The 57,671-nt window shown below is 45.2% G+C and carries 47 protein-coding genes and 1 other RNA gene (2 of these 48 cut by a window edge); 9 read left to right on the plus strand and 39 right to left on the minus strand.

Features of this window, described 5'->3' with window-relative positions:
* Window positions 1-812, plus strand: partial view of a LysR family transcriptional regulator gene (locus ACED60_RS06840; protein ID WP_102453233.1) — the 3' portion only. The gene continues 34 nt to the left of window position 1, outside the view; the window shows 812 of its 846 coding nt (coding positions 35-846); its start codon lies beyond the left edge, outside the window; the stop codon is at window positions 810-812.
* Here the strand turns inward: ACED60_RS06840 and ACED60_RS06845 are convergent.
* The 22 genes from ACED60_RS06845 to rsmI all read right to left on the minus strand — a co-directional run bounded on the left by ACED60_RS06845 (window position 763) and on the right by rsmI (window position 29,739).
* Window positions 763-1,542 (minus strand): TSUP family transporter, encoded by a 780-nt coding sequence (locus ACED60_RS06845; protein WP_017080245.1) that lies wholly within the window; start codon window positions 1,540-1,542, stop codon window positions 763-765. The two genes, ACED60_RS06840 and ACED60_RS06845, sit on opposite strands and share 50 nt — an antisense overlap.
* Before the next feature lie 194 nt (window positions 1,543-1,736).
* Window positions 1,737-4,967, minus strand: coding sequence for a carbamoyl-phosphate synthase large subunit (gene carB, locus ACED60_RS06850; RefSeq protein WP_009848393.1), 3,231 nt, complete (start codon window positions 4,965-4,967; stop codon window positions 1,737-1,739).
* Window positions 4,968-4,983: 16 nt separating this feature from the next.
* Window positions 4,984-6,156, minus strand: a complete 1,173-nt coding sequence (carA, locus tag ACED60_RS06855) for a glutamine-hydrolyzing carbamoyl-phosphate synthase small subunit (RefSeq protein ID WP_371702220.1) — start codon at window positions 6,154-6,156, stop codon at window positions 4,984-4,986.
* A 503-nt stretch (window positions 6,157-6,659) separates the two neighbouring features.
* Window positions 6,660-7,484, minus strand: a complete 825-nt coding sequence (gene dapB, locus ACED60_RS06860) for a 4-hydroxy-tetrahydrodipicolinate reductase (protein WP_371727211.1) — start codon at window positions 7,482-7,484, stop codon at window positions 6,660-6,662.
* 92 nt (window positions 7,485-7,576) lie between these two features.
* The gene (mutT, locus tag ACED60_RS06865; RefSeq protein ID WP_371727191.1) at window positions 7,577-7,975 is read right to left on the minus strand and encodes an 8-oxo-dGTP diphosphatase MutT; all 399 of its coding nucleotides are present in this window, start codon (window positions 7,973-7,975) and stop codon (window positions 7,577-7,579) included.
* A gap of 307 nt (window positions 7,976-8,282) precedes the next feature.
* Window positions 8,283-11,009 (minus strand): preprotein translocase subunit SecA, encoded by a 2,727-nt coding sequence (secA, locus tag ACED60_RS06870; RefSeq protein ID WP_371727192.1) that lies wholly within the window; start codon window positions 11,007-11,009, stop codon window positions 8,283-8,285.
* Between the two features lie 388 nt (window positions 11,010-11,397).
* A complete protein-coding gene (gene lpxC / locus ACED60_RS06875; protein ID WP_135382845.1) occupies window positions 11,398-12,315 on the minus strand; it encodes a UDP-3-O-acyl-N-acetylglucosamine deacetylase in 918 nt (305 codons plus the stop codon).
* Between the two features lie 96 nt (window positions 12,316-12,411).
* Window positions 12,412-13,641: a cell division protein FtsZ gene (gene ftsZ / locus ACED60_RS06880; protein ID WP_012603216.1), complete on the minus strand. Its 1,230-nt coding sequence runs from the start codon at window positions 13,639-13,641 to the stop codon at window positions 12,412-12,414.
* Window positions 13,642-13,672: 31 nt separating this feature from the next.
* A complete protein-coding gene (gene ftsA, locus ACED60_RS06885) occupies window positions 13,673-14,941 on the minus strand; it encodes a cell division protein FtsA (protein WP_004729844.1) in 1,269 nt (422 codons plus the stop codon).
* A complete protein-coding gene (locus tag ACED60_RS06890) occupies window positions 14,934-15,713 on the minus strand; it encodes a cell division protein FtsQ/DivIB (RefSeq protein ID WP_009848959.1) in 780 nt (259 codons plus the stop codon). The genes ftsA and ACED60_RS06890 overlap by 8 nt, the downstream gene beginning before the upstream one ends.
* Before the next feature lie 191 nt (window positions 15,714-15,904).
* Window positions 15,905-17,365 (minus strand): UDP-N-acetylmuramate--L-alanine ligase, encoded by a 1,461-nt coding sequence (gene murC / locus ACED60_RS06895; RefSeq protein ID WP_135382844.1) that lies wholly within the window; start codon window positions 17,363-17,365, stop codon window positions 15,905-15,907.
* A 13-nt stretch (window positions 17,366-17,378) separates the two neighbouring features.
* Window positions 17,379-18,440, minus strand: coding sequence for an undecaprenyldiphospho-muramoylpentapeptide beta-N-acetylglucosaminyltransferase (gene murG, locus ACED60_RS06900; RefSeq protein ID WP_135382843.1), 1,062 nt, complete (start codon window positions 18,438-18,440; stop codon window positions 17,379-17,381).
* A 13-nt stretch (window positions 18,441-18,453) separates the two neighbouring features.
* Complete coding sequence (gene ftsW, locus ACED60_RS06905) at window positions 18,454-19,650, minus strand: cell division protein FtsW (protein WP_009848956.1); 1,197 nt, start codon at window positions 19,648-19,650, stop codon at window positions 18,454-18,456.
* A 22-nt stretch (window positions 19,651-19,672) separates the two neighbouring features.
* Complete coding sequence (gene murD / locus ACED60_RS06910; protein ID WP_371727193.1) at window positions 19,673-20,989, minus strand: UDP-N-acetylmuramoyl-L-alanine--D-glutamate ligase; 1,317 nt, start codon at window positions 20,987-20,989, stop codon at window positions 19,673-19,675.
* 58 nt (window positions 20,990-21,047) lie between these two features.
* A complete protein-coding gene (mraY, locus tag ACED60_RS06915) occupies window positions 21,048-22,130 on the minus strand; it encodes a phospho-N-acetylmuramoyl-pentapeptide-transferase (protein WP_135384537.1) in 1,083 nt (360 codons plus the stop codon).
* On the minus strand, window positions 22,127-23,500 hold the full coding sequence (gene murF, locus ACED60_RS06920) for a UDP-N-acetylmuramoyl-tripeptide--D-alanyl-D-alanine ligase (protein WP_371727195.1): 1,374 nt from the start codon (window positions 23,498-23,500) through the stop codon (window positions 22,127-22,129). The genes mraY and murF overlap by 4 nt, the downstream gene beginning before the upstream one ends.
* Window positions 23,500-24,984, minus strand: a complete 1,485-nt coding sequence (gene murE / locus ACED60_RS06925) for a UDP-N-acetylmuramoyl-L-alanyl-D-glutamate--2,6-diaminopimelate ligase (RefSeq protein ID WP_371727196.1) — start codon at window positions 24,982-24,984, stop codon at window positions 23,500-23,502. Before murE ends, murF begins: the two co-directional genes overlap by 1 nt.
* Window positions 24,985-25,002: 18 nt before the next feature.
* Window positions 25,003-26,760, minus strand: coding sequence for a penicillin-binding transpeptidase domain-containing protein (locus ACED60_RS06930; protein WP_012603208.1), 1,758 nt, complete (start codon window positions 26,758-26,760; stop codon window positions 25,003-25,005).
* Window positions 26,757-27,074, minus strand: coding sequence for a cell division protein FtsL (ftsL, locus tag ACED60_RS06935; protein WP_009848950.1), 318 nt, complete (start codon window positions 27,072-27,074; stop codon window positions 26,757-26,759). The genes ACED60_RS06930 and ftsL overlap by 4 nt, the downstream gene beginning before the upstream one ends.
* Window positions 27,075-27,077: 3 nt before the next feature.
* On the minus strand, window positions 27,078-28,028 hold the full coding sequence (gene rsmH / locus ACED60_RS06940; RefSeq protein ID WP_135382839.1) for a 16S rRNA (cytosine(1402)-N(4))-methyltransferase RsmH: 951 nt from the start codon (window positions 28,026-28,028) through the stop codon (window positions 27,078-27,080).
* A 228-nt stretch (window positions 28,029-28,256) separates the two neighbouring features.
* An RNA gene (gene rnpB / locus ACED60_RS06945) (RNase P RNA component class A) lies at window positions 28,257-28,696 on the minus strand.
* Window positions 28,697-28,872: 176 nt separating this feature from the next.
* Window positions 28,873-29,739, minus strand: coding sequence for a 16S rRNA (cytidine(1402)-2'-O)-methyltransferase (gene rsmI, locus ACED60_RS06950; protein ID WP_009848948.1), 867 nt, complete (start codon window positions 29,737-29,739; stop codon window positions 28,873-28,875).
* Between the two features lie 61 nt (window positions 29,740-29,800).
* On the opposite strand from rsmI, the gene ACED60_RS06955 reads away from it, so the two are divergent.
* From ACED60_RS06955 to ACED60_RS06970, 4 genes are read left to right on the plus strand one after another with little or no spacing between them, the layout of a single operon-like run.
* Entirely contained in the window at window positions 29,801-31,618 is a 1,818-nt protein-coding gene (locus tag ACED60_RS06955) for a penicillin-binding protein activator (RefSeq protein WP_135382838.1), read from the plus strand.
* Window positions 31,605-32,003 (plus strand): YraN family protein, encoded by a 399-nt coding sequence (locus ACED60_RS06960; protein WP_135382847.1) that lies wholly within the window; start codon window positions 31,605-31,607, stop codon window positions 32,001-32,003. The genes ACED60_RS06955 and ACED60_RS06960 overlap by 14 nt, the downstream gene beginning before the upstream one ends.
* 2 nt (window positions 32,004-32,005) lie before the next feature.
* A complete protein-coding gene (locus ACED60_RS06965; protein ID WP_004729817.1) occupies window positions 32,006-32,596 on the plus strand; it encodes a phosphoheptose isomerase in 591 nt (196 codons plus the stop codon).
* Window positions 32,597-32,612: 16 nt separating this feature from the next.
* A complete protein-coding gene (locus ACED60_RS06970; RefSeq protein ID WP_371727197.1) occupies window positions 32,613-33,218 on the plus strand; it encodes a BON domain-containing protein in 606 nt (201 codons plus the stop codon).
* A 164-nt stretch (window positions 33,219-33,382) separates the two neighbouring features.
* On the opposite strand, the gene sspB is transcribed toward ACED60_RS06970, so the two are convergent.
* The 8 genes from sspB to zapE all read right to left on the minus strand — a co-directional run bounded on the left by sspB (window position 33,383) and on the right by zapE (window position 39,722).
* Window positions 33,383-33,877, minus strand: coding sequence for a ClpXP protease specificity-enhancing factor (gene sspB, locus ACED60_RS06975; RefSeq protein ID WP_012603204.1), 495 nt, complete (start codon window positions 33,875-33,877; stop codon window positions 33,383-33,385).
* Window positions 33,878-33,883: 6 nt separating this feature from the next.
* The gene (gene sspA, locus ACED60_RS06980; RefSeq protein WP_009848943.1) at window positions 33,884-34,519 is read right to left on the minus strand and encodes a stringent starvation protein SspA; all 636 of its coding nucleotides are present in this window, start codon (window positions 34,517-34,519) and stop codon (window positions 33,884-33,886) included.
* 97 nt (window positions 34,520-34,616) lie between these two features.
* On the minus strand, window positions 34,617-35,354 hold the full coding sequence (locus ACED60_RS06985; RefSeq protein ID WP_371695464.1) for a cytochrome c1: 738 nt from the start codon (window positions 35,352-35,354) through the stop codon (window positions 34,617-34,619).
* Window positions 35,351-36,616: a cytochrome bc complex cytochrome b subunit gene (locus ACED60_RS06990; RefSeq protein ID WP_009848941.1), complete on the minus strand. Its 1,266-nt coding sequence runs from the start codon at window positions 36,614-36,616 to the stop codon at window positions 35,351-35,353. The genes ACED60_RS06985 and ACED60_RS06990 overlap by 4 nt, the downstream gene beginning before the upstream one ends.
* Window positions 36,616-37,206 (minus strand): ubiquinol-cytochrome c reductase iron-sulfur subunit, encoded by a 591-nt coding sequence (gene petA / locus ACED60_RS06995; RefSeq protein ID WP_010434692.1) that lies wholly within the window; start codon window positions 37,204-37,206, stop codon window positions 36,616-36,618. The genes ACED60_RS06990 and petA overlap by 1 nt, the downstream gene beginning before the upstream one ends.
* 330 nt (window positions 37,207-37,536) lie before the next feature.
* Entirely contained in the window at window positions 37,537-37,929 is a 393-nt protein-coding gene (rpsI, locus tag ACED60_RS07000; protein WP_004740758.1) for a 30S ribosomal protein S9, read from the minus strand.
* Window positions 37,930-37,942: 13 nt separating this feature from the next.
* Window positions 37,943-38,371, minus strand: a complete 429-nt coding sequence (rplM, locus tag ACED60_RS07005) for a 50S ribosomal protein L13 (RefSeq protein ID WP_010434689.1) — start codon at window positions 38,369-38,371, stop codon at window positions 37,943-37,945.
* 247 nt (window positions 38,372-38,618) lie between these two features.
* Entirely contained in the window at window positions 38,619-39,722 is a 1,104-nt protein-coding gene (gene zapE, locus ACED60_RS07010; RefSeq protein WP_102250313.1) for a cell division protein ZapE, read from the minus strand.
* A 219-nt stretch (window positions 39,723-39,941) separates the two neighbouring features.
* On the opposite strand from zapE, the gene zapG reads away from it, so the two are divergent.
* The 3 genes from zapG to degS all read left to right on the plus strand — a co-directional run bounded on the left by zapG (window position 39,942) and on the right by degS (window position 43,102).
* Window positions 39,942-40,397, plus strand: a complete 456-nt coding sequence (gene zapG / locus ACED60_RS07015; RefSeq protein WP_009848969.1) for a Z-ring associated protein ZapG — start codon at window positions 39,942-39,944, stop codon at window positions 40,395-40,397.
* Window positions 40,398-40,520: 123 nt separating this feature from the next.
* On the plus strand, window positions 40,521-41,879 hold the full coding sequence (locus tag ACED60_RS07020) for a DegQ family serine endoprotease (protein WP_371727198.1): 1,359 nt from the start codon (window positions 40,521-40,523) through the stop codon (window positions 41,877-41,879).
* A 158-nt stretch (window positions 41,880-42,037) separates the two neighbouring features.
* Entirely contained in the window at window positions 42,038-43,102 is a 1,065-nt protein-coding gene (gene degS, locus ACED60_RS07025; protein WP_371727199.1) for an outer membrane-stress sensor serine endopeptidase DegS, read from the plus strand.
* 137 nt (window positions 43,103-43,239) lie between these two features.
* Here the strand turns inward: degS and parC are convergent, their stop codons facing one another.
* The 6 genes from parC to nudF all read right to left on the minus strand — a co-directional run bounded on the left by parC (window position 43,240) and on the right by nudF (window position 50,185).
* On the minus strand, window positions 43,240-45,498 hold the full coding sequence (gene parC / locus ACED60_RS07030) for a DNA topoisomerase IV subunit A (protein WP_012603199.1): 2,259 nt from the start codon (window positions 45,496-45,498) through the stop codon (window positions 43,240-43,242).
* Between the two features lie 3 nt (window positions 45,499-45,501).
* Entirely contained in the window at window positions 45,502-47,382 is a 1,881-nt protein-coding gene (gene parE / locus ACED60_RS07035; protein ID WP_012603198.1) for a DNA topoisomerase IV subunit B, read from the minus strand.
* Between the two features lie 239 nt (window positions 47,383-47,621).
* Window positions 47,622-48,227, minus strand: coding sequence for an esterase YqiA (yqiA, locus tag ACED60_RS07040; RefSeq protein WP_009848964.1), 606 nt, complete (start codon window positions 48,225-48,227; stop codon window positions 47,622-47,624).
* On the minus strand, window positions 48,227-49,051 hold the full coding sequence (gene cpdA / locus ACED60_RS07045) for a 3',5'-cyclic-AMP phosphodiesterase (RefSeq protein ID WP_371727200.1): 825 nt from the start codon (window positions 49,049-49,051) through the stop codon (window positions 48,227-48,229). The genes yqiA and cpdA overlap by 1 nt, the downstream gene beginning before the upstream one ends.
* 59 nt (window positions 49,052-49,110) lie before the next feature.
* Window positions 49,111-49,551, minus strand: coding sequence for a DUF1249 family protein (locus ACED60_RS07050; RefSeq protein ID WP_009848962.1), 441 nt, complete (start codon window positions 49,549-49,551; stop codon window positions 49,111-49,113).
* Window positions 49,552-49,555: 4 nt separating this feature from the next.
* Window positions 49,556-50,185 carry an ADP-ribose diphosphatase gene (gene nudF, locus ACED60_RS07055; protein ID WP_371727202.1) on the minus strand — a complete coding sequence of 210 codons (630 nt, stop codon included), beginning with the start codon at window positions 50,183-50,185 and terminating at the stop codon, window positions 49,556-49,558.
* A gap of 226 nt (window positions 50,186-50,411) precedes the next feature.
* Here nudF and tolC point away from each other — a divergent pair, with 226 nt between their 5' ends.
* Complete coding sequence (gene tolC, locus ACED60_RS07060) at window positions 50,412-51,755, plus strand: outer membrane channel protein TolC (protein ID WP_371727203.1); 1,344 nt, start codon at window positions 50,412-50,414, stop codon at window positions 51,753-51,755.
* Between the two features lie 167 nt (window positions 51,756-51,922).
* Here the strand turns inward: tolC and hldE are convergent, their stop codons facing one another.
* The 3 genes from hldE to ACED60_RS07075 all read right to left on the minus strand — a co-directional run.
* Complete coding sequence (gene hldE / locus ACED60_RS07065) at window positions 51,923-53,353, minus strand: bifunctional D-glycero-beta-D-manno-heptose-7-phosphate kinase/D-glycero-beta-D-manno-heptose 1-phosphate adenylyltransferase HldE (RefSeq protein ID WP_065680187.1); 1,431 nt, start codon at window positions 53,351-53,353, stop codon at window positions 51,923-51,925.
* Between the two features lie 165 nt (window positions 53,354-53,518).
* Window positions 53,519-56,368, minus strand: coding sequence for a bifunctional [glutamate--ammonia ligase]-adenylyl-L-tyrosine phosphorylase/[glutamate--ammonia-ligase] adenylyltransferase (glnE, locus tag ACED60_RS07070; protein ID WP_371727204.1), 2,850 nt, complete (start codon window positions 56,366-56,368; stop codon window positions 53,519-53,521).
* A 254-nt stretch (window positions 56,369-56,622) separates the two neighbouring features.
* Window positions 56,623-57,671 carry the 3' portion of a methyl-accepting chemotaxis protein gene (locus ACED60_RS07075; RefSeq protein WP_009848975.1) on the minus strand. It continues 208 nt past the right edge of the window, so 1,049 of the gene's 1,257 nt are visible here — the last part of the coding sequence; its start codon lies off the right edge, out of view — the gene reads right to left on this strand; it ends in the stop codon at window positions 56,623-56,625.

Genomic DNA, 57,671 nt, shown 5'->3' on the forward strand with positions numbered 1-57,671 from the left:
TAAGTAAAGCAAAAACCATGAGCCGCACCGGCAGTTTGCTTTATATCAGCCAATCAGCGGTCAGCAAACGGATTGCTAATTTAGAGAAGAAGTTAGGCAAGAAACTCATAGAACCGAGTGGTCGACAGATCAAACTGACGCCGGATGCGATTGCATTAATCGAGAGTATCGGCCCTGCATTCAATGAACTTAGAGGGCTTATTTATGAGCAGCAAGAGTTGGAAGATACCACTCTCATCACCTTAGATAGCTCTAAGTCGCTGATCGCAGGTTATCTAGGTGAGATGATGGGCCAATTTATCCAGCAAGATAAATACATCACCATTACCACTAACCATACCCCAAGAATTATCGAGCGAGTGCAGTCTGGTAAGGCGACCTTGGGGTTGTGTGCTGGCTTACTGCCGCCGCATCATGGGTTGATGACATTCCACCTGTTTGATGAGCCGTTTTACATAGTAAGTAAGTCGCCGTTAACGGAGCTTCCTCCAATGGTCATCACTAACGATATGACCAATCCAGCAAACTCGTATCAGTTATCTGTGCTTGAAAAGTTCGGCATCAAACCCTTGATGGAGATGGATGCCTACACCGCAGCAGCCCAGCTAGCGTTGGGAGGAACGGGGCCGGCTTTGATCCCGCTCTCTATCGTAAAGACACTCAATATTGAGCCTCAATACCTATTTAGCTTCGCTGAATTAGAGGGGTTAATTCGACCTATTCATATCTGTGTAAGGCCGAACAGCTATCAATCTCCGCGAGTTAAAATACTGATAGAATCCATTGTTGATGCTGTTCCCAAAGCAGTTTAGACGCCATTAACATCGACATCACGATCACAAGGGGGCGAATCCATTTCTGCCCTTTTGTCACCACTACTTTAGCGCCAAGCTGAGCGCCCATAAAGCCACCAACCGCCATCACTAAGCCTAATTCCCAAATGGGTAAACCAGCCAAAATAAAGAAGATTAAAGCTGCGATATTCGAAGTGAAATTAAGAACCTTAGTACGTGCCGTTGCATCCACTAAAGAGAAATGGCCGATAGCGACAAAACAGACGGTGAAAATAGAACCCGTTCCTGGGCCAAAGAAGCCATCGTAGAAACCAACACCGCCACCAATGCACAAAGCAAACACGGCTTCAGACATCTTTTGCTTACCTTCAGACGCTCTGGTTTGTGGTGCTAATAGGAAATAGAGAGAGATGGCGATAAGCAGTAAGGGGATCATGCTCGTCAATAAGCTCGCATCAATATGCTGCACTAACTCAGCACCAATCGCAGAACCGATAAAGGTACAGAGAATGGCAAGACGCATCTCTTTTATGTTCACGATACCGTTGCGTACGAAATACCAACTGGCGGAGAAGCTGCCAAAAGAACTTTGAAGTTTATTGGTGGCCAGTGCCTGCGTTGGTGGAACTCCTGCCGCTAGCAATGCTGGTAGAGTCAATAATCCACCGCCGCCAGCCATTGCATCAATAAAGCCTGCCGCCGTTGCAACTACAAACAAGATAGCCAATATTTCTAGAGTGATTTCCATATACCAACGCCTTAAATTCTCGTGTAGCGACAACTTACCACCGTGAGCAAACAATCAACAACGAAACACAAGATTGTAACCTATTCCAAATTTTCATCATTTAACCGACACCAGATAACAGACATAAAAAAGCCCACTCCGAAGAGTGGGCTTTGAGCATTTATATCCGCTTAGCAGCGATACGCGTTAGTCTATTAAGCTAGAGAAGCTTTAACTTGTGCGTGTAGCTCTTGAACTGAAGTTACTGACGTTTTTGCGTCTGCAGTGTGCGCCATACAAGTCGCGAATGCTGCGTTTAGCGTAGTCGTGTAGTTCACTTTCTCAGCCAATGCGCCACGACGAAGAACTTTAGAATCTTCAATCGCTTGACGGCCAGCCGCAGTGTTCACGATGTACGTGTACTCGTTGTTCTTGATACGGTCAAGAATGTGAGGGCGACCTTCGTGTACCTTGTTTACTAGACGTGGGTTAATGCCCGCTTCGCCAAGGATAACAGCTGTACCGTGAGTTGCGTCTAGCTGGTAACCAAGCTTAGATAGCTTAGATGCTAGGTCAACAACACGCTCTTTGTCGCCTTCGCGAACAGAAAGCAATGCACGACCGCCTTCAGGGTAGATGTGACCACAACCCAATTCAGCTTTAGAGTATGCTTCAGCAAACGTTGCGCCAACACCCATAACTTCACCAGTAGAGCGCATTTCTGGGCCTAACAGTGGATCAACACCAGGGAATTTGTTGAACGGAAGAACAACCTCTTTCACTGAGTAGTAAGGTGGGATAATTTCTTTCGTAAAGCCTTGAGACTCTAACGATTGACCAGCCATCACACGAGCTGCAATCTTAGCGACTGCTGCGCCTGTTGCTTTCGATACGAACGGCACTGTACGTGCTGCACGAGGGTTAACCTCGATTAGGTACACTTGGTTGTTCTTAACAGCAAACTGCGTATTCATTAGACCACGAACACCCAACTCGAACGCTAGCTTTTCAACTTGCTCACGCATTACGTCTTGGATTTCTTGGCTTAACGTGTAAGCCGGAAGAGAACATGCTGAGTCACCTGAGTGAACACCCGCTTGCTCGATATGCTCCATGATACCCGCAATAACAACGCGCTCACCGTCACAAATCGCATCAACGTCCACTTCAACAGCATCGTCTAGGAAGCTATCAAGTAGAACTGGAGATTCGTTTGAAACGCTAACTGCTTCGTTGAAGTAGCGGCGTAAGTCTTGCTCGTCGTATACGATTTCCATCGCTCGACCACCAAGAACATAAGAAGGACGAACAACCAATGGGAAACCGATTTCGCGAGATTTCTCTACCGCTTGCTCCATTGTTGTTACTGTCGCGTTTTCTGGTTGTAGAAGACCAAGACGGTCAACAGCAACTTGGAAACGCTCACGGTCTTCTGCACGGTCGATTGCGTCTGGGCTAGTACCAATGATTGGTACGCCAGCAGCTTCAAGCTCACGAGCCAGTTTCAGTGGTGTTTGACCACCGTACTGAACGATAACGCCTTTTGGCTTCTCAACACGAACGATTGCTAGTACGTCTTCCAGAGTTACTGGTTCAAAGTACAGACGGTCAGACGTATCATAGTCTGTCGAAACTGTCTCAGGGTTACAGTTAACCATGATTGTTTCGTAGCCATCTTCACGTAGTGCTAGAGATGCATGTACACAACAGTAATCGAATTCAATACCTTGGCCGATACGGTTTGGACCGCCGCCTAAGATCATGATTTTCTCTTTGTCTGTTGGGTTCGATTCACATTCGTCATCGTAAGATGAGTACATGTAAGCCGTATCAGAAGAGAACTCAGCCGCACACGTATCTACGCGCTTGTAGACTGGGTGAATATCGTATTGGTCACGTAGACGACGAATTTCACTTTCAGCCACACCTAGAATCTTAGACAGGCGAGCATCAGCAAAACCTTTACGCTTAAGCTTCATTAGCTCGTCTTTATTCAGACCAGCAAAACCTTTCGCTTTAAGTTCTTGCTCTAGTTTTACGATGTCTTCGATTTGAACTAGGAACCAACGGTCAATTTGCGTTAGGTTGAATACACCATCAACTGACATACCAGCACGGAAAGCATCTGCGATGTACCAAATACGGTCAGAACCAGCTTCTTTAAGCTCATGGCGAATCGTCGTTAGAGCGTCAGGTGCATCTAGGTCGACCATTTCGTCAAAACCAGTTGCGCCAACTTCTAGACCGCGAAGTGCTTTCTGTAGAGATTCTTGTTGGTTACGGCCGATAGCCATAACTTCACCAACCGACTTCATTTGAGTCGTTAGACGGTCGTTAGCACCTGCAAACTTCTCGAAGTTAAAACGAGGAATCTTAGTTACCACGTAATCGATTGTTGGTTCGAATGATGCTGGTGTTGCGCCACCAGTGATGTCATTCATTAGCTCGTCTAGCGTAAAGCCAACAGCCAGTTTCGCTGCAATCTTAGCGATTGGGAAACCTGTTGCTTTAGAAGCAAGTGCAGAAGAACGAGATACACGTGGGTTCATCTCGATGATAACCATACGGCCATCTTTCGGGTTAATACCAAACTGTACGTTTGAGCCACCCGTTTCAACACCAATCTCACGCAGTACCGCTAGAGAAGCGTTACGCATTAGTTGGTATTCTTTGTCTGTTAGCGTTTGAGCAGGAGCCACAGTGATCGAGTCACCAGTGTGAATACCCATTGGGTCAAAGTTTTCAATCGCACATACGATGATGCAGTTGTCGTTCTTGTCGCGAACCACTTCCATCTCATACTCTTTCCAACCGATAAGTGACTCATCGATTAGAAGTTCGTTGGTTGGAGAAAGATCCAGACCACGACGACAAATTTCTTCAAATTCTTCTTTGTTATAAGCGATACCACCGCCTGTACCACCCATCGTAAACGATGGACGAATGATACAAGGGAAACCAACCATTTCTTGAACTTTGTAAGCTTCTTCCATCGTTTTCGCTGTATCAGCCGTTGGACACTCAAGACCAATAGCTTTCATTGCTTTATCAAAGCGAGAGCGGTCTTCAGCTTTATCGATAGCGTCAGCAGTTGCGCCAATCATCTCTACGCCGAACTCTTCAAGTACGCCGTATTTTTCTAAATCTAACGCACAGTTAAGTGCAGTTTGGCCGCCCATTGTCGGTAGAACTGCATCAGGCTTCTCTTTAGCGATGATGTTACGAACCACTTCCCATTGGATAGGTTCGATGTAAGTCGCATCAGCCATGTCTGGGTCAGTCATGATTGTCGCTGGGTTCGAGTTTACAAGAATAACTCGGTAACCTTCTTCGCGAAGTGCTTTACAAGCTTGAGCACCAGAGTAATCAAACTCACATGCTTGACCGATAACAATCGGACCAGCACCTAGAATTAGAACACTTTTAATGTCAGTACGTTTTGGCATTATCTACTACTCCGGATTACGCTTTGTCTTGTTTGTTTGCAACAGACTGGTTAATTAATTCAATGAAGTGGTCGAATAGCGGCGCCGCATCTTCTGGACCTGGACTTGCTTCTGGGTGACCTTGGAAGCTAAATGCTGGTTTGTCTGTACGGTGGATACCTTGTAGAGAACCATCAAATAGAGACTTATGAGTCGCTCGTAATGTCTCTGGAAGCGTATCTTCGTCAGCAGCAAAGCCGTGGTTTTGTGAAGTAATCATCACAACATCACGTTCTAAATCTTTAACCGGGTGGTTTGCACCGTGGTGACCAAACTTCATTTTCACTGTCTTAGCGCCTGACGCAAGAGCAAGAATCTGGTGACCTAGACAGATACCAAAGATTGGTAAACCTTTTTCTAGGAACACTTTTGTTGCTTCAATTGCGTAAGTACATGGTTCTGGGTCACCAGGGCCATTTGAAAGGAAAACACCGTCTGGGTTCAGAGCAAGTACTTCTTCAGCAGAAGTTTCAGCAGGAACAACCGTTAGGCGGCAGCCGCGGTCAACAAGCATTCGTAAGATGTTTCGTTTTGCACCGAAGTCATAAGCAACAACGTGGTATGGCAATTCAGAGTCTGCTTTCGCTTCAGGAAGTCCACCCGTAAGCGTCCACGAACCTTGTTTCCATTGATACGCTTCTTTTGTTGTAACTTCTTTCGCAAGGTCCATACCTTTCAGGCCAGGGAATTCTTTTGCTTTAGCTAGAGCCAAAGCTTCGTCTAAATTTCCATCATTTACTGAAGAGCCAGCTACGATACAACCGTTCTGTGCGCCTTTTTCACGAAGAATACGCGTCAGCTTACGAGTATCGATATCAGCGATACCAACAACGTTTTGCGACTTAAGGTAATCAGAAAGGGATTGTTCATTACGGAAGTTAGAAGCGATTAGAGGGAGATCGCGAATCACAAGGCCTTGAGCGTGGATTGAAGAAGATTCTTCGTCTTCGGAATTGGTTCCGGTATTGCCAATGTGAGGGTAAGTAAGGGTAACGATTTGTTGAGAATAGGAAGGATCAGTGAGGATTTCTTGGTACCCCGTCATCGAGGTATTAAAAACGACTTCACCAACTGCAGAACCTACAGCGCCAATGGCTTCACCGTGAAATACTGTCCCATCTTCTAGGACGAGTAGTGCTGACTTCTTCAAGACAACCTCCAGAAATAAAAATGCATTAAAATTGATTTAATTTGCAAATCTACCTTCCTGCAACACCAAAAACTGCGTGTTTATGGAAATTAGACAAATTGGCGGTATTTTAGTGATCTGCGTGATACGTGTCAACATTTAACGCAAAAGAAATTAAACATTTGTAATAACTAATTCAATTTCTCCCATCAAAGCTTCAAAAGTTCAACTTTCATACTCAATTAATAGGAATATTACGATTTTTTAATTTTCGCCCGTCATTTTCACCCACCATTAGGTGGCAAAAATATCACCAACAAAACGCAATCGATAAATACAATGAGTAAACACGTAGATTTAAAGCTTTAAATCAAAAATAAGAGTCAAGCGGTGATAAACAACAACTAAATACAGTTCTAATCAGGAAAATCGGAGAATAAGAAGAAAGTGACCAAGAGGAGTTTAAGTAGAAAAAAGGGGTAAATAAAGAAAGCGCCGGCAATTGCCAGCGCATAAATATCTATTTACAGATCGTTTAAACCAAGGACGTCTGTCATGGTATAAAAGCCTGCTGGCTTATCATTTAGCCAAACAGCTGCCTTGATTGCGCCATTAGCAAAGGTCATTCTATCCGTGGCTTTATGGGTAATTTCAACGCGCTCACCAATATCAGCAAACATTGCGGTATGCTCGCCAATGATGTCACCGGCACGGATTGTCGCAAAACCAATCTCATCTTTTGTACGCTCGCCCGTAATGCCTTCGCGTGACCATACAGCGACATCGTTTAGCTCATTGCCCATCGCACCAGCGATCGCTTCACCCATGCCGATCGCAGTACCTGACGGCGCATCGACTTTATGACGGTGGTGAGCCTCTACGATTTCAACATCACAGTAATCGCCCATCACTTTAGCGGCCTTCTCTAACAGCTTAAAAACCAAGTTCACGCCAACGCTATAGTTCGGTGCCATTACGATAGCCATTTCTTTTGAAGCCGCATCGATAACCTGCTTTTCTTCTTCAGAGAAACCCGTAGTGCCGATGATCAGTTTTTTACCGTGACGCTTACAAAGTTCAATATTCGCTAATGTGCTTACAGGTGCGGTAAAGTCGACGACCACGTCAAACTGTTCAACCGCTTTCGAAAGGTCATCAACTAGAGCCACATCAAAACGACCTTCACCGCATAACTCGCCAACGTCAACACCGACCAAAGATGATTCTGGACGTTCTGAACCAGCACCAACGCTTGCTTCTGAATTATGGTGAGCGGCTTTCACCAAGTTACGACCCATACGGCCAGCTGCTCCTGCAATTGCAATTCTTACCACTGCGAATATCTCCATTGTTTTGGTTACCGTTGCCACTTATCTCTTGCAGCAACGTTCAATCGATTAATCTCTTTAAACTAACAACAATCTCAAACTCAGGCTAGCAATTACGAAAACTCTTTTATTACTCGCTCTAAAATTGGCACGTTTGCTTCGGGGAAGGCGTATTGATTCAATGATTCAAGATCGACCCATTCACCTTGTTGACCTTCTTTACCATAAGGCTGCTCTTCAAAATCAGTAACCAAGATAAAATCAAACTTAAGAGACTTATCCGTATAGTCAAACTCAAGGTGTTCAAACAGAGACTGTTCTGTCACCTTAATACCAATCTCTTCATCAAGCTCACGAGTCATTGCTTGTTCGATGGTTTCGCCCGCTTCAACCTTGCCACCTGGAAATTCCCAAAAACCGCCTTTGTGTTTATCGTCTGGGCGCTTAGTGATAAATACCTGTGACTTATCTTGATTGAAGATGATGCCCGCTACAATGTGGATTCTTTTCATATGATGGTGTTCCTTCTATGTCCCTAGCGTCATTCCCTACAATGAGGAACGAATTAGATAGGGAATCTGCTCTTTTGTTAATTCGAAAGATCCCCGATTCGCTCGTCCCTCACTCTCGAGGATGACGCTATCGAAACCTTATTATTTTCACATACAAAAAGAGCCGCCTAAGCGACTCTTTTGATCAATAAGTTTGTGTGAAGCTAAGCTGTGACGTGGTGAGTGCAAGGAGGAGGCACGGAGCTTACGTTAGTAAGTGAGTACCTCCGACACTGCAATCATCCGTTACAGCAACGATTCACCAGACTTAGTCTATTTTACCGTGACACTGTTTGTACTTCTTACCACTTCCACATGGACATGGTTCGTTACGACCCACTTTACGCTCATCGCGTACTACCGTTTGTGGAGATGCCGCATCCGCTTCATCGTCAGCTAGCTGGTTTTCAGCCGTTGCATGTTGTGCTTGTGCACGACGCGCCGCTTGTTCAGCTTGAGCTTGACGTTGAGCTTCCATCTTTTCAACTTCTTCTTGTTGCTGAACACGAACTTTAGAAAGGATGGTCACAACGTCTGTTTTCAGTACATCTAGGAGGCCTTCAAACAGTTCAAACGACTCGCGCTTGTACTCTTGTTTCGGGTTCTTCTGAGCATAACCGCGTAAGTGGATACCTTGACGAAGGTGATCCATCGCAGCCAAGTGCTCTTTCCAAAGACCGTCTAGCGTTTGTAGCATCACAGACTTCTCGAAGTTACGCAGTACTTGAGCACCAACCACTTCTTCTTTCTGTTTGTACGAATCTACTGCCATACCAAGAATGCGCTCACGCAATGCTTCTTCATAAAGCTTGTCGTCTTCGTCTAACCAACCTTGAATATCAAAGTCTAGATCGAAATCATTTTTGAGACGATCTTGCAGACCTGCGATATCCCACATGTCTTCAAGAGACTGAGGAGCGATGTATTCATCAATAACTGACGCCAGTACATCTTCACGGTTGTGTTCAATCATCTCACTGATGTCATCTGAGCTCATCAGTTCATCACGTAGCTCATAAACAACCTTACGTTGGTCATTGGCTACGTCATCGTACTCAAGAAGCTGCTTACGGATGTCGAAGTTGCGACCTTCCACTTTACGTTGAGCTTTTTCAATTGAGCGAGATAACATCTTAGATTCAATCGCTTCGCCTTCGTCCATACCACTTTGGATAAGACCAGCCATGCGATCAGACGTAAAGATACGTAGTAGAGAATCTTCCATTGATAGGTAGAAACGAGAAGAACCCGCATCACCTTGACGACCAGAACGACCACGTAGCTGGTTATCGATACGGCGAGATTCATGACGCTCAGTACCAATGATGTGCAGACCACCTGACTCAAGTACTTTATCGTGAATGATTCTCCAATCAGCTTTGATCTTCTCGATCTGCTCTTTGGTTGGGTTATCTAGTTTCTCAAGTTGTGCCTGCCAGCTACCACCTAGCACGATATCGGTACCACGACCGGCCATGTTAGTTGCGATAGTTACCGCACCAGGCATACCAGCTTGTGCAACGATCTCAGCTTCCATTTCATGAAACTTAGCATTTAGAACGTTGTGCTTAATTTTTGATTTTTTCAATGCGTTAGACATCAGTTCAGATTTCTCGATAGAAACTGTACCAACCAGTGATGGCTGACCAGCCGCTACACGGTCTTTGATGTCTTCAATGATCGCATTGAACTTGTCTTCTTCAGTACGATAAACCACATCTGGCATATCGTTACGAACCATAGGCTTGTTGGTTGGGATAACCACCGTTTCTAGGCCGTAGATAGACTGGAATTCGAACGCTTCTGTATCAGCAGTACCTGTCATACCTGACAGTTTTTCATACAGACGGAAGAAATTCTGGAATGTGATCGATGCTAATGTTTGGTTTTCATTTTGAATCTTCACACCTTCTTTAGCTTCAACAGCTTGGTGTAAACCTTCAGACCAACGACGACCTGGCATAGTACGACCAGTATGTTCATCAACGATAACCACTTCGCCTTCTTCAGTAACGATGTAGTCGACGTTTTTCTCAAACAATACGTGTGCACGAAGCGCAGCATTCACATGGTGCAATAGGCTGATATTGGTTGGAGAGTAAAGTGTGTCACCCTCTTCCATCAAGCCGTTTTTGACCATTAGCTCTTCTACAAATTCTTGACCGTTTTCAGTCAGGTGAACCTGTTTTGATTTTTCGTCCATGGTGTAGTGACCTTCACCACGGTACTCTTCTGAATCTTCTTTATCTTGACGCTCTAGAGAAGGAATTAGAGTGTTAATGCGCGTATAAAGGTCAGAACTATCTTCAGCGGGGCCAGAGATAATTAACGGAGTACGAGCTTCATCAATTAATATTGAGTCAACCTCATCGACTACAGCAAAGAAGCGCTCACGTTGAACTCGGTCTTCAGCACGGAATGCCATGTTGTCACGAAGGTAATCAAAACCAAACTCGTTGTTTGTTCCGTATAGGATGTCAGCTTGGTACGCTTCTTTTTTCTCTGGCGGAGCCATGTTTGCCACATTCACGCCAACAGTCATGCCAAGGAATTCAAATAATGGGCGGTTTGTTTCCGCATCACGCTTCGCTAGGTAATCGTTCACCGTTATTACGTGAACACCTTTGCTTGGTAGCGCGTTTAGATAAGCTGGTAGGGTTGCGGTAAGTGTCTTACCTTCACCAGTACGCATCTCTGCAATTTGGCCAGCATTTAGAACCATGCCACCAATCATTTGCACGTCAAAATGACGCATGCCGTAAACACGCTTCGACGCTTCACGTACCGTAGCGAATGCTTCAGGTAGAAGTTGATCTAACGATTCACCTTTATCTAAGCGCTCACGAAACTCAACCGTTTTTGCTTTTAGTTCATCGTCTGAAAGAGCTTCAAACGTTGGTTCGAAGTTATTAATTTCTTTTACAATTTTTCTAAGGCGGCGCAGTGTTCTGTCATTGCGACTGCCAATTACCTTTGTCAGCAGCTTAGTAATCATGTGCTTGGAATCTCTTCGTTCTCAGATCGTCCGCGATCTATTTTAAATGCCGTCAGTCTCTACTAGCTATAAACTAGTCTTTAGTTACTAACCAAGGATACTGAGATAAATCTAGTATCTTTGATATTGTACTTGAGAGTAGAGTTTTCAAGGCTTCAGTTAAAATTAATGCCCTCTAGTGTAAGTAATTTTCACACCAACGACCATTTATAACCCCATTTGTTTGATGTGCTTGGTACTTTTCTTTCTAATTGTTGATGGATTAGCCAGACTGTAGCCAAATACTAGGCAACTTTTAAATACTGACGACACTGTATCTGGAAAATAGATACAAAAAAACCAGGTCAATGACCTGGTTTTCAAAATCTTATATTGTCGTAAACAACAATTACGCTAGAACCATTCCTGGTTCAGCAAACGCAACAGGAGAGCCAGCCTCTTCTTCGAATGTTGCCCATTCCCAAGCTTCTGCATCAGCAAGTACTGCGCGTAGTAGTTGATTATTTAGGCCGTGACCTGATTTGTATGCTCGGAACTCACCGATAATAGCGTGTCCACACATGTAAAGGTCACCAATCGCATCTAGCACTTTATGCGTTACGAACTCGTTTTCGAAACGTAGACCTTCTTCATTAAGAATTCGGTATTCGTCTAGTACGATTGCGCAATCAAAGCTACCACCCAAACACAAGTTTTGTGATTGTAGGTATTCAATATCACGCATGAAGCCGAAGGTACGAGCACGAGAAATTTCTTTCACAAAGCCTTGTGAAGAAAAATCAAACAACAGGTGCTGTTCATCAGATTCAATTGCTGGATGGTTGAATTCGATTTCGAAGTCCATACGGAAGCCGTTAAATGGCACAAACTCTGCCCACTTATCGCCATCTTCAAAACGGATTGGCTTTTTGATTCGAATAAAACGTTTCGCTGCATTCAGTGTTTCTACACCCGCTTGTTGTAGCAAGTATACGAATGGGCTTGCGCTACCATCCATAATTGGGATCTCTGGTGCATCGACTTCAACAATAATGTTGTCGATACCCATACCCGCTAGAGCTGCGTTAAGGTGTTCCACTGTAGAGATACGTACGCCTTCGTCATTAACAAGAGCAGTACATAACATAGTGTCACGAACTGACGCTGGATCAGCTGGGAAATCTACAGGTGGATTTACATCTGTACGACGATAAACAATACCTGTATTTGCAGCTGCCGGGCGAAGAGTAAGTGTGACTTTACGACCAGAGTGGAGACCCACACCAGTTGTTTTCACAATTTCTTTCAGAGTACGTTGTCTGATCATCTGCTTGCCTCGTTATCAGTGCTACAAATCACGGTCAGTATTTACCGACCGCGAATTTTACCATTAATTCGACGATAGTCAAACTTTGGGTATTTGTTAATCAGCCTGACGTCGTAAGAATGCCGGAATATCTAAGTATCCACTCTCTTTCTCAGCTTTAGGTGCTGCACTTTGGCTAGCGCCTGTACCTGAAGAAACAGGTGACGTTGTTGGCTGCGGCTTAACTTGAGGTTTCACCTCAGTTTTTTCTTGCAATGGTTGTGCCACTTTATCTTCCACTTTTGGTGCAGTTTGAGCCGCTACCTGTGGTTGAGGAGTTGGTGCAACCTTAGCTTTACCACCAGCAACTAGTGTAATGTCTGGTTTTTTCTCTGTGCCGATACCTGTTGCTACAACAGTTACACGGATTTCATCCGTCATATCAGGGTCTAGAGATGTACCAATAACAACCGTTGCGTTATCAGATGCGAATGCCTTAACTGTATTACCTACTGTTTCGAATTCATCTAAGCGCATATCTAGGCCAGCTGTGATGTTCACAAGAACGCCACGAGCACCAGCTAGGTCGATGTCTTCTAGTAGTGGGCTAGAAATTGCCGTTTCAGCAGCTTCTTCAGCACGGTCTTCGCCTTTTGCGATACCGCTACCCATCATTGCATGACCCATCTCTGACATTACGGTGCGAACATCCGCGAAATCGACGTTAATCATACCTGGGCGAGTAATTAGCTCAGCGATACCTTGTACAGCATTTTTAAGTACATCATTTGCACTTGCGAAAGCTTCTAGCAGAGTGACGCCGCGGCCAAGTACCTTAAGTAGCTTTTCATTTGGAATCGTAATTAAAGAATCCACATGCTTAGAAAGCTCTTCGATACCTTGCTCAGCAAACGCTAAACGCTTTTTGCCTTCGAAGCTAAATGGCTTAGTTACAACAGCAACCGTTAGCACACCCAGCTCTTTCGCAACTTCAGCAATAACTGGAGCAGCACCTGTACCCGTACCACCGCCCATACCAGCTGCGATAAATACCATATCGGCGCCAGTTAGAACTTCTTTAATTCTTTCTCGATCTTCGAGAGCTGCATCACGGCCTACTTGTGGGTTTGCACCAGCGCCCAAACCTTTAGTGATATCACCACCAATTTGGATCACGCTGCTAACGCTTGTTTTACGAAGTGCTTGTGCATCAGTGTTAACACTGATGAATTCTACACCTTCGATTGATTCACGCACCATGTGCTCAACAGCGTTACCGCCACCGCCACCAACTCCAACGACTTTAATTACTGCATCGTCAGACATTTCCATCATCGGTTCAAACATGTGTTATCTCCGTTTTTTCCTGCAACTCAGGTTAAAACTCTTTTTGTATCCAATTACGCAATTTACCAAATAAACCAGACATAGAAGGTGCTGAACGCTTAGGTTCGCTGTAATCACCTTCATCGCTGATCTGACAATCTCTTGCGTAATGAAGTAAACCAACCGCCGTAGAATGATACGGCTCTTTAACATAGTCGGTTAAACCACTAACTTCTAACGGCTTACCAACTCGAACTTGATTGCGGAAAACACGTTCCGCACACTCTACCAATCCGTCAATTTGTGCCGCTCCACCAGTGAGAACGACGCCAGCTGCAAGGTGGTGTTTAATACCTTCATCTCGTAGCTGTAATTGAACCGTATCAATAGTTTGGTTAACGAGCCCCATAAGTTCAGTGTAACGTGGTTCAATCACTTCCGACAAAGTTTGTCTTTGCAAACTTCTCGATGGACGGCCACCTACACTAGGGACGTTAACAGAATCATCCTTGCTTACGAGTTCACTCAGAGCGCAACCATGGTTTACTTTTATCTCTTCAGCATCGCTCACTGGCGTGCCAAAAGCGAAGGCAATATCACTGGTTACTGCATTTCCTGCGTAGGAAAAGACTTCTGTGTGTCGCAGTGCGCCGCCAGTCCAAATGGAGATATCCATCGTACCAGCACCAATATCAACAACACAGACTCCAAGCTCTCTCTCGTCGTCAGTAATTACCGCATTACTTGAGGCAAGTCCTGAAAACACGATTTGTTCTACAGTGAGACCACATCGTTCAACAGCTTTAATAATATTTCTCGCCATGTCGCTATGGCAAGAAATTAGGTGAACACTGACTTCCATTCGAACACCAGATAAACCAAGTGGGTTCTTAATCCCTTCTTGATAATCAATGGTAAATTCCTGAGGGATCACGTGCAGAATTCTCTGCTCATCACCTATTTTAATTGATTTCGCGGTATGGATCGCTCGATCCATATCGTCTTGAGACACTTCTTCATCAGAGATAGTGCCCATGCCTTTTTCAATTCGGCTTGCGATATGTTTACCCGATAGCGAGATAAATACATTGCTGATTTGGCATTCCGCCATCAACTCTGCTTGATCAATAGCTCGCTGAACCGACTTAACTACCGACTCTAGGTCGTTTACACCACCTTTATCCATACCTCTGGATGGGCTTTGCCCAGAACCAATGATATTGATTTGACCATCAGGCAATATTTCACCAACTAGAGCTGATATGGTCGCAGTGCCTATATCAAGACCAACGATTATGTTGTCATCTGCGGTCTTAGTCATCTGTGCTCTCTTCTAACTCTTGCTCTGGAAACCAGCCTACAGCGGCTCCCGTATCGTACCTGAGGTCGATGTAGCTCACTTGATTCGCCTTACTACCTAATTCGTTGTAAAGCGAAATAAAGCGCTCAACACGCTCATCTAAAAAATCTTTACCTAATTCTAAACGAATACCGTTGTCTAGAATGATTTGCCAGGCGCGACGCTCATTGAGAACGAGCGAGGTAACGGTTAACCCTAGGCTGTTAATTAAAGGCGTTATCTGTCGCCACTTTTCAATCACTTGTTGGCTAGTGCCATCTGGACCGTAAAGTTTAACTCTATCACCCTTCAAAAGGCCAATATCACCATTAAACACCTGACCATCTTCATTCAACAGCATATTGCCATTCCAGATAGCTGTCGCATGATACTCAGTCAAAAATACTTTTATTGTGTCTGGCCACTGCTTACGAATCGAGACAACAGAAACCCAAGGCAACGCTTCTAAACTGTGTTGCAACACGCCAATATCTTGAGACATGAATGTTCCAATATGCTCTAGCTCGCTAAAGGCATGTTGAACATCACCAGCGGTTACATAAGTTAAGTCGCCTTGCAGTACTATTTTAGAGAGAGGCAATCGCTGATCGTCCCACATCCAAGTCAGTGTGGTATAGAAAAGAAATCCAATGAATAGCAATACCATGACAAAAAAAGACCCGCCTAAGGCGTGTTTCTTGAGCGACGGTAAACTGAATAGGTGGCGGTTTTCGCTAAAAGTACTTTCTACCAAAGCCCGCATTCCCTGTCGTTGGTTCGCAATTCTATTCCCTATCTTCGTAATAGAGGTAAAAGCACTTACTTTAACCTATGAATTATACTGAGCAAAATTAAACTATCAAACGTTGATAATAAGATTTTTGGTCAATTTTAGGTCAATCGCAAGAAGTGAGCGATTGACCACAGTCTGTAGACAGTATTCTGTTACGCGTTCTGCATCTTATTAATGTCTAACTGCAATGATTCCAACTGCTTCGCTACTCGGCCAACATCGCCCGCACCCTGCGTTAAAACAAGGTCACCACCTTGAATTACGTTGGCTAAAGCCGATGGCAGTGCGTTGATATCGGCAACAAAAATTGGATCTATCTTACCACGCCCGCGAATAGTTCGACTTAATGAACGCCCATCAGCCCCTGCAATTGGTTTCTCACCTGCAGAATAAACATCCAATAGAATAAGTACATCAACTTGCTCAAGAACATTCGCAAAATCATCATATAGATCACGAGTACGGCTGTAACGGTGCGGTTGGAAGATCATAACAAGACGCTTATCAGTCCAACCACTTCGTGCTGCTTGAATGGTTACGTCCACTTCGGTTGGGTGATGACCGTAATCATCGACCAGCATTGCAACGCCTTTACCTGTTTCGTACTCACCTAGGTGATCGAAACGACGACCCGTGCCTTCGGTTCCAGCCATCGCTTTTAGAATCGCTTCATCGCTGATGTCATCTTCCGTTGCAACAGCAATCGCAGCGGATGCATTCAATGCATTGTGACGACCCGGAATGTTTAGCGTAATATCAAGGTTAGCTTTACCTTTGCGTACCACCGTGAACTTGCCTTGCTGACCTTGTTGTACGTAGTTTTCAATACGGATATCAGCATCTTCTGAGAAGCCGTAAGTAATCACTTGGCGGCTAACCTGAGGAATAAGCTCACGCACTACAGGATCATCAACACACATAACAGCCTGGCCGTAGAATGGCAGGTTGTGTAAGAAATCAATAAACGTCTGCTTCAGCGTTTCAAAATCACCGCCGTAAGTATCCATATGATCCGCTTCGATGTTAGTGACAATACTAACCATTGGTTGCAGATGTAAGAATGAAGCATCACTCTCATCGGCTTCAGCGATAAGAATACGGCTTGAACCTAAACGTGCGTTAGTGCCGGCACTTTTCACCAAACCACCGTTTACGAAGGTTGGATCTAGGCCTGCTTCAGAGTAAATCTGTGTCACTAGCGCAGTGGTGGTTGTTTTACCGTGTGTACCTGCCACAGCAATGCCGTGACGAAAACGCATCAGCTCAGCCAGCATTTCAGCACGACGAACGATCGGTGTGCGCGCTTCACGAGCAGCAATAATTTCTGGGTTTTCTTCGTTGATAGCGGTTGAAACCACCACCACACTTGCATCGGCAACGTTACTTGCTTGGTGACCAACGTAAACAGTAGCCCCCTTGCTAACTAAGCGTTCTGTCACTGGATTTTGAGCAATATCAGAACCTGTGATCTGGTAGCCTTCATTAAGCAAGACTTCAGCAATCCCGCTCATTCCGGCACCACCAATACCAATGAAGTGGATAGATTTAACACGGCGCATCTCTGGCACCATTGCACGGATTTGCGCTAAGTCTTGGGTATGTTCAATCGTCATCAATTCAATCTCATTATTTTGCTAAAGCTTTGATCGCTTCAGCGACAGTCACATCAGCATCAAGCTTGGCGGCTTGACGAGCTTTTGTTGCCATCATTTTTAATTCATTTCTATCAAGCTGCGCGATAGTGTTCGCGAGTTTATCAGCCGTTAGTTGAGGCTGTTCAATCATTAACGCCGCGCCACATTCTACTAAATGATCGGCATTCAACGCTTGTTGTCTGTCTTTGTGCATAAACGGAACGAAAATAGAACCTACACCAGCAGCAGACACTTCAGATACGGTTAATGCACCAGAGCGACACACTAATAGATCTGCCCACTCATAAGCTTGCGCCACATCATCAATAAATTCAGTCACTTGAACATTATCTACAGAATGTGATTTGTATTGTTCAATCACTTGCTGTTGATTGTTCTTACCTGCTTGATGCACCACAGTGAAGCCTTCACCAAGCTGCGCCATCGTTACTGGCAAGGTATCGTTCAGGATTTTTGCGCCCTGACTACCACCCATAACCAAGATGCGGATGTCACCATCACGCTCAGCCATGCGTTGCTCGGGTTCAGCTAAGGCAACAACATCTTCGCGTACTGGGTTACCCACCACTTCTGCGGTAGGAAACGCACCAGGAAAAGCTTGGAAAACCTTTTTAGCAATCTTAGACAGCCATTGGTTGGTTAAACCTGCCACTGCATTTTGTTCATGTAGAACCACTGGAATACCAGATAACCAAGCCGCGATACCACCTGGGCCACTGACGTAACCACCCATGCCAAGCACCACATCAGGTTGCCATGCTTTAATATGTCGTCTGGCTTGAAGTATGGCATTAATAATCTGGAACGGCGCTTTAATTAATTTACTAACGCCTTGACCACGCAGGCCTTTCACCTTAATGAAGTCGATCTCAATACCATGCTTTGGCACTAAATCCGCTTCCATTCTGTCTGCGGTTCCTAACCAGCGAATTTCCCAACCTTGTTGCTGAAGCTTTTTCGCCACGGCTAACCCCGGGAAAACGTGACCGCCAGTACCACCAGCCATCACTAAAAGTTTTTTGTTTTGTTTCATAACGTTATGATTCTTATTCTACTAATTCGTTTTGATTGTCGGCTTGTTCTTTCTGTTGCACTCGGCATTCATGATCGATACGCAGCAGCATAGAAACCGCAACTGACATCACGATAAGGCTTGAACCACCGTAACTGATCAGCGGTAAGGTTAGACCTTTGGTCGGAACAATACCTGAAGCGGCACCGACATTAACAAGCGTCTGAAAAGCAAACCAAATACCAATGCCAAACGCCAGATAACCGCTGAACACTTGGTCGTTTTCGAAAGCTTTTTTACCAATAAAAATAGCTTTAAAAACCAAGCTAAAGATCAGCATCAACACTAAGGTTACGCCAACAAAACCCAACTCTTCTGCCAGTACAGCAAAAACAAAATCGGTGTGTGCTTCAGGTAGGTACTCGAGTTTTTGAATTGAATTACCAAGCCCTTGTCCCATCCAATCACCACGACCGAACGCCATCAATGATTGAGTTAGCTGATAACCACTACCAAACGGGTCACTCCAAGGTTCCCAGAATGACGTAACACGTCGAACACGATAAGGCTCAATAACAATCAATCCCACAACGGCAGCAATACCTGCCACCATTAAGGCTATAAATTGTGACAGCTTAGCACCTGCGATAAATAACATGCCAAACAATGTAACCAACATTACGACAACGGTCCCCAAATCGGGCTGGCCAAGTAGCAACACCGCAAAGGCACCGAACACCATGATCGGTTTACCAAAACCACCGAAGAAGGTTTTTCTCACTTCATCCTGTTTACGAACCAAGTAGCCCGCCATAAAGATAAACAGAGATAACTTAGCGACTTCAGCAGGTTGTAAGTTAAACAGCCCGAGAGGAATCCAACGTGAGGCACCGTTAACCGACTTACCGACGGCTAACACCACCACTAGCAAAAAGAAGGATAAGCCCAATAGGTACATACTGTATTGAAACCAGCGTTTCATCGGGATTTGTAATATTACGCTGGATACACCTAACGCTAACACCAGGAAAATGGCGTGGCGGAACATGAAGTGAAACGGCTGATCGGTTAAACGAGCACTGATTGGGAACGAAGCCGACGTTACCATTACCAAGCCCGTCAGCATCAGTCCAAGAGCAATCCATACCAACTGACGATCGTAGAGCGCCTCTGGTGTAGCACGGTTAAGCCATTGCCAAATAGATTGATTAATCTCTTTCACTCTTTGCACTGAATGTTAGTCCTTCAACACGTTAGGCATACTCATGAGCAAGTTCAGTGAACGCATCACCTCTTGCCATGAAATTATTAAATTGATCGAAGCTTGCGCACGCCGGAGACAGCATCACCATATCTCCAGCCACCAGCTGTGGTGAGATGGATTCGATTATCTGCTGCATGGTATCGAACTTTTGTGCCGATGGGTGTAGAGGCATGAATTGATCTGCATCCTCACCGAAGCAACACAGTTGTACGCGGTCTAGTTGCGCCAACACAGGCTTAAGCTCGCTAAAGTCAGCGCCTTTGCCCACACCTCCGACTAAGAGGTACAAAGTACCTTGGTACTCTAACCCCGACAAAGCAGCCTGTGTGCTGGCTACGTTGGTCGCTTTCGAGTCGTTAACCCATTTGATTTCGCGTTTGTCAGCCACTACTTGGCAGCGATGCGTTAAACCGTTGTAGGCTTTCAGAGCTTCAAGGCTTTTGCTGTAATCAATACCAACTTGCTTAAGCAGTGCTAAAGAGACTAACGCATTCGCCACGTTATGACGTCCAACCAATGTTAAATCTTGGGTAGCAAGTACTGGCTTACCGTTATCCACTAGCCATTCGGTACCATCGACCATTGATACACCAAACTCTTGGTCATCAAGTCCAAATGTCACCAAAGACATCGTTTGATCAGGATAAGTCTCTTTGTCTTCGCGGTTTACAATCGCGTACTGAGCGTTATTAAAAATTCTTAATTTAGCGTCACGGTAATCGGCCATGCCTTGATAGCGATCCATATGATCTTCTGACAAGTTCAAAAAGGCCGCCGCTGCAAGATTTAGGCTGGATGTTGTCTCTAGCTGAAAGCTTGAAAGCTCAAGGACATATAAGTCGGCATCAAGCTCAAGTAGGTCTAAGGCAGGAATACCGATGTTGCCACCAACGCCAACGTTAAGACCGGCAGCTTTAGCAAGCACACCTGTTAAATCGGTCACAGTACTCTTACCATTGGAGCCTGTTATTGCCACGACGGGTTTGTTTATCGCCCAGCCAAACAGTTCAATATCGCCAACAACCGAAATACCCGCTTGAATAACATCTTGTATTTCAGGGGTCGCTAAGGCGATACCTGGGTTAGCAACCACTAAATCAGCTTCCGCTAACCATTGGCTATTCCAACTTCCAGAATGCAGCTCTACCGATTTAGGCAAAGATTCTTTTCCTGGTGGTAGCTCTCGCGTATCAATTACCTTCACATGCGTATGAGGTTGATATTTTACGAGATGTTTAACGACAGAGAGCCCGGTAATACCGAGCCCCACAACCACTACATTTTGAATATTTTGCCAATGTTCCATTTAAACAAGATGCTCTTAATAGTTTTAAAGAGCCTCTCATTAAGAGGCTCACCTAGGATTAACGAACTTTCAGCGTTGCTAGGCCAACCAGTACTAATACCATCGAGATGATCCAAAAACGCACGATGACACGTGGTTCCGGCCAACCTTTCAGTTCATAGTGGTGGTGAATTGGTGCCATGCGGAAAATACGCTGGCCGCGCAATTTGTAAGAGCCAACTTGCAGTATCACTGACAAGGTCTCCATTACAAACACACCGCCCATGATAACCAATACCAACTCTTGGCGAACTAACACAGCGATCACCCCCAGAGCACCACCAAGCGCTAGCGAGCCAACATCGCCCATGAATACTTGTGCTGGGTAGGTGTTAAACCATAGAAAACCAAGTCCAGCACCTACGATAGCAGTACATACCACAACCAGCTCGGAGGTGTATGGGATGTATGGAATGTGTAAGTATGACGCAAAGTTAACGTTACCGGTCGCCCAAGCAATTACAGCAAAACCAGCCGCAACCATAACCGTTGGCATAATGGCCAAGCCGTCTAGGCCGTCTGTTAGGTTTACCGCGTTACTGGTTCCCACAATAACAAAGTAAGTTAGTACGATATACAGTAAACCAAGTTGTGGCATCACATCTTTAAAGAAAGGAACAACCAATTGAGTTGCTGCAGTATCGTGCCCGTGAGCATACAGAGCAAACGCCACGACTAACGCAATTGCTGATTGCCAGAAGTACTTCCAGCGAGCGATCAAACCATCGGTGTTCTTACGAACGACTTTACGGTAGTCATCAACAAAGCCAACCGCACCATAGCCTCCAAGAACTACCAGTACTGCCCAAACATAAGGATTCGAGAGATCAGCCCACATCAATACCGTAATAATGATCGCAGCAAGGATCATCACACCGCCCATGGTTGGCGTGCCACGTTTGCTGAAATGAGATTCAGGGCCGTCATTACGAACAACTTGGCCAATTTGTAGCATTTGCAGACGCTCAATTAAACGAGGTCCCATCCACAGTGACAGACATAACGCCGTCAAAATACTCGCGATTGCACGAAACGATAAGTATTCGAACAAACGGAAAAAAGAAAAGTGTGGCTGTAGTAGCTCTGCAAGCCAAATTATCATGAAAAGTTCTCCTTTAAAGCAGCGGCTATTTTACTCATTCCTGCACTATTCGCGCCTTTTACCAATAAGGTATGTGACACGCTTTCTGGCAAGCTTAGGTGCTGCTCTATGTGCGCGATCATCGCTTGATGCGTTGTAAAGTGGGTACCATTACAGACCTCACTAATCACCTTGGTATCATCACCGTAAGTAAGTACATGCTCAAAAGCGAATGGGGCAGCATATTCACCGACTTGACGGTGAAGTGCAAGGCTTTCATCGCCTAATTCAGCCATATTACCTAAAATTAACCAACGCTGACCTTTGAAGCTCGAGAGTAGCTTCGCTGCCGCCTTCATTGCTGGCACGCTGGCGTTGTAACTGTCATCTATGAGTTTGATATTCTGACTTAATTGTTGAACCTCAACTCGCCCTTTGACAGAGATCAGATTCGCTAAACCATTTTTCACCTCATCAAGCGAGGCTCCAAATTGGATGCTCAACGCTGCAGCAGCTAATGCATTCGCTACGTTATGTTGACCGATGATACCAAGCTCAACAAATATGGACCCTTGCGGTGTCTGCATATCAAAGCACGCTTCACCTTGCTCATTAATGCGAATATTCTTAGCAAAATAATCCGCCTTGCTGTCGCTTTCTGAAAATGTCAGCACGCTTTTATCTGCAAGCACGTCATTCCAAAAGTCACCACCGTTGCTCTCTAGATTAACAATAGCAGTATCATCAGCAGCAAGCCCCTGAAAGATTTCACCTTTCGCTTGTTTCACACCATTGATAGACCCAAAGCCTTCTAAGTGCGCTGCAGCTACGTTATTAACTAACGCCACCTGTGGTTTCACAAGCTGCGTGGTATAGGCAATTTCACCAATGTGGTTCGCGCCCAGTTCTATAACGGCATAGTCGTCATTTGCTTCACTGCGCAGCAATGTTAATGGCACTCCAATATCATTATTGAAGTTGCCTGCGGTAAACAACACCTTGCCACGTTGCTGCAGAATGCTTGCCACCATCTCTTTAACCGTCGTTTTACCACAACTGCCTGTAATCGCCATGGTTGGCACGTCACACTGTTTGTGGATCCAAGCACTTAGCTGACCTAAAGCAAGTTTAGTGTCTTCAACAACCACCTGAGTAATATTTAGGTCAAGTTTTCGTTCGACTAACAACGCGCTCGCATTAGCTTCTACCGCTTGATGACAAAAGTCATGCGCATCAAAACGCTCGCCAACAAGAGCAACAAACAGTGCACCCTCTTCAACGGTTCGAGTGTCAGTAGAAACCGCATTAATAACACTATTGCTCGACTTGCCAGCCCCAATCAGCTGACCGCTCACCGCTGAACAAATCTGCTCGAGTGATACATCAATCATTATGAAATACCTAAAAGTTGTAGCGCAGACTCTCGATCTGAGTAATGGATCGTTTCGTCTTTCAATACTTGGTAATCCTCATGGCCTTTACCAGCCAAAAGAATAATGTCATTACTGCCAGCCTGTTCTAGGGCAAACTTAACCGCTTGATAGCGGTCGTGCTCGACGAATGCAGATTCAGGTTCGCTTAAACCAGCTAGCATGTCTTTAACAATCAGTGCAGGCTCTTCGCTGCGAGGGTTGTCATCTGAAATAATAATTTTGTCGGCAAACTGCTCTGCTGTAACTGCCATCATTGGGCGCTTACCTGTGTCGCGATCGCCACCACAACCGAAGATAGCCCACAGCTTTCCAGAGCAGTGTACACGCAATGCTGCCAATGCTTTTTCTAGCGCATCGGGCGTATGCGCGTAATCGACAACGACTTTTGCTTTGCTCGGAACTTGAAACAGTTCCATACGACCAATAACAGGTTGAAGCTGAGACGCGGTGTCGACCAAGGTTTGCTTGTCGATGCCTAATGAAAGCAAAGTCGCGAAAGCAACCAGTACGTTTGATGCGTTGAACTGACCAATCAATGGAACCGAAAGATCACCTTGCCCCCAGCTACCATCGAAAGAGAGCTTAATCCCAGTTTCTGCATAGGCGACATCAGATGCCCACACCGACTGTTGGTAACCAGACAACGGAAGCAATGAAACAGCTATTGCATTGGACAAATTTGACATCCACGCTTTGCCGACTTCATCATCCACATTGATCACTGCATGTTTGCATTTGTGTTGAGTAAACAGGCTCTTCTTAGCCAATGCGTACTCTTCCATCGTGCCGTGGTAATCAAGGTGATCACGACTCAGGTTAGTGAACACACCAACCTCAAAATCCAACGCTTTTACTCGGCCTTGGACCAAACCATGAGAAGAGATTTCCATCGCGGTATAAACTGCACTTTCCTCAGCCAACTCGCTCAGTGTGCGTTGTATTTCAATCGCGCTGCCTGTGGTATTAGCCGCTGTTTTTAGGTTATCTAAGAAGCCATTACCCGTGGTGCCCATTACCGCCGAACGCTGGCCGACCAAATCAAGCCACTGAGCAATCAATTGGGTGATGGTGGTTTTGCCATTGGTGCCGGTCACACCAATCAACTTAGTCGCTTGAGAAGAATAAACTCGGCCAGCCAGTTCAGAGAGAATTGAATTTAGCTCAGATACATAAACAACAGGAACAGCATTTAACCACTCAACCAAGCCATGAGCTTTGTCATCACTCGCTTGTGCAACGACAGCTTTCGCACCTTGAGCGACGGCTTTGTCGATAAAGCGACGACCATCAATGGCATGTCCAACAATGGCAACAAAAATATCGCCTTCCTTGATTGCACGGCTATCCAACTCCAATTGCTCAACAGCAATCGCATCTAGCTCAAGTGAACTAAAGTCCCCCCAAGGAGAAAGTAAAGATGACAGCGTGAGGCTATTACTCATATTGAATCCTGATTGGCTCTATTCTTGAAACTTGTTTTCATCAGCAGGGACATTGAGTATTTGCAGTGCACCCTTCATGATTTCAGAAAAAACGGGGGCAGCAACTGAACCACCATAGTAAAGGTCACCTTGCGGCTCATTGACTACGACAACCAGAGCTACTCTTGGATCGCTGACTGGAGCAAAACCCGACGTTATAGCAATATACTCATCACTATAGCCACCCGCAGCGGCTTTACGAGATGTACCCGTTTTTGCCGCAACTCGATAACCCGGAACAGCGGCTCTGGTTGCAGTTCCGCCCTTTTGAGTCACGCCTTCTAACATTTGCAATACCATCTCTGCATTTTCACGTTTGATGATCTGCTTTGAGAAGTCTTGGTCGTTGCTTTTAATGATATGAATCGGTTCATACATGCCTTTGTTGGCTAACGTTGCGTAAGCATGAGCCAACTGAAGCGGGGTCACAGATAAGCCATAACCAAAGGATAGCGTCGCGATTTCGAACTTGGACCAACGGCGACGGTTAGGAAAAATACCACTCGTTTCACCCACGAGATTTAGCCCAGACATTTCGCCTAAACCAACCGAACTGTACATACCAAGTAACGCTTCAAGCGGCATATCAAGCGCTAATTTCGCAACGCCGATGTTACTTGATTTTTTAAGGATCAAGGCTAAATCAGCCTTGCCCACTTTAGAGGTATCACGTACTCGGCTACCTCCAATTTGCATGATGCCATTACCCGTATCAATAATAGATTTCGCATCAGCTGTACCATTTTCTAATGCGGCGAGCACCACAAAAGGTTTCACTGTTGAGCCGGGCTCCATAGCATCGGTCAGCACGCGGTTTCGCATTTTAAAGCTTTGTAAATCAGAGCGGTTGTTCGGGTTGTAAGACGGTGCATTGACCATGGCTAACACAGCGCCCGTTTTCACATCGAGTAATACTGCAGAGCCTGAGGTCGCTTTATGATCGGCCACCGCTTGCTTAATCGCTCGATAGGCTATCGCCTGCAATCGTTGATCGATGGTGAGTTCTAGTGGTTTGCCTTCTTCGCGTTCTTCTAACGCAATGTTTTCGACAACGCGTCCGTAGCGGTCTTTACGAATCGTTCGCTTGCCTGCTTCGCCCGTAAGCCATTTATCGTAACTGCGTTCAACCCCTTCCAGGCCGTGCCCATCAATTCCGGTCACACCGATAAGGTGTGCACTGACTTCACCAGCAGGGTAGTAACGTCGAGATTCCGCTTTTAGGCCCACACCCACCAGCTTAAGTTCACGGATATACTTAGCCATCGCAGGGCTAACTTGTCTTTGTAGATAAATAAATCGACGGGATTTATTGCTAGAGATCTTATCGATCATCGATTGTCGCTGTAGGCCAAGTACATCGGCTAACGCATACCAACGATCAATCTGGGCCATGCCATTTTTATCGAAAATCGTTTTTGGGTCGGCCCATACTGCTTCAACGGGAACACTCACAGCAAGCGGCTCGCCATTGCGGTCAGAGATAATACCGCGAGCAGAAGGAATAGCCTTAACACGCACCGAGCGAAGATCGCCCTGACGAATTAAGTTATCGGGTTCAATGATTTGGATGTAAGCCACACGGCCAACGAGTGCAGCAAAGGCTAGAAACACGAAAGCAATAACAACGTTGAAACGCCATTTAATAAGAATTGGATCCAAATCCTTTTCGCTCTTCACTCGCTCTTTCGTTGATTCATTAACGGTTTTTGCGGGTGTTTTTTCCTTTTTACCGGTCATTTCAGTGTGATCACAACTTCTTTGTCGGAGTCTGGACGTTTCATGTCTAGCTCTCTTTTTGCCGATGCTTGAACGCGGCTGTGTTCTGCTAGCGCCGTCTCTTCAAGCATTAAATTTCGCCACTCATCATCAAGTTGTTCCCGCTCCACCAATGCCATGTCTTTTTGCGTAATCGCCTGACGTGATACATGTGTCGTAAGAACGACCCCCATCGCACTCGCAAAGATGCAGATAAGAAGCCCCAATGGGACTTTGCCCACGGAGATCAAATCAAAAAAGATTATCTTGGCTAAGTTGGGTTTGGAGGTCTTCATTGACTATAGCTTTTCTGCGATTCGTAGTACTGAACTACGCGAACGAGTATTCTCATCCACTTCATCTTTAGAAGGCTTAATTGCTTTACCAATTGGTTTCAGATCGGCACTGCCTAGCGCTTTGATCTGCTCTTCAGTTAGTGGCAGGCCATGTGGTACTTGCGGTCCTTGGCTCTCTTTACGGATAAAGCGCTTCACCATACGGTCTTCAAGCGAGTGGAAACTGATAACAGAGATACGACCTTGAGGAGCTAGAATGCTTGCCGCGCCTTTCAGTGCTGTATCGATCTCTTCTAGTTCACTGTTAATGTAGATACGGAATGCTTGGAAAGCACGTGTTGCTGGGTGTTTTTTCTCTTTGAAGCTTTTTGGAGCGACATCAGAGATAAGCTTAGCCAACTGGCCAGTGCGCGTTAGCGGTTCGTTCTCTTCATTCTCTTGATAAGCAATGATGCCTTTCGCGATACGACGAGCGTGTTTGTCTTCACCGAACTCACGAATAACCCATGTGATGTCATCAAGATCCGCTTCAACTAACCACTGAGAAACAGGAATCCCCGTTGTTGGGTCCATACGCATATCAAGCGGGCCATCTTTCATAAAACTAAAGCCACGCTCAGCGTCATCTAGCTGTGGTGAAGAGACACCTAAATCCAGCAATACGCCATCCACTTGACCGACTAAGTCATAACGCTCTGCATATTCAGCCATACCTGAGAACGGGCCATGAATAATCGTAAAACGAGGGTCATCAATCTTTTGTGCTTCGGAAATTGCTTGTGGATCGCGGTCGATACTAAAGAGTCTTCCATTCTCGCCCAGTTTAGACAGGATTGTACGGCTGTGACCACCACGGCCAAAAGTACCATCGATATAGGTACCGTCAGGTTTGATCGCAAGTCCGTCAATAGATTCGTTAAGCAATACTGAAATATGTTTGAATGCTTCTGTCATAGTCTTCTCAGTGAATGGATTGAGCCATTAGTTCGGCAATAATATGTTCTATTAACGTTTTAGTTTACTGATTTCACGCCGTATCTCCACCATATTGTGTATAGCCTTTGGGAATTTTTGACCCAAGCTCATATCAAGATGATGGATTCTAAGGAAATCTAAATAATTAACGTCAATATAAAGCAAAAAACCCATCACTACCGTTAAGTAATGATGGGTTCTTTATATAGGTGGAGTTGACACATACGCCGGGTTCTGTTCCGCTTGCGCGGCGGTAACCATTCGTCTAGGCCTGCAATCGCTCACAGGCTCAAGCAATCTACCCGCCCCCATACGCGAGCAGCGCAATGCGAGGGCCTATTTGATCTTGCTCCGGGTGGAGTTTACCTTGCTACGAACTGTTGCCAGTCGCACGGTGCGCTCTTACCGCACCCTTTCAGCCTTACCTGTGCCTCTTCCGAAGAAATGAGGCCATCGGCGGTCTTCTCTCTGCTGCACTTGTCGTGGGCTCGCGCCCCCCAGACGTTATCTGGCACCCTGCTCTATGGAGCCCGGACGTTCCTCCCCTCTACCAGTCTCCCGAAGGACTTCAACGTCAGTTTCCCGAAGGACCTCAACGTCAGTCTCCCGAAGGACATCAGCAAAGCAGCGATTACCCGTTCAACTCCGAGGGCGGATTGTATAGAGATTAGTGTGCAGTGTCTAGCGAGATCACAAATATGCTGCAAACCATTAAGAAAGTGTACGAATTTCACACAATCCAAGCACAAAAAAAGGAGCGACGGTATTACCATCACTCCTCACAAGCTTTTCAATACAGGTTAGCTACTCTATTAAGAGGTATCTAGTTGTCTAGATGCTCTAGGCCCCACTTGTATAAAGCGTTCTTTTTCAGATTGTAGATCTCTGCCGTCATCGCCGCTGCTTTTTTAAGGGGCAGTTCTTTGGTTAGAATACCCAGCGTGCGAGTCGCTTCGTCTGGCAACTCTGTGCTCGCTTCTTCACGGTGACCGTGAATTAGCAATACCATCTCACCGCGTTTACGGTTTGCGTCTTCTTCAATCCACTCAATAAGTTCACCAAGTGGCAGACCTTGGATGGTTTCGAAGGTTTTGGTTAGCTCACGCGCCAACACAACCTCACGGTCAGGGCCTAAGATCTCAAGCATGTCTTGTAGAGAATCAGTAATACGGTGGGGAGATTCGTAGAAGATACACGTGCGTTCTGCTTTTGCGATCTCTAAGAACTTGTCTTTACGACCTTTGCTCTTTGGCGGTAAGAAACCTTCAAAGCTGAAACGATCAGACGGCAAACCAGACGCACTTAGTGCGGTAATCACAGCACAAGCACCAGGAAGTGGCACAACTCTCACACCCGCTTGACGACATTGTGAGACAAGATGGTAACCTGGATCACTGATTAAAGGAGTACCCGCATCAGAGACTAATGCGATAGACTGACCTTCTAATAACCTTTCGACTAGAACTTGTGCTTTAGTTTGTTCATTATGATCATGTAAAGCGAACGTTCTGGTTGATATATTGAAGTGAGCAAGCAGCTTACCCGTGTGGCGTGTGTCTTCGGCTGCAATAACATCGACACTTGATAAAATTTCAATTGCTCTTTGAGTGATATCTCCCAAATTTCCGATTGGGGTTGGCACAATATAGAGAGTTGGGCTCTCTGTGAGCAAGGTTTTGTTATCTGTCATTTGTTTACCATCACTTCAACGATTAATATAGATACAAATTTATACGGAATTTAAAGAACTCATGGCAACGATGAACCATAAGAGACTCAGTGTACCACGCTTACTCACTCCAATTGCATTAGCAATTACATTGGCGGCTTGTTCTTCAGGTCCTCAAGCACCAACGCGTGTTGATATTACACTAGATCCAGCGCAATCAACTGAAAGTTACATGATGCAGGCGGATAGTAGCAAAGGAAGTCTACAAAACGACTGGTTAATCATGGCGCTTAAGGCTTCTGTGCAAGCTGGAAAAACCGATCAAGCGACTCTGCTGATCAAACGCTTAGCCAAACAAGAGCTGAGTGAAGTTCAACAAGCAGAATGGCAACTAGCTCGCGCTCAACTGCTGGTGAATAACTCGCAACCACAGCAAGCGTACAGCCAACTGAACTTTCAACCTTGGTGGAAGCTTCCGAACGAGCAATGGAAAGATTATCACGAGCTACGCGCCAACATTTCTGAAATACAGAATGAGTATTTCGAAGCGAGCCGTGAATTAGTCCTTTATTCTGAATATCTGGACGCTAGCGACGAAAGCCAACAGCAAACGGCCGACCGTATTTGGCAGAACCTGAATAGCTACTCTCAATACGAGATTCTAGAACTGAAAACATCGCCGACAGAAGATGTGCTTTCAGGTTGGTTGCAACTGGCTATCTACATGAAGACGCTGAATTCGAACCTTCCAAACCTACAGGAAACCCTAGCTGATTGGTTAGCTGAGAACCCCCGTCACCCAGCAGCGCTTTATACACCTCAAGCGATCACCGACATCTTGGCACTAGAGATCAGCAAACCAACCAGCACTGCGCTGCTGCTGCCGCTAACAGGTAAGTACGGTAAGCAAGCACAACTTGTGCGTGATGGTTTCATCTTTGCGATGATGAATGACAAAGAGCGTGAAGAAGATGCAACGTTGACCGTAATGGATACCAACGTACAAAATGCCGCTGAAATTAAAGCGAAACTGGAAGAGAATAACGTTGATTTCATCGTTGGCCCTCTGATTAAGAGCAATATCACCAAGCTTCAACAAGCGCAGAAAAACCACGAAAACTCGATTCCAGCATTAGCTCTTAATATTCCAACTCAGCTAGAACCAGATACTAATATTTGTTATCTCGCTTTATCGCCAGAACAAGAAGTCGCTCAGGCTGCGAAACACCTTTTTGCACAAGGCTATAAGTACCCACTTATTCTTGCACCCAAAGGACGCTTAGGTGACCGCGTTAAGCAAGCATTTAACGAAGAGTGGCAGAAATACAGCAACAACGACGTTGCAATCAGCTTCTTCTCTGACAAACGCCAACTGCAGCGTAATGTGAATCAGATTTTTGGTTTACAAGAGAGCCAACAACGTATCGCCCAAATGGATGGGCTACTTAACCTAGACCTAGAAACAGAACCACGCAGTCGTCGTGATATCGATTCTGTCTATATTGTCGCTAAGAACTCAGAGCTAACACTCATCAAGCCCTTCATTGAAGTTGCAATTAACCCTGATGCTAGCCAACCTGCACTGTTTTCAAACTCACGCAGCAACAGCGGTGACAAGCAATATGAAGACCTAACGGGTGTCTTCTACAGCGATATCCCGCTATTAGTCGAGAACAAAAACGAGCTTAACAAAGCGCTTAATGACCTATGGCCTTCACACTCGAACAGCCAAAAGCGTCTACAAGCTCTAGGAATGGATGCATACTATCTAATGGATGCACTACCACAGATGAAAGCCGTACAAGATTACAGCATTACAGGTGAAACCGGCGTATTAACCATCGACAACAACTGTGTTGTTCAACGTGAAATCAGCTGGGCAGAGCATGGGGCTTTTTAGCCGTAAGTTCCTATCCAAGCCATCAATCACCCACAAACAAGTGGGTGATAAATACGAAGCCGTGGCAAAAAATTATTTAGTTCGCCACGGTTTATCGTTAATTGAAGAAAACTTCATAGCAAAATGTGGCGAGATTGATCTTATAATGCGCCATAACAAAACAGTTGTGTTTGCTGAGGTAAAATACCGCAAGCAAACACGCTACGGACATGCCGCTGAAATGGTGACAGCCAAAAAGTCACAAAAGCTACTCAAAACAGCCAATGTTTGGCTTATGCAGCAAGGCTTGTCGGTACACTCTACAGATTACAGGTTTGATATCATTGCCATCGAAGGGCCGAATGACACTATCGACTGGATTCAAAACGCGATTACCCAAGGATAAACATGCTAGACAGCATCAAAGAAAGTTTTACAGAAAGTATTCAAATCCAAATTGCGGCGGCAGAAGCTCTGCCAGACGCAATCACGCATGCCGCTCAAGCAATGGTTGCAACCCTGCTTAACGGAAACAAGATTCTTTGTTGTGGTAACGGTGGTTCGGCATCGAATGCTCAGCAATTTGTCTCTTGCCTACTTAATCGCTTTGAAACCGAGCGCCCTAGTCTTCCAGCAATGGCTCTCACTGCTGATAACACCACACTAACGGCTGTGGCAAACGACTACCACTATGAAGAGATCTTCTCTAAGCAGGTACGTGCGTTTGGTCAAACTGGTGATATTTTACTGGCTATATCTACTAGTGGTAACAGTAAAAATATCATCAAAGCAATGGAAGCTGCGGTAACACGTGATATGACAATCATCGCCTTTACTGGTAAAGATGGTGGTGAAATGGCTGGCCTGCTTGGTGAGCACGATGTAGAAATTCGTATTCCCTCACACCGTACAGCACGTATCCACGAAGTACACATGGTGACACTACACTGCTTATGTGACCTAATCGATCAAGTACTCTTCCCAGCTCACGAAGAGTGATATACGGAGCATCACGATGAAATCATTAACTTCTATGAAGCTGCTTAAGCTGATTAGTGTTTCGCTACTTACACTGTCGTTATCTGGTTGTGCTGGTCTTTTCATTGCTGGTGCAGCAACTACTGCAAATCTAGTCACCGATACACGAACCACCAAAGAGATTTGGAGCGACAACAATATCGAATTTGAAGTTGCAGCTATGACTAATAAACCGCCATTTCGCGGCAATGTCAGTATCACAGCAAGCTCTTACCGTGGTTCAGTAGTTCTGATGGGGCAAGCAACGACAGATGCTGAACGTCGTGCTTTTGAAAGCCAAGCTAAAGCAGTAACGGGGGTTGAAAGTATACACAACCAGATCCGAGTGAAAGAGCCACTGTCTGTTAGTGCTATCAGCAAAGACAGTTGGATTACCACTAAAGTGAAGTCTGCCCTACTTGCCAAGTCTGAGCTTAACGGTATCAAAGTCAAAGTCATTACTGAAGATTCAGAAGTATTTCTGCTTGGATTAGTTTCTCGAGAACACGCTGATATCGCGACACAAGTTGCGCGTAATATCTCTGGTGTGAAGCAGGTGATTCGAGCGTTTGAATATGGTGAAGATGACAATTCGGTAAACTAACACCCTCTGAATTTACTTAGCCAACTTAGCTGCTTATTAGCTGGTTGGTTGGCTGGTAAAGCCTAACGAAATGAATCAGATTAATAAAAGTCAGTTAGCACAAAAAGAAAAAGCAGCGATAAATCGCTGCTTTTTTTGTATTTGGAGTTATTTAAAAAATAACGCTATTTGATAACACGAAGGCTTGGGCGACCTTTCGCTGGACGAGATGGCTCAGGTTCTGAGTCAGACTCTTCAGCATCTACGTCTGCTGTTGCAACACTCAAAGATGGGCCTTTTTCTGGTTCTTCAAAAGGACTTTCTTCAATTCCTTCTTCAAACGCTTCCATGTAAGCCTCTTCAGGTTCAAACATGGTACCAGCACCATTCTCACGAGCATAAATTGCTTGTACTGCGTATAGCGGAACGATCACAGAGTGTGGACGACCACTAAAGCGAGCACTAAACGTCACAGCTTCGTTACCCAGTTCAAGTTGTCCAACCGCACGAGGCGCGATGTTCAGAATGATCTGACCATCTTGAACAAACTCGTCTGGAACTCTCACACCCGGCAATGTTGCTTCAACAACCAAGTGTGGAGTCAGTTCGTTATCAACCAGCCATTCATAAAATGCACGAAGCATGTATGGTCGGCGTGGAGTCATATTTGAAATATCCATAAACGCTTAGCGAACGAGTCGCATCTCACGCTCAGCTTCCGTTAGAGAAGCTAGGAATGAATCACGTTCGAATACGCGGTTCATGTAAATCTTAAGTTCTTTAGAACCAGGACCAATCAGTTCGATACCAAGCTCAGGTAAACGCCATAATAGCGGAGCTAGGTAACAATCAATTAGGCTAAACTCTTCGCTCATGAAGTATTCATACTCAGCGAAGATAGGAGCAAGAGTTAATAGGTCGTTGCGTAATTTCACGCGAGCTGCTTCAGATTCTTCAGCGTTGCCTTTAACGATCTTCTCTGCAACTGAATACCAGTTACGCTCAATTCGGTACATCATTAGACGACTGTTACCACGAGCAACCGGGTATACAGGCATCAATGGTGGATGAGGGAAACGCTCATCTAGGTATTCCATGATGATCTTAGAGTCATATAGAGCAAGCTCACGATCAACAAGAGTAGGTACTGATTTGTACGGGTTCAGTTCAACAAGCTCTGCTGGTAGATTTTTTTCATCAACCAACTCAACTTCAACACTTACGCCTTTTTCAGCAAGAACAATGCGCACCTGATGGCTATACATATCAGAAGCACTTGAGAAAAGAGTCATTACAGAACGTTTATTGGCAGCTACAGCCATGGAGCCCTCCAGTACACTTTAAATAAAAACAATGGAGGCCTAAAGCCTCCATTGAACATTAACATAATTTGGGAATTAGCACGGTATTATAGCACAATTAGTGCACATCACGCCAATACTCTTTCTTCAGCAAAATCACGATGATAGTGAAGATTACTAAGAAGGCCATTACCCACCAACCCATAGCATGACGCTCAAGTTGAACAGGGTCGCCCGAGTAAACCAAAAAGTTAACAAGGTCACGAACTGCTTCGTCATACTCACCAGCACTTAATTCGCCAGAACCATCTGTTTCAGTGCCAACAACAACCTTAACTTCCTCACCATCGACCATGTGAGTATCGTAGATTGGCGTTGGGATACCTTGTAGCTCTTCAAGAACATGCGGCATACCAACACTTGGGAAAACCAGGTTGTTCACACCAAATGGACGAGACGGATCTTCATAGAAAGTACGAAGGTACGTGTATAGCCAATCTGCGCCACGGACACGAGCAACCAATGTTAGATCTGGTGGTGGAGCACCAAACCAACTAGCAGCTTGCTCAGAAGGCATAGCGTTAACCATCAAGCTACCAATTTTCACGTCAGGATCGAAGATCAGGTTTTCCTTCATTAGGTCTAAAGGAATCTCCAAATCATTCGCAACACGTTCATAACGTTGGTACTGCGTTGAGTGACAAGCGAAACAGTAGTTCATGAACATCTTAGCGCCATTTTGCAATGAAGCTTTGTCTGTTAAATCATTGTTTGCTTTGTCTAATGGTACGCCTGCACCCGCTGCCATCGCTAGTGACGGCAACATAGCAAATAAAATTACAATCCACTTTTTCATTTGAATGTCACCCTTTCTGGTAATGGTTTCGTCGCTTCATTTTTACTGTAGAACCACAGCAGAACGAAGAACATGAAGTAACCTAAGCTAAAGATTTGAGCTAATAGCGTGTATGTAGGCGTTGCTGGAAGCGCACCAAGTACACCAAGCGCAATAAAGCTTATTGTGAATTGGATGATGTTAATCAAATGCAGTTTGCTACGGTAACGGTAAGAACGCACTTTACAACGGTCGAACCATGGCAGTAGGAATAGCACAACAATTGAAGCGCCCATTGCAACTACACCTAACAGCTTATCTGGAACAGCACGAAGTACAGCGTAGAACGGCGTGAAGTACCAAACTGGAGCAATATGCTCAGGTGTTTTCAGCGGGTTTGCAGCTTCAAAGTTAGGCGGCTCAAGGAAGTACCCACCCATTTCTGGGTTAAAGAACAGCACGTAACAGAACAAGAATAGGAAACCAGCAACACCAACCATATCTTTTACCGTCCCGTATGGGTGGAAAGGAATAGAGTCAATGATGTCGTATTTCTTAGTGTAATCCTTGTGGAATGGGAACTGAGTTTTGTAGTCGTCGCCCATTGTGCCTTTAGGAAGCTTAGTTTCGATACCGTCTGGGTTGTTCGAACCCACTTCGTGCAGCGCCAGTACGTGAAGTACGATAAGCAGCAGAAGTACAATTGGCAGAGCAATAACGTGCAGTGCGAAGAAACGGTTCAGCGTTGCACCAGAGATGATGTAGTCACCACGGATCCAAAGCGTTAGGTCATCACCTATAACAGGGATCGCACCAAACAGAGAAATGATTACCTGAGCACCCCAGTAAGACATTTGACCCCATGGTAGTAGGTAGCCCATGAAAGCCTCAGCCATAAGCACTAAGAAGATCAACATACCGAAGATCCAAAGTAACTCACGAGGCTTTTGGTAAGAACCGTAGATTAGACCACGGAACATATGCAGGTAGATCACAACGAAGAATGCCGATGCACCTGTTGAGTGCATGTAACGCAGTAGCCAACCGTATTCCACATCACGCATGATGTATTCAACAGAAGCAAATGCGCCCTCACCAGACGGTACATAGTTCATTGTCAGCCAAATACCCGTAAGGATTTGGTTAACCAGTACTAACATTGCTAAAGAACCAAAAAGGTACCAAAAGTTAAAGTTCTTAGGCATTGGGTATTCAGATAAATGCTTCTTGTAAGCATTCATCGCGGGTAGACGTTTCTCTACCCAATCAAGCAATCCTTGCATTACGCGTCTCCCTCGTCCACACCGATCATGATCTTAGTGTCACTCAAATACATATGCTTTGGTACAACAAGATTCAATGGAGCTGGTACGCCTTGGAATACTCGACCTGCCATATCAAACTTTGAACCATGGCAAGGACAGAAGAAACCAGACTTAACACCCTGAACTTGTTCTGCAAAAGAATCTGGCAGGTAAGTTGGAGAACAACCTAAGTGCGTACAGAAACCAACAGCAACGAAGAATTCCGGCTTAATTGAACGAAACTCGTTCTGCGCGTATTCTGGTTGTTGTTCAGCTTCAGATTGAGGGTCACGAAGTTGACCACCGATCGCTTTTAGATTCTCTAGCACCGATTCAGCACGGCGTACAACCCATACAGGCTTACCTTGCCACTCGACACGAACCATTTGTCCCGGCTCTAACTTACTGACTTCCACTTCCACCGGTGCGCCTGCAGCTTTCGCCTTGGCACTCGGATTCCATGATTTAATAAAAGGCACGGCTACAGCAGCTGCTCCTAAACCACCAACAACGGCTGTTGTTGCGGTTAAGAAACGCCTGCGACCGTTATTTAAAGGCGCGTTGCTCATCCAAACATTCTCCCATTTGCTCCTTATGGATTGAAATAATTCCGAATAAAGAGCATGGCTAACAAAATATGTATTTAGTTCTATTTATTGACGGCAAATGATAAATAAAACCCTACTTTTTGACAAGATAAAGCTACCTTTTTGTAACAATCATGAGGCAAAGCGCACATTGGGTTACAAAAGCTTTCAAAATATAAGAATTTGGAAATAAAACGAGGGAGGGAAAGCGTTTAGAGGGGGCATAAAAACAAAAAGCCCGGCATATAGCCGAGCTTTGAACCACAATTCCAGTCGAAAAACTGGGAGCGTGTACTTTTTCGTAAAGAAAAATTAACGCTTAGAGAATTGAGGTTTACGACGTGCTTTACGTAGACCAACTTTCTTACGTTCAACGCAACGAGCGTCACGCGTAACATAGCCAGCTGCACGTAGAGCAGGACGTAGAGTTTCATCGTATTCCATAAGAGCACGAGTGATACCGTGGCGGATTGCGCCAGCTTGACCTGAAATACCACCACCAGAAACAGTGATGTAAAGGTCAAGTTTCTCAGTTAGTTCAACTAGCTCAAGAGGTTGTTTAACAACCATACGAGAAGTTGGACGACCGAAGTAAACATCAAGGCTGCGCTTGTTGATTACGATCTCACCAGAGCCTGGTTTGATGAAAACACGAGCTGCTGAGCTTTTGCGACGACCAGTGCCGTAGTATTGATTCTCTGCCATTGTCTTAATCCCCTTAGATGTCTAGTACTTGTGGCTGTTGAGCAACATGGTTGTGCTCAGTACCAGCGTACACTTTAAGCTTACGGTACATCGCGCGGCCTAGTGGACCACGTGGAAGCATACCTTTAACTGCTAGTTCAAGAACCATTTCTGGTTTCTTAGCAATTAGCTTTTCAAAAGTGATAGTTTTAAGACCACCTGGGAACTCAGAGTGACGGTAGTAAACCTTACCCTTAGCTTTGTTACCAGTTACAGCAACTTTCTCAGCGTTAACAACGATGATGTAATCACCAGTGTCTACGTGAGGAGTGTATTCTGCTTTGTGCTTGCCGCGTAGGCGAGAAGCGATTTCACTTGCTAGACGGCCAAGAGTTTTGCCTTCAGCGTCTACAACATACCAGTCGCGTTTTACAGTTTCTGGTTTAGCAACGAAAGTTTTCATGCTAATAATTACCTATTTAAAAAATTTACACTTAAGGAATACTCGCGTATTCCCACTGTCTAAGAGTTACCATTCATCACCCCTTCGAGTGTTGGAAAACTCTTGGCATAACGTGATTTTACTCATCGCTAGAGGCCCGCAGTAACGGTAGGTCGCAGGATTATAGAGAAGAGCGAAGAAAAAATCACCTCTTTTTGAACAAAATCACGATTTTTTTAATTCTCTTTCTTATTCGAGATAATCAAAGCTAACTTAAGTGTTCTTTTGCCAAATACTCATGGCTCTGCATTTCAATTAAACGCGACTGACAACGTTTAAACTCAAACTCTAGTTGACCATGGGTGTATAGTTTTTCTAGCTCCACTTCCGCTGAAATAATCAGTTTCACATTGCGCTCATAGAACTCATCAACTAACGCAATAAAGCGTCTAGCAGCGTCATCGGAAGTCACGCCCATTTGCAACACATCAGCCAATAGAACCGTGTGATAAACCCGAGACAACTCAATATAATCGTTCTGGCTACGAGCCGACTGACAAAGCTGAGCAAAAGTACCATGCAGCACACCATCACTCGCTTCGACCACATCTAATTGACGGTGATTAACCTCTATCTGCTTAAGCTTCTCTTTATCTTCACCAACAAGCTGCGCGTAATATGTTTCGAGGTTAATGTTAGCTTGGCTATCCAGTGGGTAATGGTAGATCTCAGCCTGCTCTAAGGTTCTCAGACGATAATCAATTCCGCTATCAACATTAAGAATATGACAGTTGTCTTGAATGAGCTTAATAGCGGGTAAGAAACGCGCTCGCTGTAACCCGTTGCGATACAGATCCGCAGGTGGAATATTAGAGGTCGCAACCAAGATAACGTTTCGAGCGAATAACTCTTGGAACAAGGTTCCTAAGATCATCGCATCCGTGATGTCTGAAACAAAGAATTCATCAAAACAGATAATATCCGCTTCTTCTTTCAACTTATCTGCGACTAGAGGCAACGGGTCGCTAACATTACCTAGTGCCCTTAGCTCATCATGGACTCGATACATAAAGCGGTGAAAGTGAACGCGCATTTTTTTTGTGGTCGGTAAAGCATCGTAGAACGTATCCATTAAATAGGTTTTACCGCGCCCGACGCCGCCCCAAAAATAGAGGCCTTTTGGTGGCAGTGGCAGTTCTGGCTTTTTGCCCATTAACTTCTGGAATCGAGTCAGTTGAGGAATAGGGGCATTCATGTAATCTTGGAATTGATGAAAGAGTTCATCTAAAGATTTAACGGCTTGCTCTTGTGCTGGATCTCTTTGAAATCCATGTTCTTTTATATCTTGTTCGTATTTTTTAATGGGATTCATGACGACATTTCCACAATGAAAGCGATATCAGACAGCAAATAAAAATGAGCCCAAACAGTATGAGACATGTCGCTATGCGGTGAATAATGCAGCATCAAACTGCTAACTAGCGCACACGCATTTCTCTTTATACTGCGGCTTTCTCATAGTACCATGGAGCTGTATCACGTGTAACTAAGCAGTAACAAACATGTTAAAAAACAATAATAAGGAGCTGTTATGCCTTGGATGTATGCCGTTGCCGGTTTACTAGTCGGAGTTATTTTAGGGGTCGCTATTTCTCGTCTCATGACACCTGAATACAAAAAACAAAAGAACGTACAGAAAGAATTAGATAGCGCAAAGTTTGCCCTGGAACAGCAGCGACAAGAGCTAGCTGACCACTTTGCGAAATCAGCAGAAATGTTGGACACCTTAGGTAAGGACTATACAAAGCTTTACCAACACATGGAAAAAACAAGCTCAGAGCTACTCCCTAACCTGCCAGAGCAAGACAACCCATTTGTGAAAACAGCCGCTGCTCATTCGGATAAGCCACAAGATAAGTCTTCAGTTAAAGAGTCGACGCTTGAAGAACAACCGAAAGATTACGCTAATGGCGCAACGGGTTTATTTACCGAGCAGAAGAAAGAAATCATGGATGCTCCCGATGTCGTTACAGCAAAAGCATCGTAAACATTTAACACTTCTGTGAACTTTACAAAGGTTTTTGAGTCATAACTTTCACTCAGGTCATTTGAAATTTCTCATACTTATTAAACGTATAAGAGGGTTAAGACCTTAACTAGAGAGGAGTTTATGGTGAAAAAACCTTTGCTTGCTTTATCAGTACTGACTTTAAGCTTAAGTTCAATCATCACCCCCATTCAAGCTACAGCCGCACTTCCATTAAGTGTGGGTAATGAACAATTACCAAGTCTTGCTCCTATGCTTGAACAAGTAACCCCCGCTGTGGTTAGTATTGCCGTAGAAGGCAAACAGGTACAACGTCAGCAAATCCCTGAACAATTTCAATTCTTTTTTGGTCCAGAACAAACACGAGAGCGTCCATTCCGCGGGCTAGGATCTGGTGTCATAATTGATGCCAAGAAAGGCCATATTGTCACCAATTACCATGTCATCAATGGTGCCGACGATATCAAAGTAAAACTGCATGATGGTCGAGAGTACGATGCAGAACTCATCGGCGGCGACCAGATGTCTGATATCGCGCTATTAAAACTCGAAACAGCCAAAAACCTTACCCAGATAAAAGTCGCAGATTCCGACAAATTGAGAGTCGGCGATTTCAGTGTGGCTATCGGCAACCCATTTGGGCTTGGTCAAACCGTAACATCCGGTATCGTTTCAGCGTTAGGACGTAGCGGTCTCAATCTAGAGAACTTCGAAAACTTCATTCAAACCGATGCCGCGATTAACAGTGGTAACTCTGGAGGTGCGTTAGTGAATCTTAACGGTGAACTGATTGGTATCAACACGGCCATCCTAGGACCTAACGGAGGCAATGTCGGTATCGGCTTTGCCATTCCATCCAATATGATGACAAACCTGACTGAACAGATTCTCGATTTCGGTGAAGTAAAACGCGGCATGCTTGGTGTCCAAGGTGGAGAGGTCACCTCGGAATTGGCTGAAGCGCTTGGTTATGAGTCCAGCAAAGGTGCTTTTGTTAGCCAAATTGTACCCGACAGTGCTGCAGACAAAGCCGGATTGAAAGCGGGCGATGTCATCGTCTCCATTAACGGTAAGCGTATTGACACTTTTAGTGAGTTAAGAGCCAAAGTAGCCACCTTAGGTGCAGGTAAACAGATCGAGTTAGGCGTGGTTCGTGACGGTAAGAATAAGACCTTTGACGTCACGCTGGGTGAATCCACAAATAGTAAGACACAAGCTGAAAAGCTCCATGAAGGACTTGCCGGTGCAGAGCTCACCAACACAACCGACAGCGATTCAGCGACAGGCGTCAAGGTATCAAGTGTCGCTCAAGGTTCGCCAGCAGAAGCTTATCAGCTTCTTAAAGATGACATCATCATCGGGGTAAACCGACAACCAGTTAAGAACCTTGCTGAATTTAGAAAGATTCTTGAAAAACAACCTGGCGTATTGGCACTTAATATCCAGCGAGACGATAGGACTATCTATCTAGTTATTCGATAGCCATACGTCAGCGTAATTACAGGGGGGCTCAGTAAGTTTGCTTTAAACTTACTCAGTCTCCCTTTTCTTTAGATCAATCAAAATGCTATGCTTCACTGATAATCAAGTCAGTCATCCATTGACGGATGCTTCATACCTTACTTGTTGAAGAGGGAAACATGCTGTCCTTTCTATTTCGTTCTATTTCCCTTGGACTCGTTTCAGCGGCGCTTATTCTTCTCGCATTCCCGAGTTTAAGGCCGGCGATTGTTGCAGACGTCACGAACCCTCAAGTCGATAATATTGGCTCTCTTCAGATCTCATTTAACCAAGCGGTGCGACGAGCTGCACCCGCTGTGGTCAATATTTATAGTCGTAAATACGCAGAAAGCGATCGCAACAAGCTACTAACTCAAGGATTAGGTTCAGGGGTGATTGTTAGTGAGAAAGGCTACATCATTACCAACTTCCATGTTGTTGCTCAAGCTGACCAAATAGTCGTGGCACTTCAAGACGGACGAGTAGCGGCCGCACAACTTGTCGGCTCAGACAAACGCACCGATATTGCGATACTCCGAGTCAGCGGTGACAACTTACCTGTTATTCCACTGAACCCGAATTACAAAGCAAATGTCGGCGACGTGGTGCTGGCTATCGGTAACCCATACAACCTAGGGCAAACGACAACCTTTGGCATTATCTCTGCAACAGGTCGTTCTTCGATCAGTGCAGATGGTCACCAAGCCTTTATCCAGACTGATGCTGCAATCAATGAAGGTAACTCAGGTGGTGCACTGGTTAACTCACAAGGTGAGCTCGTCGGTATCAACACGGCTTCTTTCCAACAAGCTACCGACATGGAAACCTACGGGATCTCATTTGCAATCCCCTACTCACTTGCTAATAAAATCATGGAGAAGATCATCGCCGATGGTCGTGTCATTCGTGGTTATATTGGTATCGACGGACAAGACATCAATTCGGTGACATCACGCTTGCTCGGTACTAAGAACATCGGTGGTATTGTTGTCTTAGGCATTGACCCGAATGGTCCTGCAGCCGATGCCGGCTTTGAAGCACAAGATATCATTATCAGCATCAACAACACCCAAATTAGCGGACGACAGAGCGTAATGGACATTGTTACTGACCTTCGCCCGGGTACTATCATTGATGTTGGTGTATTGCGCAAAGGTGAAAGCAAGACACTCAAGGTCACCATTACCGAAGACACGCGCCTGTAGCCTATATTTAGTTTGATTGCTAATAGCGAGCAACTCAAACCGCCATGTACGGATGCAAAAAGTATAGATACAAAAAACCCAGCTCTTAAGCTGGGTTTTCTTTTATCAATCAAAGCTAATGATAAACTCAATCAAAACTAGGCGTCACTAGGTTCATCGATATCGATGCGAGTCACACGCTGCAAACCTCTTGGGAGCAGACCACCACGACGACCACGCTCACCACGGAAGTTTTCAAGATCCGCAGGTTTCAAGCCAAGTTTACGTTTGCCCGCGTAAATAGTCAGCGTTGCATTCTCTGGAATAGCCATCAGATGCGATACAAACTCTTCACGCTCTTTTGCTTTCGCAGAAGGGATGTTGATGATCTTGTTGCCTTTACCTTTGCTCAGCTGAGGTAGGTCTTTAATAGGGAACAACAACATACGGCCTTGGTTAGTAATTGCCAGAATCTGATTACTGTCCAAGTCAGCAATAGGGCTTGGCAACATCACTTCAGAAGCTTGTGGCAAGTTAACTAACGCTTTACCGCTCTTGTTCTTTGACAGCAGATCGCTCCCCTTACAAACAAAGCCATAACCAGCATCAGAACCGACTAACCATAATTGTTCATTCTCTCCCATCACCACTTGGCGAATAGAAGTACCCGGGCTGACGTTCAAGCGGCCTGTAATTGGCTCGCCTTGGCTACGTGCCGACGGTAATGAATGAGATTCAAGGGAGTAGCTTCGGCCATCACTGCCAAGGAACACCGCTTGTTGGTTACTCTTACCCTTAGCACTCGCTAAGAACTTATCACCAGATTTGTAGTTCAAGCCTTCAGCATCAACTTCATGCCCTTTAGCATGACGAATCCAACCTTTCTCAGACAACACAACCGTGATTGGTTCGCTTGGTACTAAGTCGCGTTCTGTTAGCGCTTTCGCTTCAGCACGCTCAATCAGAGGTGAACGACGATCATCGCCGTATTTATCTGCATCGGCTTGGATTTCTTTCTTGATCAACGTATTCAAGCGACGCTCTGAACCGAGTAGCTTTTCAAGCTTTTCGCGTTCAGCTTCAAGTTCCTCTTGTTCCGCTCGGATTTTAAACTCTTCTAACTTAGCTAAGTTACGAAGTTTAATATCAAGAATCGCATTAGCTTGAATTTCAGAAATGTTGAAACGGCTCATCAATACAGGACATGGTTCGTCTTCTGTACGAATGATTTCAATCACTTCATCGATATTAAGATAAGCAGCAAGCAAACCTTCTAAAATGTGCAAACGTGCTAGTACTTTATCTAAGCGGTACTGCAAACGACGACGAACAGTTGTACGACGGAACTCAATCCACTCTTTCAGAATTTGAACTAGGCCTTTAACTTGAGGACGATTGTCTAAACCAATCATGTTCAAGTTAACGCGGAAGTTTTTCTCTAGATCCGTAGAAGCGAACAGGTGGCTCATCAATTGGTCACAGTCGATACGGTTTGAGCGAGGAACGACAACAATACGCGTTGGGTTCTCGTGATCTGATTCATCACGTAAGTCGTCAACCATTGGCAGCTTCTTAGCGCGCATCTGGTTAGCAATTTGCTCAAGTAACTTCGCACCTGACACTTGATGAGGTAAAGCCGTGATAACAATATCAGAGCCTTCCTTGTGCCAAACCGCGCGCATCTTGATGCTGCCACGTCCAGTACGGTAGATCTTTTCGATGTCCGACTTCGGCGAAATAATCTCAGCCTCTGTCGGGTAATCAGGCCCTTGAATGAAACCCATCACATCTGGAAGTTCAGCTTTCGGCGTATCAATCAAGTGAATCGCTGCGTTCGCCACTTCACGGACATTGTGAGGCGGGATGTCAGTCGCCATACCTACCGCGATACCAGTAATACCGTTAAGTAAGATGTGAGGCAGACGTGCAGGCAACATTTGAGGCTCTTTCATGGTGCCATCAAAGTTTGGTTGCCAATCAACGGTGCCTTGACCTAGTTCACCTAGCAGAACCTCAGCAAACTTAGACAATTTCGCTTCGGTATAACGCATTGCAGCGAACGATTTCGGGTCGTCCGGAGCCCCCCAGTTACCTTGACCGTCTACCAATGGGTAGCGGTAAGAGAAAGGCTGCGCCATCAATACCATCGCTTCGTAACAAGCAGAGTCACCGTGTGGGTGATACTTACCTAATACGTCACCAACGGTACGTGCTGATTTTTTGTATTTCGATGCAGCTGATAAGCCCAGCTCAGACATCGCGTAGATAATACGACGCTGTACTGGCTTCAAGCCATCACCGATATACGGTAATGCACGATCCATGATCACGTACATTGAGTAATTTAAGTAGGCATCTTCGGTGAACTTGCGCATTGGCAGCTGTTCAACGCCATCATATGTAATTTCGTTAGACATCCATTATACCTCGGCCATATCACCGTTAGTCTGTAGCCATGTACGGCGATCATCTGCACGTTTTTTACCAAGCAGCATGTCCATCATCTCGTTGGTCGCTTCGTTGTCATCAATCGTTAATTGAACAAGGCGACGGGTGTTTGGATCCATGGTGGTTTCACGCAACTGAAGTGGGTTCATTTCACCCAGACCTTTGAATCGTTGCACGTTGATCTTGGCTTTCTTCTGCGATAGTCGCTCAAGCACACCGTCTTTCTCTGCGTCATCGAGTGCGTAGAACACTTCTTTACCGCAATCGATACGATACAGAGGAGGCATTGCCACATAGATATGACCCGCTTCAACTAATGCATGGAAATGGCGGGTAAACAATGCACATAGCAGTGTCGCGATATGAAGACCATCCGAGTCCGCATCGGCAAGGATACAGATCTTACCGTAACGCAGGCCTGATAAATCATCGTTGTCCGGGTCGATACCCAGAGCCACCGAAATGTCGTGCACTTCTTGCGAAGCCAATACTTGGTCTGCTGACACTTCCCATGTATTTAGGATCTTACCTCGAAGTGGCATCACCGCTTGGAACTCACGATCACGAGCTTGTTTAGCAGAACCACCCGCCGAGTCCCCTTCCACGAAGAAGATTTCGGTACGGCTTAAGTCTTGAACCGAACAGTCCGTTAGCTTACCCGGCAGTGCTGGGCCTGACGCGATTTTCTTACGCACAACCTTTTTGCTTGCGCGCATACGGCGGTGAGCATTCGCAATACAAGCTTCTGCTAACTGTTCTGCCAATTGTGGCTTTTCGTTCAACCACAAGCTAAACGCATCTTTTACCACACCAGAAACAAACGCAGCGGTTTGACGAGAAGACAAGCGCTCTTTTGTTTGACCAGCAAACTGCGGATCTTGCATCTTCACCGAGAGTACGTACGAACAGCGATCGAAAATATCGTCGCCCGTTAGCTTAACCCCACGTGGTAGCAAGTTGCGGAATTCACAGAACTCACGCATTGCATCAAGCAGACCTTGGCGAAGACCGTTTACGTGTGTACCACCTTGTTTAGTCGGTACTAAGTTCACGTAACTTTCGGTGATCATATCACCGCCTTCTGGCTGCCAAATAATCGCCCAGTTCGCCATTTCTGTTTCAGCTACGAATTCGCCAACATACGGTTCTTCAGGAAGTAAGGTGTAACCTTTCACGCCTTCGGCAAGGTAGTCTTTTAGGCCATCTTCATAGAACCATTTATGTTCTTCACCGCCAACCTTGTCGACAAAGGTAATTTCTAAACCTGGGCAAAGAACTGCTTTTGCACGTAGGTTGTTAATTAGACGAAGTGTCGAAAATTTAGAGCTATCGAAGTATTTTGGATCTGGCCAAAAATGTACCGTCGTACCGGTATTGCGATGACCACAAGTACCTGTAACAGTAAGATCCGTTACGGCATGACCACCTTCAAGGGCAATTTCATGTACCTGACCGTCACGGCGAACCGTCACTTCAACACGTTTTGACAACGCGTTTACCACCGAGATACCTACCCCGTGCAAACCACCTGAAAACTTGTAGTTATTGTTCGAGAACTTACCGCCAGAGTGGAGCTTAGTTAAAATCAGCTCAACACCTGAGATCCCTTTTTCAGGGTGGATATCAACCGGCATACCACGGCCATCATCCGTCACTTCTAACGATTGGTCAGCATGCAACACGACTTTAATCTTCTTAGCGTGTCCCGCTAGTGCTTCATCAACCGAGTTATCAATGACTTCTTGGGCAAGGTGGTTTGGTCTTTCTGTCTCGGTATACATTCCCGGGCGATGTCGCACGGGGTCGAGACCTTCAAGTACCTCGAGGTCTTTTGCATTATATTGTTCAGTCATAATACGGAGTTTACTCAAAAAGTTTGCGTCAGTTCGCTGGCTCTAGTTTGACTAAAGCGAAATCATTACTATGAACCGTCATAGTAGAGCGAACGAGCGAAGTATTGGGGAATATAGTCTGGAAGCTGAGTAATGATGTCAAGCTAGTTCAAAAACTAAGGCATCAAACTATGATATTTCACCACTGATAGATGAAATAACAGTCAAACAAGAGAAAATTACTTGATTGCTGAAACAGATTAAAGGTTTAGAAAGGTGATGATTTGTTGGGGGTAGCGTTCAAAATTAACAAAGCTATGATCCCCCCCCTCTTCTACTGTCTGTACTGCACCTTGGTACTTCTCTACCGCTTGTCGGTAATCCAGAACTTCGTCTTCCGTTTGCTGAAGTAACCAGAAGTCACTCGGCTGAGCGATAGCCGGAACCTCTAACGCCTTCAGTTCATTGATATGTTTTGTTTCCAGAACATATCGCTCTTCTGTATATGGATTTACTTGTTCACCTAAATAGTCAGCAAGAAGCTCATACGGCTTAACGGCTGGGTTCACAACCACAGCTTTAAAGCCATAGTGACTATTCAGCCATGTTGAAAGATAGCCACCCAACGAGCTACCTACCAACGCTATCTGATATTGCTCTTTATATTGCTCCACCAGTTGCTGCAAATAAATGGCCGCTTGCTGAGGAAAACTCGGCAGTTGAGGTGTCATCACCTTGATATCAGGACGATGCTCCGCGCAATAGTCAGTCATCACCGTTGCTTTGTGAGAACGTGATGAACTGTTAAAACCGTGAATATAGAGAAGCAGTGGCGGCTTAGCGGCTTGCTGTTCAGAATCAAACATCAATAACCTGCCGCTTCAAAATCAGGTAAGAATTGTCCATGAGGTAAACGGCGTACTTGCGTACTTACTGATCCATCTTGATGCAATTCAATCTCTCTCCAACCAGGCGACAAAGTATCAACCGCAAAGTCATCTGAGTTAGGTTTGAATTGCACACAAGTCGACGGTGTTGCCATGACTTGTACACCATGATGATCTCGATTCATGTCTTGATGAACGTGACCACACAGTACCGCTTTCACATTGGTGTGCTGTTGAACCACTTCCCAAAATTGATCAGCATCTTTCAGACTATGTTGATCCAGCCATGCACTGCCAACCAATAGTGGATGGTGGTGCAGCAGAACCAAGGTATTACGTTCGGGAAATTCGGTTAGCTTTTGTTCTAGTAGATCAAGCTGTTGATCACTGAGACGTCCGTGAGGCACACCAACCACTTGCGAGTCCAGCATCACCATCTGCCAATTATTACCTAGCAAGACATGCTCAACGCACTGTATTTGTGGTGATGGTAAAACACTGCCCATATTCGGTTTGAAGTCATGATTCCCTGGCAACCAGTAACACGGTTTATCCAAAGGTTGAATTCCTGACTCAAATTTTTGGTACGACTCAGCACTGTGATCTTGAGAAATATCACCGGTTGCTAAAATCGCTTGATAGTCAAAGCCCTGACTAACAATGGCATCGACTACAGCACGAAAGCTATCTTGAGTGTTGATGCTTAATAAGCTGCCATTGCTCGGCGCAAATAAATGCGTGTCCGTTAGCTGTACAAGCTTAATACTGCTCTCATCAAATTTTGAAGTGTGTGATAATTCCAAAATAACAAATCCAGATACGTTACTGTTTAGACTTTAAAAGTGTTTTTAAATAGGCTCAATTAAAAAGAAACTGGAGTTCGGCTGATGCCCGTTTTTAAACAAAACGTTAACCATTCCCCAAGAAATTTGTTCAATTGAAATTTCTCATCCTTTTGCAGAAGTTTTGTGTTGGGATAGTCATATTTTGCTTTGACTCGCGAAAAATCCCCGCTAGCGCACACTTCTGCAACTCGAGCGTCGTGATATAGCCTGACAGACATTTTTGGCAAAGGAAACACTGGCATCGCGTCACTCTGACATATATCTATTAATGTGGTGTATTTTGTGACCTCATTCACTGTCAATTGATACACCATATTAACGGCTTGGTAACAGCGAACGTCACCAACCTCATGCTCAACCGGTAACAGAGCATTAAGTTTGGCATAGTTAGTCTCGTAAACTCGCATCAATTCAGCCAGATCGACATGATACGGTTTTTTGACTGCTATATTTGGCATGACGTTAATCTATCCACTCTGACTGTAATTCTTGGTAGTTCAATTGTAGCCACTGCAGCGCAATGATCGTGGCGCCATTTTCAAACACACCGTCTTTTACTAACTGATAAGCGGCTTCGCGACTCATCACTTGCACGCGAATATCTTCACCTTCGTAATCCAATCCGTGAACCCCTTTTGCTGTCGTGGCGTCAACACAACCAACAAAGACGTCGAGCTTTTCTGAGCAACCGCCGGATGAAGGATAATACGAAGTAATAGGCAATACAGATCCGACGTCGACCCCCGCTTCTTCCATCGCCTCACGACGAGCAACATCTTGTGGTGATTCATCGGTATCAATAATCCCCGCAACAATTTCGTGTTGCCACGGGTTCTCATGCTCTAGAGCACCGACACGGATCTGTTCGACGATCACCACTTCATCACGCACAGGATCATAAGGTAGCAACGCGGCAGCATGTCCACGCTCAAACATCTCACGCTCGATTGGTTGGCTCCAGCCGCCCTCAAACAGTCTATGTTTAAATGTGTACTTAACCATTTTGAAAAAACCACGAAACAGCGTCTCTTTTGAGACTATTTCCACATCTTGCGGAGTAAACTCATGTCGTTGATTGTCATACTGTTGCATTTGGTACCTCACTAAGTGATCTTATAGTTTACTCATTGTCCGAGTTAACTACCAAGGATAAGGTTCAACTTTTAGTATAAAACTTATAATTAAAGTTAAGTTTTAAAAAATAAATATTGCACAAGTGGACAGTTAACTGTAAAAAAGTGCAAAGTTTCGAGTAAATTACCACCAAACTGGGTTAAACTCTTTTAAAGAAAATTCCATTAAAGGCAGGAATAGGAAAATGAAAAAACTGCTTCCACTATTTATCAGTGCAGCAATTGGCAGCCTGAGTTCGTCAGCTTTCGCTGATACGCTAGCTGAGGTTTACGACCAAGCAAAACAGAACGATCCTCAACTTCTTCGTTCAGCAGCGAAGCGCGATGCCGCTTTTGAAGCAGTAACGTCAAGCCGAAGCTCTTTGCTACCACAAATCAACCTGAACGCGAACTACGATATCAATCGCGGAGAGCGTGACTACGATACTGCAAGTACTTCGAATCTTGACAATAATCAATGGGGTGTTGGCATTGGTTTCAGTCAAGAGCTTTACAAACGCTCTTCTTGGATCACGCTAGATACAGCAGAGAAAAAAGCTCGCCAAGCCGATTCTTCATACGCAGCAGAGCAACAAGCTCTGATCCTTCGTGTTGCTACCGCTTACTTCGAAGTACTTCGAGCTCAAGATAGCTTAGAGTTTGTTCGTGCAGAAAAAGCCGCAGTTGCTCGTCAACTGGAACAAACTAAGCAGCGCTTTGAAGTTGGCCTTTCAGCAATCACCGATGTACATGATGCGCAAGCTCAGTACGATGGCGTATTAGCAGACGAAGTTTTAGCAGAGAACACTCTGATTAATAACTACGAAGGTCTACGTGAAATCACAGGTCAAGAGCACTCTAATCTAAACATCTTAGATACAGACCGTTTCTCAGCAAGCAAATCTTCTGAATCTGCTGTTGCACTGGTTGAGCAAGCACAAGAGAAAAACTTGAAGCTATTGGCATCACGTATTGATCAAGACATCGCTAAAGACGACATCACACTAGCAAGTTCTGGCCACCTACCAAGTTTAACTTTAGATGGTAGCTACGCGTTTGCAGGTCAAACGAATACAGCGACTACTGCTACAGGGAATGGCGACTACGACCAAGACAATCTAAACGTTGGTTTGAACCTTAAAGTACCTCTATACACAGGTGGTAGTACAACTTCTTTGACTAAACAGGCTGAATACAACTACGTTGCAGCAAGTGAAGATCTTGAAGCAACTTACCGTAGCGTTGTAAAAGATGTTCGTGCATTCAACAACAACATCAGCGCTTCAATTGGTGCGCTACGCGCTTACGAACAGTCTGTTGTTTCTGCTCAGTCGGCTCTAGAAGCTACAGAAGCAGGTTTTGATGTAGGCACTCGTACTATCGTTGACGTACTAGATTCAACTCGTCGTCTATACGATGCCAACAAGAACCTTTCAGATGCTCGTTACAACTACATCCTAAGTGTACTTCAGCTTCGTCAAGCTGTTGGCACGCTAAGCGAACAAGACATTGTTGATGTAAACGCAGGTCTAAAAGTCGCAAGTAAGTAATGCTTAAATCCTAGTTAAATACTCTAACCTGAGTATTTAATAAAGTGACTAGATTACCGTTACAAAAATGCCGCTCAATGAGCGGCATTTTTATTATCTATTGAAAGCTAACTCTCAGCTTAACCCAAAGGTTAAGCCTTGAGACGAGAAAGCTAGAAGACTAAGAGTTAGCCTCGACCACCTTTAATCGCTTTAATGATTTCAGTCGTAGAGCAACCATCTTCAAAGTTAAGTACTTTAACTTCACCGCCAGCCGCAATCACTTCCGCACCACCAGCAATCTCTTCAGGTTTGTAATCACCACCTTTCACAAGAATGCTTGGAAGAACTTCAGAGATCAAACGTTGCGGTGTATCTTCAGAAAACGGAACAACCCAATCAACCGCACCTAAACCAGCTAGTACCGCCATACGACGATCAGTTGGGTTCACAGGACGACCTGGACCTTTTAAGCGTTTCACTGATTCATCCGTATTCACAGCAACGATCAAACGATCACCTAACTCAGCAGCATGGTTCATGTAAGAGACATGTCCCGCATGCAGGATATCAAAGCAGCCATTAGTCATAACGACTTTCTCGCCTTTCGCACGAGCACGTTTCACCGCTTCAACTAGGGCAGCTTCAGAGATCACACCGTAGTCAGTATCTTGGCTACCATGAATCGCTTCCGCTAACTCAATCGTAGACAACGTCGATGTACCTAGCTTGCCGACTACCACGCCAGCTGCAGCATTTGCTAATGCACACGCCTCATCAAGTGGCTTACCTGCAGCAACTGAAGCTGCTAATACTGAAATAACCGTATCACCAGCACCAGTAACGTCATACACTTCTTTCGCTTGGGTCGGTAAGTGGAATGGTTCTACGCCTTTGCGGAGCAATGTCATGCCATGCTCACTGCGAGTCACTAGCAAGGCTTCAAAATCAAACTCTTCGATTAACGCTAGCCCTTTTTCGATCATTTCATCTTCAGACTTAACCTTACCGGCAACCAGCTCAAACTCCGCCATGTTTGGCGTAAGTAATGTCGCCCCACGGTAGCGTTCAAAATCTGCACCTTTAGGATCAATAAACACCGGAACGTTCGCTGCGCGCGCTTTTTGAATAAAGCTCTGCACATGCTCCAAAGCACCTTTCGCATAGTCAGATAAGATTACCGAGCGTACATTAGGAAGAGCTTGCTCCATGCGAGATAAAACAAGTTCAGGATCCGTGTTCTCAAATTTGTCTTCAAAATCAAGACGGATTAACTGCTGTCCACGGCTCATGACACGCAACTTTGTGATGGTCGGGTAATCTTCTAACTCAACAAAATCACACTTAACCTTTAATGCACCCAAGGTATTTTTCAACACCTCAGCAGGCTCATCTTTTCCAGTTAAACCAACGATATGAGCATGACCACCAAGCGAGGCAATATTCATTGCTACGTTGGCAGCACCACCAGGACGCTCTTCGTTATTTTCTACTTTAACAACGGGCACAGGTGCTTCTGGTGAAATACGGCCAGTAGGGCCATACCAGTAACGGTCAAGCATTACATCACCGACAACAAGAACGCCTGATTGGCTGTAGTCAGGTAGAATTGGTTTCATTGTGGATCTCCAAAAATCGAATCTGGCTAGAGTCTAGCACACTGATTACAGTGGCTAAACCATAGAAAAATGAGTGAAAGCCTAACTCGATAGATACTCTAGTAGCTAAGAAGTCGATAAGCGATCACTAAATGATAATGACGTAACCGTTAAGAAATAGTTCCGTTACGCTTCCATCCATTGCTTCCATGCCTGAACAACATGTTCCCTTTCCATTTTAAATTTATCAATCGCCACGTCCGCATCAAGGTTGAGTAGGTTGCGGTAATGGATTTCATCTCTTAATGCTGTATAGGCACTAGTTAATGCCATGCCTTGCTGTTCGTCCATAATCCCTTGTGACAACAGACTTTCAAAGATTCGTACATTGTCACACCAACGAGTCAACTTAGGTTTTTCATTACTGTATCGAAGTACTAAATATTGCGCCAAAAACTCAATATCGGTGATACCACCCGCATCTTGTTTCAGCATGAATCGATCGGCTTTTTTTCCACCGAGGTGCCCGCGCATTTTTTCACGCATATCGACAACGGATTTTTTAAGTACAGCTTCATCTCGAGTCAAACACAAAATCTCATGGCGAGTCTTGTTAAATGCCGAAGCCAATAAGTCATCACCATAAATCATACGAGCGCGAGTCAAAGCTTGGTGTTCCCAAGTCCACGCGTCATTGTGCTGATACTCGTCAAAAGCATCGGTTGGACTCACCAATAAACCAGAGACACCTGAAGGACGTAAGCGAGTGTCGACCTCGTACAAAATACCAGAAGCAGTTCTGGTCGAGAAAATATGAATAATGCGCTGCGCCAATCTCAGATAAAATTGGCGTCCGTCGATCTCTTTTTTACCATCAGTATAGATGTGTACCGGGCAATCGTGCATGAACACAATATCAAGATCGGAGTTATAACCAAGCTCCCAACCGCCGACTTTGCCGTAACCAACCACGGCGAAGCCACGGCCTTCACGATCTTTAACGTGGGTAGGCTCCCCAAACTTGGCTGTCACTTGTAACCAAGCTTGATTAATGCCGGCCTCAACAATCGCTTCTGCTAAATAGGTTAGATGGTCGCTTACCTTCATAACAGGCAAAACGCCCGCAATATCAGCGGCTGCAATTCTCAAGATACAAGTCTGCTTAAACTGACGCAGCCCCTCCATCTGTTGTTCCATGTCATCTTCAGGAATACGGGCTAGATAATCACGTAACTCGGTCTTGTAAGACTCTAAAGGCACGGGGTTATAGAGTTGCTGCGGATCAATAAGTTCATCTAACAGAATTGGGTAACGACCCAACTGCTCCGAGATCATCGGGCTCGCTGTACATAAGCGAACGAGTTGAGTGAGGGCAGCGGGGTGCTCATCCAATAGCTCAAGATACGTGGTGCGTGTAACGATTTTTTGCAACAGATGCAGCACTCGAGACAAACCAAATTCAGCATCCTTGGCGGTATAGAGCGCTTGAAACACTTTGGGCATTAATCGATTGAGTACTTCACGTCCACGAGGGCCAAGGGTTTTCTTAGCCAAATCAGCTTTGAATTGGATAATGGTTTTCGCCGCTTGCTGCGGGTTAGCAATCGCGATGTCATGCTCTAGAACCTGCTCAATCACATCTTGCTTATGAGCCATATCCCACAACTCACTAAAGTGACTCGCGATTGGGTTAGCATCATCTTCATCAACCCCAATTAGGTCTTCGAATACGGTGTGAACATTCGCCATATGAGCACGTGTCGCATCAATCAAACCATCCCAATCTGCAAACTGCATGGCGACAGCAAGTTGCAACTGTTCGAAATCGCCATCAGGTAAGGTTTGAGTTTGCTTGTCTGCCATCGCTTGTAATAGGTTCTCAAGGCGGCGTAAAAACAGGTATGCCTCACGTAAGTGACCGACTTCTTCTGCTTCTAATAAATGAAGAGATTCAATCGCACTTAGCGTCTCCAACAAACCTCGACCACGAAGGCTCGGTTCACGTCCACCACGAATCAGTTGAAAGACTTGAGCAATAAACTCGACTTCACGAATACCACCAGAGCCAAGCTTAATGTTGTTTGATAAGCCACGACGTCGCACTTCGCTACTGATCATCGACTTCATTCGACGCAAAGATTGAATGGCACTGAAATCAATATAACGACGAAAAACAAACGGACGCAGCATCTGGCGGAGCTCTTGGTATTCAGGGTACATTTCGCTGCCCATCACACGCGCCTTAACCATTGCGTAGCGTTCCCAGTCACGGCCTTGTTCTTGGTAATAGTCTTCAAGAGCAGCATAGCTCATGACCAAAGGGCCGCTCTCCCCGAATGGACGCAAGCGCATGTCGACTCGATAACAGAATCCGTCAAAGGTTTGCTGATCAAGCGCCTTGATAATACGTTGCCCCAAACGCGTGAAGAACTGCGCGTTGGCGATACTTCTTCTTGCTCCTTGGGTTTCACCATTCTCAGGGTAAGTAAAAATTAGATCGATATCGGAAGAGAAATTCAGCTCACCGCCACCTAACTTGCCCATACCTATGATCAACATAGGCTGCGCTTCACCTTGCTCGTTACAAGGTGTGCCCCACTCTTTACAACAAATATCGTACTGCCATTGATAGGTCTCGAAGATCATCGCCTCTGCTAGCATCGACAAATGATTTAAGCTCTGTTCTAGATCCCATGAGCCCATAAAGTCACGCCAAGCAATGTAGATCATCTCTCGATTACGGAATTGACGCAGTACACGTTGGCCGCTCATTTCATCAGCACAACCAGAAAGTAACTCGGCCAAACGCTTACGATACCCTTCCGCGCGCTCTTCACATCTCAGCATCTCTGGCAAGGTGCTGGATAAAATCGAGTCACGCTGTAAACAATCACCAACAAAACAGCTCAAGCCTAATACACGCTTGAGCTCGGCAATCAATGACTCAGGCCAAGTGTTAATGGCGTCACTTTGATGCTCTAATAATTGCTCAAAAGCAGACTGGGAATGAGTGACGAGTAGAGAAGGCAATGGCATGTTTCTTCCTTGTGTAAGCTGCGCACCGAACAATTGGTTTGTCGGTTCGGTTCTTCAATAACGAGTTCTAAAAACTAATGATTAGTTATACCAAAGTTCTGCCAATAAAAAACGCCCGCATTAGCAATGTGGGCGTTTTATCAGTGAACTTATCAAGCAAAGCCTTTATCTCTAATAACAAGTCTCCGTGGCCAAACCTCTAGGAATAGACCTATAGATCTTGCGAACTAGAGCTCAAGACCGAGAACAGGGGATTAAACCTTAAACTGCTTAATCTTACCGTCTAGCTCTTGTGCGTTGCTTTCCATGATCTCAGAAGTCTCGAGAAGCTCACCCACCACCACTACGGAGGCTTCAACAAGCTCACGAACATTGGTCAAGTTGACACTCATCTCTTCCGCCACACTAGTTTGTTGGCCCGCAGCAGTCGCGATCTGGAAGTTCATATCATTAATCTGGTTTACCTGACTTACGATGCCATCAAGCTCAGAACCAGCGTTAGTCACTAGGTCTACGCCTTCAGCCGCTTCAACAACACTCTTTTCCATCAGCTCTACAGCCGAGTTAGCACTGCTTTGTAGATGGCTGATCATATCTTGAATTTCTACTGTCGCTTGCTGAGTACGTTGCGCAAGGTTACGAACCTCATCGGCAACAACCGCAAAACCACGCCCCGCTTCACCTGCACGCGCGGCTTCAATCGCTGCGTTCAAAGCCAATAGGTTGGTTTGCTCTGAAATGCCTTGGATAGTACCAACCACACTGCCAATCGAGTCTACGCGCTCTTCTACTTGGTTTACCGCTGCTGCAGAGGCTGCGATGTCCGAAGAAAGCTCACTCATCTTAGAAACAGAACCTTGAACGAACTTCTGACCTGTTAGTGCTTGACCTGATGCTTGCTCAGTAAGAGAAGAAGCACTTTGCGCGTGCTCAGCCACGGTTTGCACAGTAGACGTCATCTCGCTCATTGCTGTCGCTAGTTGGTCGATTTCGTTAAATTCTTCCTGAGCTGAATCTTTGGTTTCGGACATGCTGATGGTCATCACTTCCGTCAGGGCAAACAACTCATCAGAAGAGGCCACCTGAGTTTTGATCATGTCACTCAACTGGACTCGAGTTTTTTCGAGTTCTCGTGCCACATCACCGTATTCATCTTTACAATCCATATGAATTGGCACTGATAGGTTCTTATCGGCCATCGTTTTAATGGCGTCATTGAGGTATTGAGTTTGGCGAAGCATAACGCGCGCTGCCGCCAATAGAAGAACCACAAACACAATGATCATCAAGGCTGTTTGCCAAG

This window comes from Vibrio sp. 1F279, assembly GCF_041439815.1.
GTDB lineage: Bacteria > Pseudomonadota > Gammaproteobacteria > Enterobacterales > Vibrionaceae > Vibrio > Vibrio tasmaniensis_A.

Coding starts and splice junctions, on each gene's coding strand:
- murE (WP_371727196.1), bottom strand. CDS start 24,984: ATGAGTAATAGCCTCACGCTGTCATCTTTACTTTCTCCTTGGGGGGAC.
- ACED60_RS06965 (WP_004729817.1), top strand. CDS start 32,006: ATGCTAGACAGCATCAAAGAAAGTTTTACAGAAAGTATTCAAATCCAA.
- ACED60_RS06960 (WP_135382847.1), top strand. CDS start 31,605: ATGGGGCTTTTTAGCCGTAAGTTCCTATCCAAGCCATCAATCACCCAC.
- carB (WP_009848393.1), bottom strand. CDS start 4,967: ATGCCAAAACGTACTGACATTAAAAGTGTTCTAATTCTAGGTGCTGGT.
- murC (WP_135382844.1), bottom strand. CDS start 17,365: ATGACGATTGAACATACCCAAGACTTAGCGCAAATCCGTGCAATGGTG.
- ftsZ (WP_012603216.1), bottom strand. CDS start 13,641: ATGTTTGAACCGATGATGGAAATGTCTGACGATGCAGTAATTAAAGTC.
- nudF (WP_371727202.1), bottom strand. CDS start 50,185: ATGCAACAGTATGACAATCAACGACATGAGTTTACTCCGCAAGATGTG.
- ACED60_RS06955 (WP_135382838.1), top strand. CDS start 29,801: ATGGCAACGATGAACCATAAGAGACTCAGTGTACCACGCTTACTCACT.
- lpxC (WP_135382845.1), bottom strand. CDS start 12,315: ATGATCAGACAACGTACTCTGAAAGAAATTGTGAAAACAACTGGTGTG.
- parC (WP_012603199.1), bottom strand. CDS start 45,498: ATGTCTAACGAAATTACATATGATGGCGTTGAACAGCTGCCAATGCGC.
- sspB (WP_012603204.1), bottom strand. CDS start 33,877: ATGGATATTTCAAATATGACTCCACGCCGACCATACATGCTTCGTGCA.
- rpsI (WP_004740758.1), bottom strand. CDS start 37,929: ATGGCAGAGAATCAATACTACGGCACTGGTCGTCGCAAAAGCTCAGCA.
- petA (WP_010434692.1), bottom strand. CDS start 37,206: ATGAGCAACGCGCCTTTAAATAACGGTCGCAGGCGTTTCTTAACCGCA.
- mraY (WP_135384537.1), bottom strand. CDS start 22,130: ATGATAATTTGGCTTGCAGAGCTACTACAGCCACACTTTTCTTTTTTC.
- murD (WP_371727193.1), bottom strand. CDS start 20,989: ATGGAACATTGGCAAAATATTCAAAATGTAGTGGTTGTGGGGCTCGGT.
- ftsA (WP_004729844.1), bottom strand. CDS start 14,941: ATGACTAAGACCGCAGATGACAACATAATCGTTGGTCTTGATATAGGC.
- parE (WP_012603198.1), bottom strand. CDS start 47,382: ATGACTGAACAATATAATGCAAAAGACCTCGAGGTACTTGAAGGTCTC.
- zapE (WP_102250313.1), bottom strand. CDS start 39,722: ATGAATCCCATTAAAAAATACGAACAAGATATAAAAGAACATGGATTT.
- ACED60_RS06845 (WP_017080245.1), bottom strand. CDS start 1,542: ATGGAAATCACTCTAGAAATATTGGCTATCTTGTTTGTAGTTGCAACG.
- hldE (WP_065680187.1), bottom strand. CDS start 53,353: ATGAAACCAATTCTACCTGACTACAGCCAATCAGGCGTTCTTGTTGTC.
- degS (WP_371727199.1), top strand. CDS start 42,038: ATGCTGTCCTTTCTATTTCGTTCTATTTCCCTTGGACTCGTTTCAGCG.
- ftsL (WP_009848950.1), bottom strand. CDS start 27,074: ATGAAGACCTCCAAACCCAACTTAGCCAAGATAATCTTTTTTGATTTG.
- rplM (WP_010434689.1), bottom strand. CDS start 38,371: ATGAAAACTTTCGTTGCTAAACCAGAAACTGTAAAACGCGACTGGTAT.
- ACED60_RS06985 (WP_371695464.1), bottom strand. CDS start 35,354: ATGAAAAAGTGGATTGTAATTTTATTTGCTATGTTGCCGTCACTAGCG.
- rsmH (WP_135382839.1), bottom strand. CDS start 28,028: ATGACAGAAGCATTCAAACATATTTCAGTATTGCTTAACGAATCTATT.
- sspA (WP_009848943.1), bottom strand. CDS start 34,519: ATGGCTGTAGCTGCCAATAAACGTTCTGTAATGACTCTTTTCTCAAGT.
- ACED60_RS07050 (WP_009848962.1), bottom strand. CDS start 49,551: ATGCCAAATATAGCAGTCAAAAAACCGTATCATGTCGATCTGGCTGAA.
- yqiA (WP_009848964.1), bottom strand. CDS start 48,227: ATGTTTGATTCTGAACAGCAAGCCGCTAAGCCGCCACTGCTTCTCTAT.
- rsmI (WP_009848948.1), bottom strand. CDS start 29,739: ATGACAGATAACAAAACCTTGCTCACAGAGAGCCCAACTCTCTATATT.
- ACED60_RS06930 (WP_012603208.1), bottom strand. CDS start 26,760: ATGACCGGTAAAAAGGAAAAAACACCCGCAAAAACCGTTAATGAATCA.
- glnE (WP_371727204.1), bottom strand. CDS start 56,368: ATGCCATTGCCTTCTCTACTCGTCACTCATTCCCAGTCTGCTTTTGAG.
- murF (WP_371727195.1), bottom strand. CDS start 23,500: ATGATTGATGTATCACTCGAGCAGATTTGTTCAGCGGTGAGCGGTCAG.
- secA (WP_371727192.1), bottom strand. CDS start 11,009: ATGATTACTAAGCTGCTGACAAAGGTAATTGGCAGTCGCAATGACAGA.
- ACED60_RS07020 (WP_371727198.1), top strand. CDS start 40,521: ATGGTGAAAAAACCTTTGCTTGCTTTATCAGTACTGACTTTAAGCTTA.
- tolC (WP_371727203.1), top strand. CDS start 50,412: ATGAAAAAACTGCTTCCACTATTTATCAGTGCAGCAATTGGCAGCCTG.
- dapB (WP_371727211.1), bottom strand. CDS start 7,484: ATGGAGATATTCGCAGTGGTAAGAATTGCAATTGCAGGAGCAGCTGGC.
- mutT (WP_371727191.1), bottom strand. CDS start 7,975: ATGAAAAGAATCCACATTGTAGCGGGCATCATCTTCAATCAAGATAAG.
- zapG (WP_009848969.1), top strand. CDS start 39,942: ATGCCTTGGATGTATGCCGTTGCCGGTTTACTAGTCGGAGTTATTTTA.
- ACED60_RS06990 (WP_009848941.1), bottom strand. CDS start 36,616: ATGCAAGGATTGCTTGATTGGGTAGAGAAACGTCTACCCGCGATGAAT.
- murG (WP_135382843.1), bottom strand. CDS start 18,440: ATGAAACAAAACAAAAAACTTTTAGTGATGGCTGGTGGTACTGGCGGT.
- ACED60_RS06970 (WP_371727197.1), top strand. CDS start 32,613: ATGAAATCATTAACTTCTATGAAGCTGCTTAAGCTGATTAGTGTTTCG.